This is a genomic window from Anaeromyxobacter sp. SG66 (assembly GCF_022690805.1).
Lineage (GTDB): Bacteria > Myxococcota > Myxococcia > Myxococcales > Anaeromyxobacteraceae > Anaeromyxobacter > Anaeromyxobacter soli.
In genome coordinates, this window is the sequence record NZ_JALCZC010000023.1 from 1 (window position 1) to 57,103 (window position 57,103).

The following is a 57,103-nucleotide window of genomic DNA, read 5'->3' on the forward strand; positions in this document are numbered from 1 at the left end:
GGCTCGCGCTCGCGCTCCTGCGCGGCGAGCTCGCCCTCGCCCAGGCGCGGGCGCGCCGGCGGCGGCCCGCGTGAACGGCCCCCTGCGCGACGCCGTGGTGGTGGGCGGCGGCCCCGCCGGGCTCGCCTTCGCGATCGCGGCGGCGCGGCGCGGGCTCTCGGTGACGGTGCTCGAGAAGCGCGAGGGGCCGGTGGACAAGGCGTGCGGGGAGGGGATCCTCCCCGCCGGCGTGCGGGCGCTCGCGGCGCTGGGGGTCACCGGCCGGCTCGACCCGGAGCACACCGCGGCCTTCCAGGAGATCCGCTGGATCGAGCGGCACGACGCGGCCCGGCTCAGGCTCCCGGCGCCTGGCGGGCTCGGAGTGCGCCGGACGGCCCTCTCGGCCGCGCTCTCGGCGCGGGCGCGGGAGGCGGGCGCGGAGCTCGTCCAGGCCGACGTGCACGCGCACCGGCGCGAGCGCGACCGGATCTGGGCGGTCTCCTCCGCAGGCGACGTCCCCGCCAAGGTGCTCGTCGCGGCGGACGGGCTCTCCTCCGCGGTGCGCCGCCGCGAGGGGCTCGAGCGCTCAGCCTCCGGCCCCGCCCGCTACGGCGTCCGGCGCCACTTCGCCATCCCGCCCTGGGCGGAGGCGGTGGAGGTTCACTTCGGGCCGGGCGCGGAGGCCTACGTGACGCCCGTCGGCGCCCGGCGCGTCGACGTGGCCTTCCTGTTCGAGCGGCAGGGGCCGGTCGAGTACGAGGCGCTCCTCGCGCGCTTCCCCGCCCTCGCCCACCTGCTCGAGGGCGCACCCGCGATCACCGCGCCGCGCGGCGCGGGGCCGCTCGCGCGGCGGGCGCGCGCCCGGATCGCCGACCGGCTGGTGCTGCTCGGCGACGCGGCCGGCTACCTCGACGCGGTCACGGGGGAGGGACTCTCCCTCGCGTTCGGCTGCGCGCTCGATCTCGCGGCGCTCCTGCCGGCCGCGCTCGGCGAGGGCGCGACGCGCGCGGCGCTCGCGCCGTACGAGCGCGCCTGGCGCCGCAGGTTCGCCCCTTACTGGGCGTGGACCCGGATCGTGCTCGGACTGACCCGGCACCCTGCGCTCCGGCACCGCATGCTCGCGCTCGCCGCCTCGCGTCCGGCGCCGTTCGAGCGGGCGGTCCGCCTCGCCGTGGGGTGACCTCTCCCGGCGCCTCGAGCCGTGCGCCGCGAGCGCCCGGCCGAGCGGCGGGAGCCCCGGGCGCGACGGGGGTAGGCTCCGAAAGCGTTGCCCATCTCGACGATGCGCCGCGTTCGGGGTATGTCCCCCGTCCCCGCGGGCCCCGGAGTTCCCGGCGTCCGGCGGGCCACCCGCGGCATACCATCCGCCGCAAGGAGGGCTCATCATGCGCTGCACCGTCCTCGGCGCCGGCTCCTGGGGCACCGCGCTGGCCTCGCTCCTCGCGTCCAAGGGGTACACCGTCACGGCGTGGGACAAGGACCACGCCGTCATCGACGCGATCGCCAAGACCCACCGCAACGATCGCTATCTCCCCGGCACGCCGCTGCCGCCCTCGCTCCTCACCACCCCCGACATCACCCGGGCGCTCGAGGGGGCGGAGCTGGTCGTCGTCGCCGTCCCCTCCCACGCGGTGCGCCAGGTGGCCATCGAGGCCAAGCGCCACGTGCACGCCGGCACCCCGGTCGTCTGCGTCGCGAAGGGCATCGAGCTCGACACCCTCATGACCATGAGCGAGGTGCTCGAGGACGTCCTGCCGGTGCCGCTCCACCCCTACATCGCGGTGCTCTCGGGCCCGTCGTTCGCGAAGGAGGTCGCGAAGGGGCTCCCCACGGCGGTGACCGTGGCCGCGCGCTGGGACCGGGTGGCGAAGCAGGTCCAGGACGCGTTCCACACCCGCACCTTCCGCCCGTACACCTCGAGCGACGTCGTCGGCGCGGAGATCGGCGGCTGCGTGAAGAACGTGGTCGCGATCGCCGCCGGCATCTCCGACGGCCTCGAGTTCGGCGCGAACGCGCTCGCGGCGCTCATCACGCGGGGCCTCGCCGAGATCACCCGCCTCGCGGTTCGCAAGGGCGCGAACCCCCTCACCCTGTCCGGGCTCTCCGGCCTCGGCGACCTCGTGCTCACCTGCTCGTCGGACCTCTCCCGCAACCGCACCGTGGGGCGCGGGCTCGCCGCGGGGAAGACGGCCGAGCAGATCCAGAAGGAGCTCGGCCAGGTCGCCGAGGGGATCCGCAACGCCAAGAGCGCGCGCGACCTCGCGCGCCGGCTCGGCGTCGACATGCCCATCACGGACACCGTGTACCGGGTCCTCTACGAGAACGTCCCGCCGCGCGACGCGGTCACGGCGATCATGATGCGCGAGACGAAGCCGGAGATGTGACGCGGCTTCGCGCACGATCCCGGGCCTGCGGCGGGCGTCCTCGCTCCTGCGCGGACGCGCGTGCGCTCGGCCGGAGCGTCCCCTAATCTATGCGAATGAGCCCCGACGCCTCCCGCGCGCTGTGCGGGACCCCCGACGAGTTCGAGCGCGGCTGCCGCCGCGACATGGATCGCGCCCGCGCGGAGGCCGACCGGCTGAAGGCGATGCCGGCGCCGCGCGCCGCGCCTGCGGCGCTCGCCGCCTTCGACGCCGCCTTCGGGGCGCTCTCCGACGCCGCCTCGCGCGCGAGCCTCGCCCGCAACGTCCACCCGGACCCGCGCATGCGGGACGCCGCCGAGCGCTCGGAGCAGGAGATCGACGCGCTCTCGACCGAGCTCTCGCTCGATCGCGGCCTGTACGACGCGATCGCGGCGCTCGACGTCTCCGGGGAGGACGGGGCGACCCGCTACTACCTCCAGAAGAGCCTGCGCGACTTCCGCCGCGCCGGCGTCGATCGCGACGAGGCCACCCGCACGCGCGTCCGTGCCCTCCGCGAGGAGCTCGTGCGGATCGGCCAGGAGTTCGGGCGCAACATCAAGGACGACGTGCGGCGCATCGAGCTCGCGCCGGCGGAGCTCGACGGGCTGCCCGAGGACTGGCGGCGAGCGCATCCGGCCGGCCCGGAGGGCAAGGTCGTCGTCACGACCGACAACACCGACTACGTGCCGTTCATGACGTACGCGCGGAGCGAGCGCGCCCGCGAGGCGCTCTGGCGCCTGTACCGCCTGCGGGGCCACCCGAAGAACCTCGACGTGCTCGCGCGCATGCTCTCGCGCCGCGCCGAGCTCGCGCGGCTCCTCGGCTACGAGAGCTGGGCGGCCTACGTCACCGAGGACAAGATGATCGGCAGCGACCGCGCCGCCGCCGAGTTCGTCGAGAAGATCGCCCGGGCCGCGGAGGCGCGGATGCGCCGCGACTTCGGGCAGCTCCTCGCCCGCAAGCGCGAGGACGTCCCCGGCGCCGAGCGCGTCGAGCCCTGGGACAGCGCCTACCTCCAGGAGCGCGTGAAGGCCGAGCAGTACGGGTTCGACTCGCAGTCGGTGCGCCCCTACCTCGACTACGCCCGCGTGAAGGACGGCGTCCTCGACGTCACGGGGCGGCTGTTCGGCATCGCGTACCGCCCGGTGCCCGACGCCCCGGTCTGGCACGCGGAGGTCGAGGCGTACGACGTGGTGGAGGGCGAGAAGCTCGTCGGGCGCGTCTACCTCGACATGCACCCCCGCGACGGTAAGTACAAGCACTACGCCCAGTTCACGCTCGCCTCCGGCCAGGCCGGGCGGCAGCTGCCGGAGGGCGTCCTCGTCTGCAACTTCCCGCGCCCGCAGGGCGGCGCGCCCGCGCTCATGGAGCACGGCGACGTGAAGACGTTCTTCCACGAGTTCGGCCACCTGCTCCACCACGTCCTCGGCGGGCACACGCGCTGGGCGGGGCAGTCCGGCGTGGCCACCGAGTGGGACTTCGTCGAGGCGCCCTCGCAGATGCTGGAGGAGTGGGTGTGGGATCCCGGCGTGCTCGCCGGCTTCGCGCGCCACGTGGACACCGGCGCGCCGCTCCCCGCCGACGCCGTCCGGCGCATGAAGGCCGCCGACGAGTACGGCAAGGGGCTCATGGTGCGGCAGCAGATGTTCTACGCCGCGACGAGCCTCGAGCTGCACCGGCGCGACCCCAAGAGCCTCGACACGACCGCGCTCGTGGCGGAGCTGCAGGAGCGCTACACGCCGTTCCGCCACGTGGACGGGACCTACTTCCACGAGTCCTTCGGGCACCTCGACGGCTACTCCGCCATCTACTACACGTACATGTGGTCGCTCGTGATCGCGAAGGACCTGTTCGGCCCGTTCCGCGAGAAGGGGCTCATGGATCCGGAGCCCGCCCGCCGCTACCGCCGCGCGATCCTGGAGCCCGGCGGCTCGAAGCCCGCCGCCGAGCTCGTGAAGGACTTCCTCGGGAGGCCCCACGCGTTCGACGCGTACGAGCAGTGGCTGAACGCGTAGGGGCGAGCAGCGCACGCAGAAAGACTGCAGCGCCCACGCGGCGGCGGAGGGGGGGCCGCGTGGGCGCCTTGCTGCACCTGCGACTCTCGGCCGGCGCGGGGCGCCGGGAAGTGAAAGGCCCATCGTGATTCGCGACAGGCGAGCGAAGCGAGCCCGCCGGGGCGCCGCCGCGGAAGCGGCGAAGCCGCCCGCGGCGGCGCCCCGGACCCGGCGCGCAGGGGTGGGGCCCCGACGAGCTCCGCTCGGCGGGGCGGGGGCGCAGCCCCCGTATTTCTAGAAGCGGACGCTCACCGACCCGAACAGCCCGAGGTCGTTGCGCGCCGTCTGGTCGATGGTCGCGGAGGCGAGGCCGTCGAACGCCGTCACGTAGTCACGCGCGGTGAGCCCGAGCCCAAAGGCCCCGTGCTCGACGTTCGCGCCGGCGGAGACGTAGCCCGCGAAGTCGGTCTCGGAGTCCACGTCGAGATCGCGGAAGCTGTAGGTGCGCGCGCCGGCGCCGATCCCCACGAACGGCTTCAGCGTCCAGCCCTGCGCGAGCGCCACCGGGTACTGTCCCTGGACGCCGAGGTCGTACTGGAAGAGGTCGAGGTCCTCGCCGAGCGCCTTCACCTGCGTGGGCGACCATCCGACCGCGCCGACGATCGCGACGTAGGGATGCACCTCGTAGCTGAGGGTGAGGCCGGTGAGCACGGAGTCATCGAGGAGATCGCGCTGGTCGCCGGTCCCGACGAACGCTCCGACGAACGGCGCGATGCTGAGCTTCCGTGAAGGATCTTCGGCGCGCGCGGAGGTCGACGTGAAGGCGATGACGGCGGCGGTGATGACGAGCAGCTTCTTCATCTTGTGTTCCTCGTGAAGTGAATTGAGACGACGCGCAGCCGGTGCTGCAAGGCCCGCGCCCGGCGCGGCGCTGCGCGCGCGGCGGCGAAACGCCGGGAGGATCGGCGCGGGCGGCCGGCGCGAGCGCGCGCCGCGCGTCGGGATCGACGACAGTCGCGAGCGAGCCGCCGTCGGAACTCCGCACACCGGCCGCGGTCGCGCTCACAGATCGAACGCGGCGGAGAGGCCGGCGAACGCGATGAGGCCCAGCGACGGGCTCGGCACGTCCACCGCGCTGCCGTCCGGACGCTCGTGTCGGGTGAACCGCGCCAGGGCGACCGCGACGACGGGGCCCAGCGTCGAGCGCGCGCCGAAGCGCCGGTCGAAGCCGAGCCGCAGCCGCAGGACCTCGTGGCCGTCGAACGACTCGGTCCCGCCTTCCCGCTCCACCCCGTGGCGGCGAAGGGCCACGCCGAGCGCGATCCACGGATCCCAGCGCTCGTCCGGCGCGACGTGGAGCTCCGCCTGCGCTCCCCCCGCGATGCTCCAGACCTCCGCGCCCGCCGGCGGCTCACCGCCGCGCGCGTACAGCCCTCCCGTGCCGAACACGCCGAGCGCAAACGCCGCCACCGGCCGCCAGGCCACGGCGAGCTCGAGCGCCGCGCCCGGCCCGCCGTAGTCGCCGAGCGACGGCAGCGCGTAGCCGATCTCGCCGAAGGCCTGCTCGTAGCCGGACGAGAGCCTGACCTCCAGGGCCGCATCCTGCGCGCGCCGTGGTCCGTCCTGCGCCCCGGCCCGGAGCGCGGACCCGGCGATGGCGGCCGCGACGAGCGCGCGGGTCGCGCAGGTCATCGACGGCCTGCTCGCGGTCGAGGGCGGCCGGCGCCGCGGCGCGGGGGTCGCCCGGCGCTCACTCCCCCGCGGACCGGGGCGAGCCGCTCGCGCGGGGGCTGGCGGGATGGACTCGCGCGGTGGTCGCGGTCACCGGGACCGCGGCCGGCGCGTCCTCCGCGGGCGTGCCCGCCGCGGCCGCCGCGCTCCGGTACTCGGCCCCGATGAGCGAAACCCCCAGCAGCGACGCCGCGAGCCCGAGCCTCTTCATGAACGCGCTCCCTTCCGTGGTCATCCAAGGGTGGCGCCGCGCGGGCGCGCCGCCGCAGGGAGCGTCCCTGGGCTCGGTCCGCCGGCGGCGCGGCACCCGCGCAGGCGCCACGCGAGCGTGCCTTTACATGCCTCGTGCCACGGCGCGAGTCGCAGGCCTGCACGGCTCGGCAGGCGCGGCGCGCAGGCGGGCTGCCGGGTTCGCGGACAGGTTCCGGGGCGAGATCGTCCGCGTTCCCGGCAGCGTGGCAACGGAGCCGGACCCACGGCATGATGGCGGCCCATGCTCGACCCCGCTCGCGGCTCAGGCCCGGATCTTGCGACTCCACGAGGAGTCATGCCGGAGCGATTGGACGCCGCGCGCTGGAGGCGCGTCATCGCCGCCAACGTCGAGTGCCGCTGGAAGCGCACGCGGTGGTTCCTGTTCGCCGGCTTCTACGCGGTCTGGCTGGCGTTCTGCGCCGCGCTCGCCGCGACCGGGTACCCCCCCTGGCGAGTCGCCGTGCTGGCAGGGATCCTCGGCGCGCTGCTCCTCTCGCACGTGGCGCGGGCGCTCAGCGAGCGCGTCGCGAACGCCTGCGAGGGCGACGAGCGCCAGCCGTTCGCGTTCATCGTCATCGCCATCGCGACGACGGGCGGGTTGCACAGCCCGGTCCTCATCGCCCTCATGGGCGCGGTGTCGCAGTTCACGATCCGGCGCGGGATCTGCCGGGCCACGCTCGCCGCGCTCACGGCGCTCGTGGTGCTCGTCGCCGCCATGTTCGCCGTCCCGCAGGCCTGGCTGGGCCCGGTCATCCCGGATCCGCTCTACAGCCTCTCCGCGCTCGGCTTCCTCCTCGTGTCGGTGGTGCTGCACACCGACTACATGTCGCTCCTCGCGCGCACCGTCGAGTCGACCTTCGGCCAGATCTTCCGCTCCCGCGAGGAGATCGCCGCGCAGGCGCTGGCGCGCGCCCGCGAGCTGGAGCTCCTGAGCTCGAAGCTCTCGCACGAGCTCAGGAACCCGCTCGGCGCGATCAAGGCGCTCGTCCAGCTCTCGGCCCGCGAGGCGAACGAGCCCGAGATCCGGGAGCGGCTCCAGGTGGTGGAGGGCGAGGTCGAGCGGATCCAGAAGATCCTCCAGGAGTACCTGTCCTTCTCGCGTCCGCTCGACACCCTGCGCCCCGAGCCCGTCGCGCTCGGCGCCGTCGCGGACGAGGCCCTGGCCGTGCTGGAGGCGCGCGCCGAGAGCGCCGGGGTGTCGCTCCGCCGGCAGGGCGACGCGGAGCTCGTGGCCGATCCGCGACGCCTGAAGGAGGCGCTCCTGAACCTCGTCGCGAACGCGATCGAGGCGACCCCGCGGAAGGGCCGCGTCGAGATCGAGATCGGAGAGCGAGACGGCCAGGTCCGCGTGGAGGTGAGCGACACGGGCCGGGGCATGCCGCCGGAGGTGCTCGACCGCGTCGGCACTCCGTTCTTCACCACGCGCGAGGAGGGGACGGGGCTCGGCGTGCTCCTCGCCCGCGGCGTGTTCGTGCAGCACGGCGGCGCGCTCGAGTACCGGAGCGTGCCGGGCCAGGGCACGGTCGCGAGCGCGTCCCTGCCGCGCGAACCCACGGTGAGGTGCGTCGATGCCCCGCTTGCTGCTCGTGGATGACGATCCGCCCGTCCTGTACGCGCTGAAGGAGCTGGTCCGCTCGCTCGGCCACGAGCCGGTGCTCGCCCGCTCCGGGAAGGAGGCGCTCGAGCGGCTCGAGGGCGTGGACGCTGTGGTCACCGACTACGCGATGCCCGAGATGGACGGGCTCGCGCTGGTCCACGCCATCCACGAGCAGGACGAGGCGCTCCCCGTCGTGCTCCTCACGGCCCAGGGCTCGGAGCGCGTGGCGGTGCGGGCCATGAAGGCCGGCGCCTACGAGTACGTCACGAAGCCCTACGACATCGAGGAGATGTCGCTCGTGATCGACCGCGCCCTCGAGGCGCGCGCGCTCCGCACCCAGAACCGGCGGCTCGCCGCGGAGAAGGCCATCGGGCGGAGCCTCGTCGCGGACACGCCGGCGATGCGCCGCCTGCTCGACGCGGTGAGCCGGCTCGCGCCCAAGGACATCACCGTGCTCGTCCGCGGCGAGACGGGCACCGGGAAGGAGCTCGTCGCCTCGCTGCTCCACGCCGAGAGCCGGCGCGCGGCCGGACCGCTCGTGCGCTTCAACTGCGCGGCGATCCCCGCCGAGCTCGCCGAGGCCGAGCTGTTCGGTCACGCGCGCGGCGCCTTCACCGGCGCGGCGCAGGCCCGGCGCGGCTTCTTCGCCCAGGCCGACGGCGGGACGCTCGTCCTCGACGAGGTGGGCGAGCTGCCGCTGCCGCTCCAGGCGAAGCTCCTGCGGGCGCTGCAGGAGGGCGAGATCCAGCCGGTGGGCGCCGGCCGGGTGGAGAAGGTGGACGTGCGCGTCGTCGCGTGCACGAACCGGGACCTCGAGTCCGAGGTCCGCGCCGGGCGCTTTCGCGAGGACCTCTTCTACCGGCTGGCCGTCGTCGAGCTCGTGGTGCCGCCGCTCCGCGACCACCGGGACGACATCCCGGCGCTCGCGGCCGAGTTCGCGCGCCGGTACGCGGAGCGGTTCGGCATGGAGGACGTGCGGCTCTCGCCCGCGCTCCTCGCCGCCCTGCGGAGCGCAGACTGGCCCGGCAACGTGCGGCAGCTCGAGAACGCCGTCGCACGCATGGTCGCGCTCGGCTCGAGCGGGGAGCTCGGTCCGGAGGCGTTCGGCCGACCGCCCGCGGCCGCTCCGGAGGAGCCCGGGGCGGAGTCGCCGCCGGAGGGCACCCTCTCGCTCCGGGAGCACCTCGACGCGGTCGAGCGCAGCCTCATCGTGAAGGCCCTCGCCGCGACCGGAGGAAACCAGTCCGAGGCCGCGCGGCGCCTCGGCCTGAGCCGCTCCGCGTTCATCGACCGGCTGAAGAAGTACGGCTTCGCCTGACGCGCCTCGCACCGCATCCCGCCCGGGACGGGCCCGCTCGCGAAGGGTCACTGGACGGTCCTCACTACGCTAGGATGAAGGTCGCCCGCGCTGCCGCGGCGCCCGAGTCGCTCATGCGCACCCCGCTCCTCGTCCTCTTCGCCCTCTTCGCTGCGGCGTGCGCCGCGGACCAGGAGCGCCGCGCCTCCGCGTCCGACGGTGCGGTCGTCCTGTGCGATCGCGCCGCCTGCGGGCCCGCCCTCGGCATGCCGAACTGGATCTGCGCCGACGGGAGCACGGGCGGGCCCACGGGCCGCTGCGTCGAGCACGCGGGCGGCCAGTGCGGCTGGGAGATCCACGAGTGCCCCTCGCAGGTGCGCTGCGGCCCCGAGAGCGGGCGCGCGTGCTCCGGGGAGTTCGTCTGCGTGGACCTGCCCGGCGACGGCTGCACCTTTCCGACCGACGCGGGCTGCGACGGCGTCTGCGTCGCGCCCGTCTTCTGCGGCGGGGTCGCCGGGCTTCCGTGCCCCGACGGCCGCGCCTGCGTCGACGATCCGCGCGACGACTGCGCGCCGCCGAGCGGCGCGGACTGCGGCGGGCTCTGCGCGCCGTAGCCGGCTTTCGCGAGGCCGGAAGCGGCCCACGATGGTTCCCGGGCGGTTCCTGCGCTCGCCTCCGGCCTTCCGCGCCGCCGCGGATCGGCCGATACTGGGCGTGCGGAGGCGCCGATGACGATCACGATCCGTCACCTCGAGCCCGGGGACTACGGCCCGATCATCCGGGTGCTGAACGACTGGTGGGGCGGAAGGCGCATGGCGGACATGCTCCCGCGGCTCTTCTTCGTCCACTTCCGGCCGACGAGCTTCGCGGCCGAGGCGGACGGGAAGCTCTGCGGCTTCCTGGCCGGCTTCCAGTCGCAGACCTCCCCCGAGCAGGCGTACATCCACTTCGTGGGCGTCGACCCTGTCTTCCGCGCCGCCGGCGTGGGCCGCACGCTCTACGAGCGGTTCTTCGAGACGGTCCGCGCGCTCGGGGTGACCGAGGTGCAGGGGGTCACCTCGCCCTTGAACGAAGGGTCGCTCGCGTTCCACGCCGCGATGGGGTTCGAGCTCCTCCGGGGCGACGGCGGGGTGGGGCACTCGCCCGACTACGACGGCCCGGGCGAGCCGCGCGTGCGGTTGCGCAAGAGAATCTGAGGGCCGCGCTGCGGGGGCGGGCGACGCGCGCCTCCCGCGGACCGCTCAGGGACGCACGACGCGTCCCATGAACACGAGCGCGCCGGTGGCGTGGTCGCGGATGGCGAACACGAAAGGTCGGTCGATCGCGACCGTTCGCGTGACCGGCGCGCTCGTCGGTCCGACGATGACCGCCGTCGCCGCGGCCGCCTCGGTGCCCGCCTCGTTCACCTTCACGAACGCCTGGTGGACGACGTCCGAGACGCGCAGGCCCACCTCGGTCGACATGCGCGAGAAGTCCGCCTGGTCGCCGAACGCGACGCCGAGCCCGAGCGCGGTGAGCGGCGGCTTCAGCTGCAGGGAGCTTCGCACCTCGAACCGCGGGAGCGTGAGCGCGAGGTGCTCGTCCCGGAGCGCGGCGAGGTACGCCTCGAGCCGCGCCGGCGTGAGCTGCTCCTCGAGCGCCGCGAGCCCGCCCGCGGGCGGGACGAGGAGCAGCATCGAGAGCTCGCCGCCGTCGTAGGGGAGCTCCACCACCTCCACGCCCGCCACCTGCGCGGCCCGGGTGGGCAGGTCGCCGCTCGCCATCGTGGGCACGAGGAGCCGCGAGCCGTCGAGGAGCGTGAACTCGCGGTCGCGGGTGAGGGCGGGGTCGAACTTCTTGGCCCAGGCCGCGTTGAAGTAGATCGCGTTCACCAGCACGGCCACGGTGTCTGTGTCGATCGTCCCGACCGGCAAGAGGTCGGGGATGCGGTCCTCGGTCTCCTCCGCCACCCACGCGTTGATCGCCTCGCGGGCGGGCTCCGGCGCGCTCCCGAAGTCGAGGAGTCGCACGTCCGCGCCGTACTCCCCGGCGAGCGTGTCGAGGAACGGTTGCTCGAAGGTGAAGCCCTTCCGCGCGAAGAGCTGGTTCACGAGCCGCAGCCGGAAGGGCTGACCGTCGGCGCCGGACGCGTTCTCGCCGCGAGAACGGAGCTGCCGGTCGAGGTCGTTCATCGCCCGGTGGTAGCGAGGCTCCGGGATCGAGACGTGGAGGGTCTGCTCGAACGCGGCGGCGGTCGCGCCGGAACCGCCTGGGTAGGTCATCGAGAGCGCGAAGGTGATGCTCTGCGGGGAGAAGAACAGGTTCTCCTGCGCCTCGGACGCGAGCACGCGGTACAGGTCGAGCGCGAGCGCTCCGTTGCTCCCCACCGCGGCGGCGAGATCGGCCGGTGGAGCGGAAGCGGTCACCCGCGCCTCGGTGGAGCCGATCCGGTCGCCGGGCGCCGAGGGCGCTGGCGTCGGGCTCGATCCGCCGCCGCAGGCGCTCGAGAGCGTGAGCGCGGTGACCGCCAGCAAGGCCGCGCGGGAGAGCGTCATGGAGGTACCTCCGCGCCGCAGCGTAGCAGCGCGGACGGGCGATTTCACGCCTTGTGCGCGGGGTGACCCCTCCGAACGGCGCTCACGCGGGCCGGCGAGGCCCCTCCTCGGAGCCGGGGCCGCGCCATGGGGACAGGCGCGGGAGCCAGCGCGGCACCGCGCGGGCGTAGACGGGCCACTCGGCGGGGAAGCTGCGCGCGAGGACCGGCTCCTCTCCGAGGACGACGCGCACGTGGAAGACGAGCGCCAGGACGAAGGCGTAGGCGAGGGTCGAGGGCGAGCCCCTCCACGCGGCGATCCCCGTCACCAGTGTGAGCACCGAGAGGTACATGGGGTTCCGCGCGAACCGGTACATCCCGACCACGACGAGCTTCGTCGGAGGCGACCACGGCGCGAGCGTGCCCTTGCCGATGGTGTAGAAGTCCCGCACGCACCAGAGCAGGCCGGCGAGCCCGGCGAAGGCGAGCAGGAGGCCGGCGGAGTGATCGGAGCCGCGCGCGCCGTCCCTGTGCGCGATCCAGAGCGGGATCGCGACGCCGACCACCGCCGGCATCGCCAGGAACGCGAGCACCGCGCGCGCGAACATCGTCTCTCCCCCTCTCCGACGGAAGGCCGGGAAGCCGTCCGCGCCGTCACGCGGCGACGTCCTCACCTGCGCGCGGAGCTCGCGGGGCGCGCGTCCGCTGCGAGCCGCCGCCGCAGCGCCTTCGCCTGGGCGAGCAGAGGCAGGTCGCCATCCGCGCCGTGCAGCAGCGCGAGGAGGTGATCGAGACACTCCCGCGCGCTCGTGCGCTGGCCGAGCCGGTCGAGAGCCACCGCCTCGAGGTAGAAGCTCCGCGGGTACATCCAGCTGCGCGCCGGGCCACCCGGCCGCTGTCGCAGCGCGCGCAGCTCCCCGATCGCCTCCTCGTCGTGGTGGGACTCGAGCGCGACGCTCGCCGCGATCCACGTCGCGCCGATCGCGAGGTCTCCGCCGCGACCCGGGGAGAGGAGGAGGGGGCGCAGCAGCGCCCGCGCTCGCTCCGGATCGCCGCCGCGCCAGGCCGCGGCGCCCTCGTACAGCGCGCGCGACGGTCCGGGCGGCAGCGCTCGCGCCTGCGCGCGGGCCGCCTGCAGGTCGCCGGTGAGCGCGAGGACGGAGGGGAGCCCCTCCCATCGCCACCCGGAGGCGGCGAGCCGCCGGGCCTCCTCGCGCGCAGCGTCCTGGGGCTCCTCGCCGAGGAGGTGCAGCAGCCGCAGGGTCGGCTCGCTCGGCGAGGTGGCGTGGGCCGCGAACCGGTCGATCACCTCGAACGCCTCGCGCCGCCGGCCCTGGTACGCGAGGGAGCTGGCGAGCGCGGCGGCGGCCTTGGCGCGATCCGGCGAGGCCTCCGCGCGCTCGGCGACGGGGCGCACGAGCGCCTCGGACTCGCCGTGACGCTCCGAGAGATCCAGCGCCTCGGCGAGGGTGATGCGGGAGAAGATGTTCCCGTCGAGCTCGAAGGCGCGACGGGCGTCACGTTCCCCCTCCTCGAAGCGCCCGGACGACATCTCGGCGCGCGCGAGCGCGCGATACGACGCTCCCCCCGGCGCCTTCTCGACCCAGCTGCGACTGCGGGTGAGCATCTCGTCGATGCGGCCGAGCCTGGCGAGCGCATCGGTGACGTGCATGAGCGCCGGCTCCCAGATTGGGTCGAGCTCGAGCGCGCGCTCGAACAGCGCCAGCGCCTGCGACGAGTCTCCGTCGTGGAAGTAGAGATCCCCGGCCAGGTAGAGGACCTCCTTGTCCTGCGGGTAGGCGGCGACGGCGCGCGCGTACAGGTCGTGGGCCTGCTCCTCGTCCCCGTCCACGTGCGCCTTCCAGGCCTCGATGAGCAGCCGCTCCTTCTCGGGGACGCGGCTCGCGCCCCGCACCGCGGCGTCGATGGCGGCGCGCCGCGCCGCCGCGTCGAGCCCGGTGAACTCGCCCAGGTACGCGATCCGGTAGGACGCCAGCGCGAAGTCCGGGTCGACGCCCAGGGCGGCCCGGTACTCCTGCAGCGCCTCCTGGTAACGCGTCGCGTCCTGCGCCTGCTCGCCGCGGAAGTAGTGCGCGTACGCCTCGAAGCTGCCCGTCGTCGCGGACGCCAGATCGACGCGCGAGGCGCTCACCTCCGCCGGGCTCTCCCGCAGCCGCTGGCGCGTCTCCTCGGAGAGCCGGTCGATCATCCCGGGGACGCTCGCCTTCCCCTGGCCCGTCTCCTGGAGCGTGAAGAGGTACTCGCTCGTGTGGGGGTCGAGCGCCTTCAGCTCGATGGCGTAGAGCGCGTCGAAGCGCCGGATGGAAGCGAGCACCAGCGCGCGGGCCCCCGCGCTGCGCGCCACCTCGCGGCCGAGCGCCTCGTCCACCCCGGTCACCTTCTCGCGCCCGAGCTGGCGCAGGATGTCGAGCATCCGGACTCGCGTCAGGACCGACAGCCGCCGCGATTGCTCGAGCGAGGTGATGAGCATCCCCGAGAGGCCCGCCAGCTCCGGCTCCCCGGTGAGGTTCTCGAAGTCTGCGACCGCGACGGTGACGCGCGTCGCGCCCTGCCCCGCGGCGGGAGGCGCCGTCGCTCCGGACCCCCGCAGGGCGACGACCCCTCCGCCCACCGCGAGCGCGAGGAGGGCGGCCGCCGCCGCGAGCCACCGTGCGCGGGCAGGGCGGCGACGGCGCGCGGGCGCTGGGGGCGCCCCGGGCGTCCGCTCGGGCCCGGTGCGGAGCGCGTCCAGCGCCGCCGCGACCTCCGCGCCGTCGCGGGGCCGGTCGACCGGGTCCTTCGCGAGCATCCGCGCCAGGAGGGCGCCGAGCGCGGGCGCGTCCGGGACGTGGAGGGCCGGCGCGGGCCTGGGGCTCGCGGTCGCGCTCCCTTCCGCGTCGTCGGGGAACGGGAGCGTCCCCGCAACCATCCGGTAGACGAGGACCCCGAGCGCGTACACGTCCGTCCGCTCGTCCTCGGGCGCCCCGCGCCACTGCTCCGGCGCCATGTGCCCGGGGGTGCCGCCGCTGATCCGCCGCCGCCCGAACGCGTGCGCGAGCCCGAAGTCGAGCACCTTCACGCGCCCGTCGCCGCAGACGAAGACGTTGCCGGGGGAGAGGTCCCGGTGCACGACGCCCGCTGCGTGGGCGTGCGCGAGCGCGTGCGCGACGGCGGAGCCGATCCGCAGCGCCTCGCCGGTCGCGAGGGGCTCGCCGGTGAGGCGGTCCGCGAGCGTCTCGCCGCGGAGCAGCTCGAGCACGAGGTAGGGGCCGTGCTCGCAGCGGCCGGCGTCGAAGAGGGTGACGATGTTCGGGTGCGAGAGCCGCGCCGCGGCCTCGGCCTCGCGCAGCAGCCGGTCCTCTTGCAGCGCCGCCCGGTCTCCCGCCCGGATCGCCTTGAACGCCACCGAGCGGCCGAGCTCGCGGTCGCGGGCCTCGTACACGATCCCGAAGCCCCCGCGCCCGATCTCGCGCAGGAGCTCGAAGCGGCCCACGACGGCACCCGGCCCGAGCACGTGCTCCCAGGCGGAGCCGAGCTGCACCTCCGGCGCGCGCGCCAGCTCCCCGAGCAGCGCCGACACGCCGCCTCCAGCGGCCGGCGCCACGCCGGCGGGGCCGTCACCCGCGCTCGGCTGACCTCGTTCACGCGCCACGAGAGCTCCGGACAGCAGACGTTCCTACAGTTACTCGGCGCCGCGGGCGCCGCACCGGAGTCTCTCATGGGAGGGAGCGCCCGCGCGCCCGCCCGCGCCTCGCCGTGGGCGGCGGGCCGCGGCCCCGGCGGATCCGCCTGCTCGGCTACCAGTACCGCTCCACGTGCACCTCTCCCGGCTGACGCGGCGCGTGCTCGCGGAAGCCCTCCCGCTCGAGGAGCAGCGTCATGTCGTCGATCATCGCAGGATTTCCGCACAGGAAGACGTGCGTGTCGGCCGGCGTCGGCCGCGCGCCCCAGGCTCGCGCGAGGGCGCCGTCGGTCCAGAGCGCCTGCACGTAGCCCGTCGCGCCGCCCCACGGCGCCGGCTCGGCGTCCGGGCGGCTCACCGTAGGCAGGTAGGTGAAGTTCGGGCAGAGCCTCGCCAGGGTGATGAGCTCGGCGGAGTAGCCGAGATCCCACGAGTGCCGCGCGCCGGCCAGCACGGCGAAGCGCTGCGGCCCGCCGCAGGCGAGCTCGGTGCGGAGCATGCTCATGTAAGGAGCGAGCCCCGTGCCGGTCCCGACGAGCACGACGTCGCGCTCCGGCGGCACGTCTCGGAGCGTGAACATGCCCGCGGGCTTCGGGCCGAGCCATAGCCGGTCGCCGGGCGAGAGCGCGAAGAGCCGCGGCGTGAGCTCGCCCGAGCGGACGAGCGTCACGTAGAGCTCGAGCTCGCCGCGCTCGAGCGACGACGACGCGATGGAGTAGGCCCGCCGGATCATGCGGTCCGGCTCCGACTGCTCGTCCGGCGGCTCCGGATCGGAGAGCGCGACGCGCGGGGCGCGCGCGGGGAGGCCCAGCACCGCGAACTGGCCGGGGCGGAACTCAGGGTACGTCCAGCCGTCGGGGACGACGCGCAAGATGACGAGGCCCGGAGCGACCTCGATGCGGCGGGTGAGGATGGCGTTGACCTCGAGCTTTCCCACCCGGAGACGTGTAGCCGGCCCCACGCCGCCGTGCCTCACCCCGGAAGGCCGCCCCGCGGAGCGCCCCGCGCGTGCGCCCAGACGTCCCCGGGGGGCTCGTACCGCGCGGTCGACGCGTCAGCCCCGGGGCCGCACGCCGCGGACGAGGGCGCGGGCGCAGCGCAGGGTGATGCCGCCGTCGTCGCGCGGCACCGGCTCGAACCCGCGCGCGTGCCCGGCGAGGACGCGGCGCCGGACCTCGTCCTTCGGCAGCGTGGGCGTGCCGCGGTCGAACCACTCGTCGAAGTCGAGCTCGAACGGCTCCTCGAGGAGGCGCAGCCCGCCGAGCCCGGCGCGCGCGAGCACGTCCACGAGCTCCCCCGCGGACAGGCTCCGGACGTGGGTCCGGTCCCGTGCGCGCTCGATCGCCTGGTGCCAGCGGGCGCGCTCCGGGTCGGGATCGGCCGTGTGATCGCAGGCGACCACGACGCCCCCCGGCGCGACGAGCGCAGCCTGCGCGCGCACGAACGCGAGGGGGTCCTCGACGTGGTGGATGACGAGGCGCGAGATCGCGGCGTCGAACGGGCCGGCGCGGAGGTCGAGCACCGAGCCTTCCTCGAAGCGCGCGCGCGCGCCGAACCGGTCGCAGCGGCGTCGCGCGCGCCGCACCATCTCCGGCGAGAGATCCACGCCATGCACGGAGCTCCCCGCGGCGAGGAACGCCTCCGCGACGAGCCCGGGCCCGCACCCCGCGTCGACGAGCCGTGCGCCGGGCGGGAGCGCCGCGAAGGCGACGAGCCCTTGGAGCGCCGCGGGGTCGCGCTGCGCGGGGGCAAGCTCGAACCGCTCGGCCTGGCCGTCGAAGGCGCGGGAGAGCTCGCGATCGTGATCGCTCACGGCGTGGATCCTACGCCGGCCGGCTCGCGCGCGCTCCCTCGGGCTCCGCGACGTGGCGGGCGCTCGGCCCGGTCCGGCCATCCCGGGACTGAAGCGGCGGTCCCGGCCGTGCCCGATCCGGGACGCGTGTTCGCTTCAGGTGCGGCTCCGGGAGGGCCGGCTACTCGGCGCCGACGAGGCGGCCATCTGCGGGCGGCGTGGTGGCCGGGTAGGGCCGCGCCGCTCGCCCGGGCGCAGGCGGCCGATCCGCGTTACCGTACGCCCGTGAGCCGCACCCTCCGCGCCATCCCCACGCTGCTCCGCGTCGGCTTCGCCGAGTCGGTCGCTTACCGGGCCGAGATGTTCGTGTGGCTCCTCTCCACCACGATGCCGCTCGTGATGCTCGCCCTGATGAGCGCGGTCGCGCGCGAGGCGCCGATCGGGCGCTTCGGGCAGGCGGAGTTCGGCGCCTATTACCTCGCGGCCCTCGTCGTGCGGCTCAACGCCGGGGCGTGGGTCATCTGGGAGGTGAACTTCGAGATCCGCCAGGGGACGCTGGCGTTCCGGCTGCTCCGACCCATCCATCCGCTCGTCTCCTACGCCTGCTCCAACGTCGGCGCGATGCCGATCCGCCTCGTCGCCTCGCTCCCCATCATCGCGGTCGCGCTCGCGACCCTCGGCCCCGGCCGCTTCACCCACGACCCGCTGCTCCTCGCGCTCTTCCCCGTGACCGTGATCGGCGCCTGGCTCATCACGTTCCTCGCCATGGCCGTCATCGGCGCGCTCGCCTTCGCGATCGACTCGTCCTCGTCGGTGTTCGAGCTGTGGCTCGGCCTGTACGGCGTGTTCTCCGGCTACCTCATCCCGCTCGAGCTCTTCCCCCGCTGGCTGGAGGTCACCGCGAAGCTCCTGCCGTTCCGCTTCATGCTCTCCTTCCCGGTCGAGATGGTCATCGGCATGACCCCGCGGGCGACCGCGCTCCGCGAGCTCGCGGTCCAGTGGACCTACGTGGCGGTGCTCGCGCTCGCGGCGCGGGTCACCTGGCGCGCAGGGCTCCGCCGCTTCGCGGCGTTCGGAGGGTAGGGTGCGCCGCTACCTCACGCTCCTCGCGATCCAGCTCCGCGCCTCCATCGCGGTGGCGATGCAGTACCGGGTCGACTTCCTCGTCCAGGGCGGGCTCGCGCTCTTCTGGACCTCCTGGTCGCTCGTCCCGATCCTGGTCGTCTACGGACGGCGCTCCTCGATCGCGGGCTGGTCCTTCGAGGAGGCGCTCGTCGTCATCGGCTGGTTCACGGTGATGAAGGGCGTGCTCGAGGGGGCGGTGAACCCGTCGCTCGCCTCCGTCGTCGAGCACATCCGCAAGGGAACGCTCGACTTCGTGCTGCTCAAGCCCGCCGACGCGCAGTTCCTCGTCTCCACCGGGAAGTTCGCGCCGTGGCGCGCGCTCGACGTCGTGGGCGGGCTCGCCGTCTTCGCCGTGGCGTTCCACCGGATGGGTCGCTGGCCGTCGCCCGGCGCGGTCCTCGCCTCGCTCGTCCTGCTCCTCTGCGCCACGCTCATCCTCTACGCGCTCTGGATCCTGGTCGTCTCGTCGGCGTTCTTCGTGGTGAAGGTGGACAACCTCTCGTTCCTGCTCCTCTCCATCTTCGACGCCGCCCGCTGGCCCGCGGACGTCTTCCGCGGCGCCCTGCGCGTCGTCTTCACCGTCGTCATCCCGCTCGCGCTCATGACGACGTACCCGGCGCGCGCGCTCCTCGGCACACTCGCGTTCTCCCAGGGGGTGTTCGTCCTCCTCGGTGCGCTCGCGTTCTCGGCCTTCGCGAGGCTCGTCTGGCTGCGCTCGATCGGGCACTACACGTCGGCGTCGTCGTAGGCCGGCGCCGCGCCCCGTCCGGCCCCGCCCGATCACCCGGACCGAGCCGACCTTCCCGATCCGCTCCACGATTTCCGCGCCCGGCGCCCGCGCCCGACCGCGCCCGCGCCCGACCGAGAGTTCCGCTGTTCGTCCGATCCGTCCGCGATTCGTCCGCTGGACGCGCCATGGGACCGAACGTCAGTGCGGGCTCGCGTAGCGGTCCGAGCCCGGAACGTCAGTGCGGGCTCGCGTAGCGGTCCGAGCCCGCGCCCGACCGAGAGTTCCGCTGTTCGTCCGATCCGTCCGCGATTCGTCCGCTGGACGCGCCATGGGACCGAACGTCGGAGCGAGCTCGCGTAGCGGTCCGAGAGTTCCGCGGCTCGTCCAGCGCGTCCATGATTCCGCCCCGGCGCGGCGTCCGCGTGAGCCCAGCCGAGCGAGAGGCAAACGCCCGCCCGTCGAACGCGTCTCCCCCGCCCCACGCCCCACGGAGAGCTCCGGACGTACCTCACGCCGACTTCGTGAGCCGCAGCTCGAACCCGACGCCGCTTGCGGCGATCTCGCAGCCTCCGAACCGGCTCCGGGCCGACATCTGCTCGAGATCCTCACGCGAGTAGGCGCTCTTCAGCAGCATGTGTCGGAAGGTCCAGCGCGTGACGAAGGCGTCGAGGCGCGTCAGGTTCATCGCTCGCACCTCCGCATCGATGGCGTCGAGGGGCGCATCCCTCCGCAGGTCGAAGATCGACGCCCGCCCGCCCGGCCGCAGGACGCGGTGAAGCTCGTCGAGCGCGCCGACGGGGTCCGCAAAGTTCTTGAAGGCGGCCATGCACACCGCGAAGTCGAACGACGCCTCCGGGAAGGGAAGCTCGGCCGCGTTGCCGTGGCGGAACTCGATCGAGACCCCCGCCCGCGCCGCGTTCTCACCGGCGATCCGCACGAAGGACCGGCTGATGTCGAGTCCGGTGACCGCGTAGCCGCGTTTCGCGAGCTCGATTGCGAGGTACCCGGGCCCAGGGGCGACCTCCAGCACGCGCCCACCTGGCGCCACGCGGGCAGCGACCGCATTCGCGGCGGTCACGAAGCGTCTCCTGTCACGCCCCGTGTTCCGCGTGTACCAGCTCGCGATGAGCCCCTCCATCGCAACACCCTTGTACGCCTTCGCTCGTGCCGTCATGTCGCATTCTCCCTCGGGCCAACGCCCAGCTAACAACGGTCGCTACAAGCTAACGACGTTAACGTAATGCGACCAGCGTTGTCGGATCAAGGGGGTGGCGCGTAGGATCGGCGCCAGGGAGGTGAGGGTGAGCTTCGTTCCGTACCGCGACCACAGGGGCCCTCCCCGACGCAAGCCGCTCGACCGGGCGCAGGTCGTCCGGGCGGCCCTCGACCTCCTCGACGAGGTCGGGCTGGATGAGCTCACCATGCGCCGCCTGGCCGAGAAGCTCGGCGTCAAGGCCGCCTCGCTCTACCGGCACGTTCGCGACAAGGACGAGCTGCTCGTGCTCGTCGCGGACGAGATCGCGGGGGAGATCCCGGAGATTGCCCCGACGGGCTCATGGCGCGACCAGCTCACGGAGATGGCGCGGGTCAACCGCCGGGGCCTGCTCGCTCATCGGGACGCGGCCCGGGTGCTCGCGAGCACCCCGCCGATCGGGCCGCGGCGGCTTCGCCACATCGAGGCAGTGCTGCGCGTCCTGCGGTCGTCCGGCCTGTCCGACCGGGACGCCGCGCGCGCTGCCTACCATCTCAACAACTTCGTAACCGAGTTCGCGGCGGACGAGGCGCGCTACGAGGCCGCCGCGGCGGCGATGGGCGTCACACGTCGGAAGATGCTCGGCGAGGCGCGCAAGCAGTTCAGAGCGCTGCCCCGAGAGGAGTTCCCGCTCCTCGTCGCGCTGGCGGACCACCTGGCGGAGGACGACCCCGACGGCCTCTTCCAGTTCGGGCTCGAGGTCCTCGTGCGAGGCCTGGAGCGCGTCGCCCGCGGCCGCGACTGACCGCTCGTCGGCGCCCGCGCAGCGCTCCGAGCCGCACCGCGCGCGTCGCCGAGCCGCACCGCGCGAGCCCGCACCGAGAGTTCCGCGCTCCGCACCGTGGGGCCGCCGGTCGGACGGTGTCGCTTATGAAGTTCCAATGGATTTGCGCAGAGTGGCGGGCACACTCCCTGCTCACACCCGTCGCATGACCGTTCCGCGACAAGTTCTCAGAGGGACCACCTATCTCGTAACTCGACGCTGCGCGCACCGGCAGTTCCTGCTCCGGCCCTCCAAGTGTTTGAACGGCGTGTTTCTGTTTCTCCTCGCCGTCGCTGCCCGTCGGTACGGCATCGACGTCCACGCCTTCTGCGTCATGTCGAACCACTTCCATCTCGTCGTGACGGACCCTGACGCGCGCCTTCCGGCGTTTCATCAGTTCCTGGATGCCCTGGTTGCTCGCGCCGTGAACGCCTCCCTCGGGCGCTGGGAAGCCTTCTGGGATCCCAACAGCTACAGCGCCGTGAGGCTCGTCTCGCCGACTGACGTCATCGACAAGGCCGCCTACGTCCTCGCGAACCCCGTCGCCGCGCGTCTCGTCCGCTCCGGTCGGTTGTGGCCGGGGCTGTGGTCTGCTCCCGAGTTGATCGGCGGGGACGCCATCGTGGTTCAACGACCCAAGCACTTCTTCGATCCCAAGGGCGCCTTTCCCGATACTGCCGCCTTACAGCTGACCGCGCCCCCGGGCTTTGCCTCGGCCGACGATTTCAGGCGCAAGCTCGAGTCGGCACTCGCCGAGAGGGAAGAGCAGGCCGTACGAGAGGGACAGTCTCGCGGCGGCTTCCTTGGAATCGCCCGCGTCCTGGCACAGAAGCCGACAGGGCGGCCCACGTCCGGTGAGGCGCGGCGCAATCTGCGCCCGCGCGTCGCCTCACGCGACAAGTGGAAGCGCATCGAGACGCTTGGGCGGCTCGCGGAGTTCGTGCGCTCCTACCGGTCGGCATTGGCTTCGAGACGCGCAGGGGACACCGGCATCATCTTCCCATGCGGCACGTACTTGATGCGGGTAGCTCACGGCGTGCCCTGCGTCGGCTTCACTTAGCCATATCGCGGGCGAGCGCATCGGAGCCGCCCAACACCCTCATGCGCGCGAGAGCAAGAAGATGCCGATTCCCACGAGCGCCAGCCCGGCGAGGACGAGCAGGGCCACCTGCGCTCCAGGGACACCCGGTACGAGCACCGCCTGCGACGGAGCGGCCGGGTCGAACCAGACCGTGACCTCGGCGCCTTTGGGGAACCGCTCCACCCACTCGAGCGCACGCTCCTCGTCTTCGTACGCCACGCCGGCCGAGCCGATCCAGATCTGCCTCGATCCCTGCGCGCGTCCCCGAGCCTCATACGCGTAGCGAATCACGAACCCCCACCGTCTCGAGCGCTGCTCGTCAGCCTCGTTCAGGAGCTCCACTCGCGACTCGACGACGCGTCCCAGCGTGCGCGTCCAGTGGCGCGACTCCCTCCCGCGGCTTGACTGGCGGACCGCCATGGCCAGCATGAGCGCGCCGGCGCTGCAGAGGGCGAGGGCAAACCACTTCGGCATCGGCCCATCCTTCGCCGTTCGGCTGCTCGCCGCAACGACGAAGCCAACCTTCCTCTGTCGGTCCGCGCCGCGGCCGTTGTGACCGTCAGCCGGAACTCCCGGTCGGGCACGGCACGGTCGGACCCGGCATTAAACGGCCCGTTCGGTCCGTAACCAGAGCCCGCGCCGCGGACGGGAAGGCCGCCAGGCGGAACTCTCGGTCTGGGCCAACGCCGCCGCCCTCGCCACCACCCCTTCCGGCCATCCGCCGACCGGAGCCCCTCCGCGCCCCGCCTTCCGTTACATTCCCGCCCGATGCTGCGCCTCACCTTCCTCGGCACCTCGGCCGCCCAGCCGACCATCCACCGGAACCTCACCGGCCTCGCGGTGCGGCGCGACCGGGAGCTGTTCCTCGTCGACTGCGGGGAGGGGACGCAGCGGCAGATGATCCGCTTCGGCACCGGCTTCGACGTGGACGCCATCTTCTTCACGCATTTCCACGCCGACCACTACCTCGGCGCCATCGGCTTCCTGCGCACGCTCTCGATGCAGGGCCGCACGACGCCCATGGACGTGTACGGCCCGCGGCCGGCGAAGCGGCTCCTCGACGTGATGCTCTTCACGGGGACCGAGCGGCTCGCCTTCGACGTCCGCATCCACGAGGTCGCGCCGGGCACCGAGATCCGCCGCGAGGGCTGCGTCATGCGCGCGTTCGCGACGGAGCACCGGATCCCCTCGGTCGGCTGGGCGCTCGTCGAGGACGAGCGGCCGGGGCGCTTCCACCCGGAGAAGGCGGCCGCGCTCGGCGTGCCGATGGGCCCGCTCTACGGCGCGCTCCAGCGCGGCGAGGCAGTGACGCTCGCCGACGGCCGGGTCGTCCGGCCGGAGGAGGTGGTCGAGCCGCGTCGCCGGGGCCGGGCGGTGGCGGTGACCGGCGACACCCGCCCGTGCGCGGGCACCATCGCGGCGGCGCGCGGCGCGGATCTGCTCGTGCACGACTGTACCTTCGGCGCTCCGGAGCAGGCGCGCGCCGAGGAGACGATGCACTCGACCGCGCGCGAGGCGGCGCGCGTCGCGCGCGAGGCCGGCGTGCGCGAGCTCGTGCTCACGCACCTCTCCACCCGCTACGATCGCGAGTGGCAGCCGCTCGTCGACGAGGCGCGCGCGGAGTGGCAGGGGCCGCTCTCGGTCGCGAGCGACGGGATGACGATCGAGGTGCCGCTCCCGGACGATCTGGCCCGCGCGCCCGCTCCGGGTTAGAACCGCGGGCCCGTGCCGCGCACGCCCGCCGAAGATCTCGCCCGCTGGGTCCCGCACCTCGTCCGCGTGTGGCGCGAGGGCCGCGACGCGCCCTCCCGGTCCGGCGGCCCGCACGGCCAGCGCGGCCGCCACGGCGGTCACCCGCCCCGCGGCGGCCCTCCCCGTGGCGTTCGCGGCGGCTCCCCCGAGCTGCTCGCGCCGGACGAGCTGCGCGAGGTGGGCGCCGCGGTCGCCCGGCTGTCGAGGGGGCTGACCCGCGAGCGCGAGCTCGCGGGCGCGCGCTACATGGACGAGGGGCGGCTCCTCGGCGCGTACCTGCTCTTCTACTGGCCAATCTCCTACCTCCAGGCGCGCGGCATCCTCTCCGAGCTGCCGCGCCGCCCCCACACGGCGCTCGATCTCGGCAGCGGCCCCGCGCCCGTCGCCTTCGCGGCGCTCGACGCCGGCGCCGCCGAGGTGGTCGCCGCGGATCGCTCCGCGCGCGCGCTCGGCGCGGCCCGCGCGCTCGCCGCCGCGGCGGGCGAGCCGATCGCCACGCGGGAGTGGAACCCCACCCGCAACCGGCCGCTCGCGGAGCTCGCCGGCGGCCGCAGGTTCGACCTCGTCACGATGGGTCACGTCGTGAACGAGCTCTTCCCCGGGCCGGAGGCCGACGCGCGGCGGGCGGACCTCCTCGAGGAGGCGCTCGCGCTCGTCGCGGCGGGCGGCTCGCTCGTGGTCTTCGAGCCCGCGCTCCGCGACACCTCGCGCGCGCTCCTCCGCGTCCGCGACCTGCTCGTCGCGCGCGGCTACACCGTCCGCGCCCCCTGCCTCTTCCGCGGCGCGTGCCCCGCGCTGGTGCGCGAGACCGACTGGTGTCACGCCGAGCGGCCCATCGAGCCGCCGCCCATCGTCGCGCAGCTCGGCAAGGCCGCCGGCCTCCGCAAGGAGGCGGTGAAGATGAGCTACCTCGTCCTCGCGCCGAAGGGCGAGGCCTGGGCCGAGCCGCCCCCCGGGCGCGTTTTCCGCATCGTCTCCGAGCCGCTCGCCTCCAAGGGCCGCCTCCGCTACATGGGGTGCGGGCCGGAGGGGCGGGTGGGGCTCTCGCTCCAGGAGAAGCACGTCACCGACGCGAACCGCCGCTTCGGGGAGCTCCTCCGCGGCGACGTTGTCGAGATCTCCGGGGCCGAGCCGCGGGGGGACGGGCTCGCGCTCGGGGAGGCGTCGTCGGTGAAGGTCATCGCGCCGGCGGGCCGGCCCGTCCCGCCGGGCGAGCGGCCGGCGGGGGGATGATCTTGCGCCCGTCCGCGGTTCCATGCTGAGGATCCCTCAGGATCGAGGACTTCCCGCGTGTTCAAGCTGTTCAGGTCGAGCCCCCCGCCCGAGACGTCTTCCGCGGCCTGTGACGCTGGTTGCGGCGACGCCGCCTCGGCGACCTCCGACGCCGACGCTCCCTTCACCGGCTGCCTCGTCTGCGGCGAGGACCTCGTCTACCTGCCGGCGTCGGCCGAGCTCGTCTGCGTGCTGTGCGGCGCCGCCAAGGTCTCCTCGGCGCGCTGCAAGGCGGGCCACTTCGCCTGCGACGCCTGCCACTCCGCCCCGGCGATGGACGTGATCGAGAAGGTCTGCGCGTCCTCCGACGAGCGCGATCCGATGGCGCTCGCGCTCCGGATGCTCCGTCACCCCGCCGTGAAGCTGCACGGCCCGGAGCACCACTTCCTCGTGCCCGCCGTGCTCGTCGCCGCCTACTCGAACGTGAAGGGCGAGAAGCAGAAGCGCGCCGAGCGCGTCGCGGAGGCGCGCCGGCGGGTGGCGCCCGTCCTCGGCGGCTCCTGCGGCATGCTCGGCACCTGCGGCGCGGCCGTCGGGACGGGCGCGTTCGTGTCGATCGTCACCGAGGCGACGCCGCTCAAGGGCAAGGAGCGCGGGCTCGCGAACCGCATGACCGCCCGCGCGCTCACCGTCGTCGGGGCGACCGACGCGGCCCGCTGCTGCAAGCGTGACTCGATGCTGTCGATCCTCGCTGCCGTCAAGTTCGCGCGCGAGCACCTGCGCGTGGACCTCTCCGCGCGCGGGCCCGAGTGCGAGTGGCGCTCGGTGAACAAGCAGTGCGGCGGATCGGCCTGTCCTTTTCATCGTTGAGATGGGGGAACCTCGTCGGCCGCGGTCGCTGACGCGCCCGGCCTCCTCGGCTCCCCCATGCCCCCTGCTCGCTCCGGGGCAGGCTCCGCCGCCTGGGTTTTCGTGATGGGGGAACCTCGTCGGCCGGGGTCGCTGACGCGCCCGGCCTCCTCGGCTCCCCCATACCCCCTGCTCGCTCCGGGGCAGGCTCCGCCGCCTGCCCCTGCGCTCGCGACGCAACGCCCGCTTGCGACCCCCGCTTGCGACCCCCGCACACTCGCGGTCCGCGCGCCCTCGCGACCCGCCGCCGTTACGGCGGGGGCAACCTCACCTCACCCCCCCGCGGCTCGCTCGCGCGAGGTGCGGAAGAGCTCGGACATCACCTCCTCGAGCGGCGGATCCTCCACGGTGAGGTCGGCGACCGCCAGCGCGCCGAGCATCCGCGCCACCGCGCCGGAGACCTCCTCCGCCGCGACCTGGATCGTCGCCTGGCTGGGCTCGCTCGACACGACCTTGCCGAACCGGCCGAGGTCTCTCGGCGCGCCGCCGTTCGGGTCCCGGAAGCGCACCACGATGCGCTTGTCGGGGCGGACCTTGAGCGCGAGCGCGCGCAGGTCCCCGTCGTAGATGAGCCGGCCGCGGTCGATGACGATGACCCGCGGGCAGAGCTGCACGACGTCCTCCATGTAGTGGCTCGTGAGGAGCACGCTCGCGCCGAACCGCTCGTTGTAGGCGCGGACGAAGCTCCGCACGGTGGCCTGCATCGAGACGTCGAGGCCGATGGTGGGCTCGTCGAGGAAGAGCACGCGCGGCCGGTGGAGGAGCGCCGCGGCGAGCTCGCACTTCATGCGCTCGCCGAGCGAGAGCTGGCGGGTCGGCTTCTGGACGAGCTCGCCGAGCTCGAGGAGCCGCACGAGCTCCTCGAGCGTCTCGTCGAACTGCGCCCGCGGGATGTCGTAGATCGCGCGGTTCATCGCGAACGTCTCGGCCGGCGGCAGGTCCCAGAGGAGCTGCTGCTTCTGGCCCATGACGAGCGTGATCTGCTTCAGGAACGCGGGCTCGCGGCGGCGCGGCACGTGCCCCGCCACGGTCACCTCCCCCTCGGTCGGGTGGAGGAGGCCCGAGAGCATCTTGAGGGTCGTCGTCTTCCCCGCGCCGTTCGGGCCGAGGAACCCGACGCGCTCCCCTTCACCGACCGAGAAGTCGATGCCGTCCACCGCGCGCACCGTCTCGTAGCGGCGGCGGAAGACCGAGCGCAGCGCGGCGCCGAGGCCGGGCGGGCGGCGGTGGACCTGGTAGTGCTTGCGGAGGCCGCGGACGTCGATCACCCGGGGGATCTAGCGGCAGCGCCCTCGACGGGGCAAGCCCCTCGTCGCGAGCCCGCCGTTACAATGGGTTCATGGCTCAGAAGAAGCGGCCGGTGACGAAGAGCGGGCGGCCGCGCGCCCGCAAGGGGGTGAAGCTCACGCCGACCGAGCTCGCCCCGCCCCAGCTCGCCCTCGCCGAGCGTCCCCCGGAGCTCGAGGAGCTCGCCGGGGAGATCGAGCGGGACGGCGGCGCGGTGCTCGCCGCCTACCGCGAGCCGCTCGGCGGCCACGCCCTGCTGTTCGCCGCGCTGCCGGTGGACAAGGTGGAGCGCACGCCGTTCCAGCGCGACGTCTCCGACGCGCACGTGCGCAAGCTCACCGTCGCGATGGACAAGACCCGCCGCTACCTCGACCCCATCATCGTGGTGCGCGAGAAGGACGCCTGGCTCACGCCGAACGGCGGCCACCGGCTCACGGCGCTCAAGGAGCTCGGCGCGCGGAGCGTCCTCGCGCTCGTCGTGCCGGAGAAGCAGGTCGCCTACCAGATCCTCGCGCTCAACATCGAGAAGGCCCACAACCTGCGCGAGAAGGCGCTCGAGGTCGTGCGCATGTACCGCGACCTCGCGGCGTCCGTCGATCCGTCGGAGAGCGAGATGGCGCTCGAGTTCGAGGAGGCCGGCCTCGTCACGCTCGGCTTCGCCTACGAGGAGCGCCCGCGCCTCTCGGGCAGCGCCTACGCGACCATCCTCAAGAAGGTGGACGCCTTCGTGGACGAGAAGCTCTCGAAGGCCGTCCCCGAGCGCGAGCGGCGCGCGCGGGCGGTGCTGGAGCTCGACGACGCCGTCGCCGAGGCGGTGGCGCGCCTGAAGGAGCGCGGCTTCGACTCGCCCTACCTCAAGGCGTTCGTCGTGGCGCGCGTGAACCCGCTGCGGTTCATGAAGGGCGGCGCGCCGCCGTTCGACGAGCTCTTCGCGCAGATGACGAAGCGCGCCCGCGGCATGGATCCGGGCAAGGTGCGCGGGGAGGACGTGGCGCGCTCGGGCGGCGCGGCCGCGGAGGCCGAGTGACCGGTCAGCGGCGCGGGGCCCTCGCCTCGCTCCGCGCGAGGACGAGCCGCTTCTCGAGCTCGCCGCCGATCGTCGCGAGCGCCGCCTCGTCCACGTGCAGCTCCGCGTAGGGGAAGAGGTCGCGCTCCTCCCAGCGCACGTGCCGCTCGAGCAGGTCCGCGAAGGCCGAGAGCTCGGCGCGCTGCTCGCCCGGGCGGGCCCCCCGGGCCGCGTCGAGCAGCCGCTGCAGCTCGGCGTGCTCGCCGCGCAGCCGGCGCAGGTCGCCCTCGGTGAGGTGCTGGCCGATGAGCTCCTCCTCGGCGCGGCAGTGGGGCCTGAGGATCTGCTCCTCGAAGCGGCGGGCCAGGGCGACGAGGCCCGGCAGATCCTTCGGCGCGCCGGCAGACTCGGCGTGGCCGGCGAGCCCCTGCTTCAGCTGGAAGGAGATCAGGAGCGCCTGGTGGTGCTCGCTCGAGAGTGGCTTCAGGGCGCGCGACCGCTTCATGTGGGGATGGTGTCGGAGAAGCCAGGGACGCGCAAGAGAACCCTCCTCCCGCGGGCGGGCGGGCGAGCCCTGCCGGGGGGAGGCCCTCGGCGTCGTTGACGCTCCGCGCCAAGGTCCTTAAAAATCGCCGAGCAGCCGGCCGATTCCCCAGTCAACCGGAGAGATCCATGGGCATGAACGGTTCCGTTCCCCCGGGCCGCCGAGCGGCGGTCGTCGCGGGCCTCCGCACGCCGTTCGTCAAGGCGGGCACCGACTTCAAGGACCTCTCCGCCGTGGACCTCGGCGCGCTGGTCGTGAACGAGCTCGTCGCCCGCAGCGGGATCCCGCCGAAGGAGTTCGACTCGGTGGTGTTCGGCCAGGTGATCCCGTCTCCCACGGTGACGCTCATCGGCCGCGAGATGGTCCTGCGCACCCAGCTGCCGCGGAGCGTGGAGGCGCACACCGTCGCCCGCGCGTGCGCCACCTCGATCCAGACCACCACCGACGCGGCCGACCAGATCCAGCTCGGCCACTCCGACTGCGCCATCTCGGGCGGCGCGGAGTCCCTCTCGGACGCGCCGATCTTCGCGACTCGCGCGCTCGCCCAGGGGCTCGTGGAGCTCTCGCGCGCGAAGACCCTCGCCGATCGCCTCCGGATCCTCTCGACCCTGCGCCCGAAGGACTTCGCCCCGCAGCCGCCCGCGCTGAAGGAGCCCACCACGGGGCTCACCATGGGGGAGAGCGCCGAGCTCATGGCGCAGAAGAACGGGATCTCGCGCGAGGCGCAGGACCGCGTCGCGTTCGAGAGCCACCGCCGGGCCGCCGCCGCCTGGGAGAGCGGCAAGTTCGACGGCGAGGTCATGCACGTGCCGGTGCCGCCGCGCTTCGAGCGGGTCTCGGCGAAGGACAACGTGGTCCGCAAGGAGACCACGCTCGAGGCGCTCGCGGCGCTCCGCCCGGTGTTCGACCGCAGGTACGGCACCATCACCGCCGGCAACGCCTCGCCGCTCACCGACGGCGCCGCCGCCCTCGTGCTCATGAGCGAGGAGAAGGCCCGCGCGCTCGGCATGAGGCCCCTCGGCTTCGTCCGCTCCTACGCCTACGCGGCCCTCGACCCGCGTGACCAGCTCCTGCAGGGGCCGGCCTACGCCGCGCCGGTCGCGCTCGACCGCGCCGGGCTGCGGCTCGCCGACATGGACCTCGTGGACATGCACGAGGCGTTCGCGGTGCAGGTGCTCTCGAACCTGCAGGCCTTCGCCTCGAAGGACTTCGCCGAGAAGGCGCTCGGGCGCCCCGAGCCGCTCGGCGAGATCGACCCCGCGAAGCTCAACGTGAACGGCGGCTCGATCGCGCTCGGCCACCCGTTCGCCGCCACGGGCGCGCGGATGATCCTGCAGACGCTGCGGGAGCTGGAGCGCCGCAAGGGCCAGCACGCGCTGATCACGGTGTGCGCGGCGGGCGCCCTCGGGGCGGCGCTCGTCCTCGAGCGCGAGTGACCACCGGCCCGGACGTCGCGGAGGGACGCACATGATGACGGCACAGGCGGCAGAGCGGCAGGGCCGGAGCTTCCGGGTGGACCTCGCGGACGGGGTCGCGACCCTGCTCCTCGACGAGCCGGGCGAGAGCGTGAACGTCCTCGAGCCGGGGGCGATGGAGGAGTTCTTCCGCCTGCTCGACGGCTTCGCGGTGGACGACACGGTGAAGGCGATCGTGCTCGCGAGCGGCAAGAAGGACGGCTTCGTCGCCGGCGCCAAGATCGACCTCATCCAGGCGATCACCGAGGCGGGCGAGGCGGAGAAGCTCGCGCGCGACATGCAGGCCGGCTTCGACCGGCTCGAGCGCTACCGCAAGCCGGTGGTGGCGGCGATCCACGGCGCGGCGCTCGGCGGCGGCCTCGAGTGGGCGCTCGCCTGCCACTACCGGATCGCCACGAGCGACCCGAAGACGCAGCTCGGCCTCCCGGAGGTCCAGCTCGGCCTCATCCCCGGCGGCGGGGGCACGCAGCGGCTCCCGCGGCTCGTGGGCATCCAGACCGCGCTCGACCTCATCCTCGCCGGCAAGACGGTGAAGCCGCGGAAGGCCCTGAACATCGGGCTCGTGGACGAGGTGGTCCCTCCCGAGCTGCTCCTCGCGGTCGCCCGGCAGCGCGCCCTCGCGCTCGCGACGGGCAAGCTCCGCCGCGAGCCGCGGCGGAAGGCGAGCCCGGTCGCGCGGGCGACGCGCGTCGCCCTGGAGGAGAACTTCGTCGGGCGCGAGCTGCTCTTCCGCCAGGCCCGCAAGGCGGTGCTCGCGAAGACGAAGGGCATGTACCCCGCGCCGGTCCGCGCGCTCGAGGCCGTCGAGTACGGCTACCAGAAGGGCTTCGCGCGCGGGCTCGAGAAGGAGGCGCAGCTCTTCGGCCAGCTCGCCGTCTCCGAGGTGGCGCGACGGCTCATGGAGATCTTCTTCGCCACCACCGCGCTCAAGAAGGACACGGGCGTCGACGATCCGTCGGTGAAGGCGCGGGCGGTGCGGAGGGTGGGCGTGCTCGGCGGCGGGCTCATGGGCAGCGGCATCACCTTCGTGACCGCGAACGCCGGGATCCCGGTGCGCGTCCGGGAGCGCGACGACGGCGCCGCGGCGAAGGCGCTCGCGAGCGTGAAGGGGCTCCTCGACGAGCGCGTGAAGCGCCGCTCCATCGACCGGCTCGAGCGCGACGAGAAGCTGCGCCTCGTCACCGCCACCACCGACTGGTCGGGCTTCGGCTCGGTGGACGTGCTCGTCGAGGCCGTCTTCGAGGACCTCGCCTTGAAGCAGGACATGCTCCGCGCGTTCGAGGCGGTGAACCCCACCGGCATCTTCGCCTCGAACACCTCGTCCATCCCGATCACCCGGATCGCCGAGGCCTCGGCGCACCCCCAGACCGTGCTCGGCATGCACTACTTCTCGCCGGTGCAGAAGATGCCGCTCCTCGAGATCATCGTGACCGAGAAGACCTCGCCCGAGGCCACGGCGACCGCGGTGGCGCTCGGCAAGCGGCAGGGCAAGACGGTCATCGTGGTCGGCGACGGACCGGGGTTCTACACGAGCCGCATCCTCGCCCCGTACATGAACGAGGCGGCGGAGCTCCTCGTGGAGGGCGCGGCGATCGAGGACCTCGACCGGGCGCTCGTGCAGTTCGGCTTCCCGGTGGGTCCCATCACGCTCCTCGACGAGGTCGGCATCGACGTGGGCGAGAAGGTCGGCAAGATCCTGCACGGCGCGTTCGGCGCGCGCATGGCCCCGCCGGCCGCGCTGCACGACGTGGTCGCCGCGGGGCGGCTCGGCCGGAAGAACAGGAAGGGCTTCTACACGTACGGCGACAAGAAGGAGAAGCGCGTCGACGTCACCGTCTACGACCTCCTCCCCGGCGGGCGCCGGCGCAAGATCTTCCCGCAGGACGAGATCCGCGAGCGCGTCGTCCTGCAGATGGTGAACGAGGCCATCCGCTGCCTGGGCGAGGGCATCCTCCGCAGCGCCCGCGACGGCGACGTCGGCGCGGTGTTCGGGCTCGGCTTCCCGCCGTTCCGCGGCGGTCCCTTCCGCTACGCCGACAAGCTCGGCGCGAAGGAGCTGCTCGGGCGGCTGGAGGCGCTGCGCGGGCGGCACGGCGAGCGGTTCGAGCCGGCGCCGCTCCTCGTGGAGCACGCCGCCTCCGGCAAGCCCTTCCACTAGGAGCGGGCCCGATGGCGCACCGGGCCACCCGGCACGCCCGCCGCGCATCCTCCAAAATGAGTGAGGCGAGCACCTTCGTGCTCGCCTCACCCGTCTTCAACGCTGCTGCGTGATCAGGGAGCGAGGTGGGGCGGACCCCACCTCGCCGGTTCGACTAGAGGCCGTCCGCCCAGCGGTCGAACGCCGCCTGGTGGTCCGTACCCGCGTTCGGGTGGCACACCACGCAGCTCTCGACCTGCGCGCCAGCGACCGCCGTACCGGTGAACGCCGGGCCGACGCCGATCTGGGACATGATGTCCTGGGTGACCGCGTCGAGGTTGGCGGACGTACCGGCCACGAGCGTGCCGAACATGGCCGTGTGCTGGTTGAACGCGGCGAGCGTGCCCGCGTCGTCCTCGTTGATGAGCTTCGCGCGGTGGCAGGAGCCGCAGGCGCGCGACGCCGGACCCACGACGTAGCTCGGGACGTTCTGGATGTTGCGGTTCGCGACGGGGTCGGAGCCCGAGAGGAGGCTCGGCAGCGACCGCGTCTGGTCAGGCACCTCGTACGTCCCGCTGCTGTGGCACGAGTTGCAGTTCAGGGTCCCGGCGAAGTTCGGGTAGTTACCCTCGACGTGCAGCTCGTGGCGGAGCACCGCGATCGGATCGGCGTAGTTGATGTCGCCCGGATCGAACGCCTGCATCGAGTGGATCGCGTGGATGTAGGAGTCGATCGACCGCGACTGCATCTCGAGGTGCGACCCGCCGCTCTGGACGGTGTGGCAGGTGCGGCAGGCGACGACGCCCGCGCTCCCGTAGTTCGGGCCGTGGAACGTCGTGCCGAGCGCGTCGTGGCAGGCGTTGCACTTCGCCGGGTCGACGATGTTCTTGCCGTACGCGCTCGCGTCCGCGACGAGCGTCGTGCTGCCGACGAGGTCGAGCGTGGCGGTCTTGCCGGTGACGGCGATCGCCGGGTTCGTGGCGCTGACGAGGGCCGTCTGGTCACGACCGACCGACGGGAGGAACGCGATCTCGACGCGCTGGACCTGCTTGTCCGCGCCGATCTTGGCGGCCCACAGCGAGAGGTCCGCGACCGCCGTCCACGAGGTGGTGCCGGCGGTCGGAGCGTCCGGGCTGAGCGTCAGGCGCGCGCTGTTCGAGGACAGCGTCGGGTTCGCGCGCTGCATCGCGCCGTAGGTGTACTCGAGGTTGGTCGTGCCGTCCGCCTGCGTGCTGTGGCCGCTGACGACGAAGTCCTTCGTGCCGTAGCCGTAGAGGCTGACCACGAGCGTCGGCTTCACCAGCGCGTTCGCCGCGAGACCGGTCATCTTGATGTCGACCGTGAGCTTGTACGTCGCGGGATCGTACGAGGCCGCGTCGATCGTCGTCTTGACCGCATCGGCGAACCGCGCGCCGCTGTCGTCGTAGATCGCCGCGGTGCGGCCGCTGTGGATCTGCTTGAACGTCCGGGCGCCGCCGGCCTTGTGGCACGTGAGGCAGTCCGTGGTGGCCAGGTTCATGCTGCCGTGGATGGCCGCCGGCATGATGCCCGGGTTCGTCGTCGTCCCGTCGCCGAGGAGGGCGGGCGCGCGCTTCGAGTCGGTGCCGCCCTTGCCGTTCACGGGGTGGCAGCTCTTGCAGGTGGAGATCTTGAAGTTGGCGTCGGCGAGGATGACGTCGAGCTTGCCGTCGTGGCAGGTGACGCAGTTCGCCATCGACTGCGGGAAGTTGAACTCCATCGCGTGCGACATGTGCGTGTCGTTCATGACGTTCGCCGTGTAGGCGTACGTGGTCTTCATCGCGTCCGTGAGGATCGGCGCGCCCTTGGCGTCCTTCGGGAGGGCGGCGTACGCGGCGGGATCGTCGACGATGACCTGCCAGTTCATGTCCGACCCCACGCGCTGGCCGGTGTGGCAGGCCTTGCAGGAGGCGAAGACCGGCAGGCCGACGACGGTCGCCTGGCGGTAGCCGTGCTTCGAGTACGGCTTGCCATGGCACTTCTCGCAGCCGGTGACGTTGGCCGAGGACTCGTAGTCGATCGTGCCGTAGACCTTGCCCGCGCTCGCCACGTTGTCCGGGAAGGCGTAGTGGCCCGTCGCCGGCGCCGCGAGGACGTTCGCGTCCGCGATGTACCCGTAGATCATCGCGCTCTGCGAGGTCTCCGGGACGAAGTTCGGGTTCACGCCCGCCTTCGTGACGGCCGTGAACTGAGCTCCCTTGCCGCCGTCCACGATGGCCTTGAACTTGAATCCGCCGTTGAACTGGAAGGTGTGCGCGGTGGTGAAGGTCTTCGTCGCCGCGTCGTACTCCGAGGCGTAGAAGACCTTCTGCGTCATCATGCCGAGCGCGTCGTCACAGGTCCCGCCCGGGCAGGCCGCGGCCGCCGGGTAGATCGTGAAGGTGAGCGTCGACGCGGTCGCGGTGGTCTGGACGCCGTCGATCACGAGCTTGAGCTTGCCCGTGACCGCGCTCATGCCGTCCTGGCCGTTCGTGCCGTCGGTGCCGTCGGTGCCGTTGACACCGTTCGCGCCCTTCTCGCCCTGGCAGCCCGTCACCGCGAGAACGCCGGCGAAGAGCAGCGCGCCATACTTGTTCATCCATCTCTGCATGTGGTGAAACCCTCCAAGTGGCTCGCGCGAGCGCGCAGCCTTTCCAGCGGCGCCACCGACCTCGGAGCGCCGCACGTCCCCAGCGGACGGTTGATCTCGAGCAATTGGTGGTTCAAGCAATTGCTAACTGCCTGACATCGCGAATGAACGACGAGCATCCCCCTGCGTCAACATTCCGACCCCCGAATGCGTGCCGCGAGCCAAAATGAGCGGATTGGTTTCGGCGCAAATTATTCGAAGCGCAATGCCCGTCGCACGGAGCCGGGATCTCGCGGATAAGGCTCCGGCGAGACGGGAGGTTTGCGCGCGGACGCGCGAAGCAGGACCTCCCGTGTGACGCTCGGGAAACGTGAAGCGCGCAAATTGCGCGCCGCGCGTTCGGATCGGTGCGGTGGCGACGTTCACCGGCAGAAGCGTAGTGACTGCGCTCCGTTGAGCTTCACCCTTGCTAATCGTTAACGCGGCCGGGTGAGGCGACACCCCGGGTCGAGAGCGTGCCCCTGCGACAGCGAGTCCTCGCCACGTAGCGCGCACGAAACGTGAAGGCTGGCTCGCCGCGTTCCAGGGTCGAGGACGATCCTGGCGTCTTCACGACACGGCGTCCCGTCGTCGTGAGGCGCTCGATGAGCCCCGCCGGCACGCCGTCGGCTGCGCGAGCACGCCGGCGCGCGTCCGCCGTTCCCGCTCGGGAGGGCGCGAGCGCTCCCGAGGCCCCGCAGGCCCGCGCACGCGGGCCGCGGCCGTACCCGGAAGCACCCGCGGCGCGCCGGGCGCGCCTGGGCTATAGATGAGATCCGACCCCCCGCGAGGCGCCCCGTGAAGCTCCGCCGCGTCCTGCCGCTCGTCATCGGCTTCGTCTTCGTCCCCGCGGCGCTGATGCTGACGGTGGGCATCCTCATCCTGGTCTACGGCACCCTGCCGCGGGACTACGTCTTCGGCTGGCTCATCGTCGCGCTCGTGGCGACCACCATCTTCGGGTCGGCCGCCACGCTCGCGGTGATCTTCCGCGAGGCCCGGCTCGCGAAGCTCCAGACGGACTTCGTGAACAAGGTCTCCCACGATCTCCGGACGCCGCTCACCTCCATCCGGATGTTCGTCGAGACGCTCCAGCTCGGCCGCATCCCCGACGAGGCGCGCCAGCGCGAGGCGCTCGAGATCATCTCCGACGAGACCGCCCGCCTGTCCGGGCTCATCAACCGGCTCCTCGACTGGGCGCGCATGGAGTCCGGCCGCCGCACCTACCAGCTCTCCCGCGAGCCGGTGGGGCCCATCGTGGACTCGGCGCTCCAGGCGTTCGAGGCCATGCTCCTGCAGCACCCCGCCGAGGTGGAGCGCGACGTCGCGCCGAACCTGCCGCCGGTCATGGCCGACCGGAAGGCGCTCTCGGAGGCGATCCTCGACCTCTTGCAGAACGCCCACAAGTACACCGGCCCCGAGAAGCGCATCACGGTGCGCGCCGTGGCGAGCGGCCCGACCGTGCAGATCAGCGTCACCGACAACGGCCCCGGCATCCCCGAGCGCGAGCACAAGCGCATCTTCAAGAAGTTCTACCGGGCGCGCGATCCGCTCTCGCGCACGATCGAGGGGACCGGGCTCGGGCTCGCGATGGTGAAGCACATCGCGGTGGGCCACGGCGGGAAGGTGTCGGTGTCGAGCCAGGTGGGCCACGGGGCGACGTTCACGATCTCGCTGCCCGCCCTCGGCGCGGTCGCCGAGGCGCCGCAAGGCGCGCGCGCGGCGCGGCCGGCGTAGGGAGGGAAGACGTGGGCGAGAAGATCGTGGTCATCGAGGACGATCCCTCCATCCTCCGCGGGCTCCAGCTGAACCTCGGGATGGAGGGCTACACCGTGCGCTCGGCGAGCGACGGCGAGACGGGGCTCCGGCTCGCCAAGACCGAGAAGCCCGACCTCGTCCTCGTCGACGTGATGCTGCCGCGGCTCGGCGGGCTCGAGGTGGTGCGCGAGATCCGCAAGGACGACCCCGAGCTGCCCGTCCTCATCCTCTCCGCGAAGGGGCAGGAGGGCGACAAGGTCGCCGGCCTCCAGCTCGGCGCGGACGACTACCTGGTGAAGCCGTTCGGGCTGAAGGAGCTGCTCGCGCGGATCGACGCGCTCCTGCGCCGGCGGCGCGCGCGCGGCGAGACCGGCCCGAACCGCGCCGTGCGGAAGGTGGGCCAGATCGAGCTCGACCTCGACGCGCGCCGCGCGACGGTGGCCGGGAACGCGCTCGAGCTCACGAGCCGCGAGTACGACCTCCTCGCCTTCTTCGTCCTGCACCCCGACCGCGTGTTCAGCCGTGAGCAGCTCATGGAGGCGGTGTGGGGCTCGCGCTACTTCGGCACGGCACGGACGGTGGACAACTTCATCGCCCGGCTGCGCGCCCACATCGGCGACGACGCCGAGCACCCCCGGCATCTCGAGACGGTGCGCGGGGTCGGTTACAGATTCAATCCGTAGAGACGGGGGCTGCGCCCCCGCCCCGTCGACGGCTGACCGCCGTCGCCGGGGCCCCACCCCTGCTCGGCGGGGCCCGTGAACCTGCGCGCCCGCGTTCGCGGGTGCGCGCAGGTTCCCCGCCGGAGGGGCTTCGCCCCTCCCGCGCTTCGCCGCCCTCAGTCGGTCCCGCCTGCGAGCGCCTCCTTCACGCAGCGCACGAGCGGCTCGTCCTCGCCGGGCAGGACCGTGCGCGGATCGAGCACCACCCGATCCTCCTCGATCCGTGCGACGACGGGGGGATCCCGGCGGCGGAGCCGCGCGAGCAGCGCATGGGGATCGCCGGCGGGGAGGGCGAGCACGAAGGTCGGCAGGGTGACCTCGGGCAGGGAGCCGCCGCCCACCGCCGAGCGGCTGGGCACCACCGAGGCCCCCCCGCCCGCCGCGCCGAGCGCCGCGCGCCACCGCTCCGCACGCTCCCGGAGCGCCTCGGGCGCCGCCGCGATTGCGCGCCAGACGGGGACCTTCTCGCGCGCCTCGCCGCGCTCGTAGTGGGCGAGCGTCGCGCCGAGGCCTGCCAGGGTGACCTTGTCGACGCGCAGCGCGCGCATGAGCGGGTGGCGCTTCACGCGCCGGATCGCCTCCCGGCGGCCCACGAGGACGCCCGCCTGCGGGCCGCCGAGCAGCTTGTCGCCGGAGAAGCAGACGAGGTCGGCGCCGGCGCGCACGCGCTCCTGCACCGTCGGCTCGAGCCCGAGGCCGTGCGGCGCGGTCTCGAGGAGGGTGCCCGAGCCGAGATCGTCCACCACCCACAGGTCGCGCTCGCGCCCGAGCGAGACGAGCTCCTCGAGCGACGCGTCGTGCACGAACCCCTGCACGCGGAAGTTGGAGCGGTGCACCGACATGAGGATGCGCGTGCGCGGCCCGATCGCGTCCTCGTAGTCGCGCCGGTAGGTACGGTTCGTCGTGCCCACCTCGGCGAGCGTCGCGCCCGAGCGGCGCAGCACGTCGGGGATGCGGAACCCGCCGCCGATCTCCACGAGCTGGCCGCGCGAGACCACCACCTCGGGCGCCCCGTCCAATGGCGCGTCGCCCGACGGCCGGGCCGGCATGAGCGCGGCGAGCGCGAGCATCACCGCCGACGCGTTGTTGTTCACCACCACCGCCGCCTCGGCGCCGGTGAGCCGGCAGAGCGGCGCCTCGGCGTGCCCGTAGCGATCGCCGCGCTCGCCCGCCTCGAGGTCGTACTCGAGGTTCGTGTAGCCTGCGGCGGCACGACGCATCGCGTCGATGGTGTCCTCGGACAGCGGCGCGCGGCCGAGGTTCGTGTGGATCACCACGCCGGTGGCGTTGATCACCGGCCGCAGGGAACCCTTCGACGCCGCCTCGAGCCGATCGAGGAGGTCGCGCTCGATCGCCGCGGGCGGGGGGCAGGGGGCGCCGCCCAGGATCTCGCGCCGGATCCGCTCCAGCTCCGCCCGCACCGCCTCCATCACCACCCCGTGCCCGAGCCGCCGCACCAGCCCCGCCTTCTCGGCCGCTTCGAGCAGCCGGTCGGCACGCGGCAAGTTTCGAGCCTCGGAAGGGGGGGCCGTGGGCGAATTTGGAGCTTTCATGTCCGCATGCTAGCGGAGGTTTTCCGCTGACAAGAGCCTTGTCTAACCACGCGTGAGCGGGTAATCCTTCGCGCACTCCTATGCCCCCTATCGTAGCGTCTCCCACGGCGGCAGAGTCCTATCTCTGGGCGATCATCCTGTTTCCGCTCGCGGGCGCGATCGTGAACGGGCTCATCGGGCGGCGGATCGGGAAGGGGAACGTCACCCTCATCGCCCTCGGCGCGATGGTGGGTGCGCTCGTCGTCTCGACGATCGCCTTCACCTGGGCGCTGCAGGGCACCGTCCTGCACTTCCGCGGCGATCCGTGGATCCGCGTGGCCGGCCCGGACGGGCGGGCGCTCATCTCGATCGGGTGGGGCCTGCTCGTCGATCGCCTGTCCGGGACGATGATCATGGTCGTCACGGGCGTCGGGACGCTCATCCACATCTACTCCGCGTCGTACATGTCCCATGAGGACGACACGGGGTACGCCCGGTTCTTCACGTACCTGAACCTCTTCGTCGCGGCGATGCTCACGCTCGTCCTCGGCGACACGCTCGTGCTGACGTTCGTGGGCTGGGAGGGCGTCGGCCTCTGCAGCTACCTCCTCATCGGGTTCTGGTACACGGACCCGGCGAAGGCGTTCGCCGGCCGCAAGGCGTTCGTCACGAACCGCATCGGCGACTTCGGCTTCCTCGTCGGCCTGTTCGCGCTCATCTCGATCTTCGGGACGGCGAGCTACGGCGACCTGCAGGCCATCGCGCGCTCGCTCGACCCGGCGGCGGCGATCCAGGTCGGCACCTTCGCCGGCCGCACCTACCAGTGGGCCATCACCTTCGCGCTGCTCGGCCTTTTCGTGGGCGCGTGCGGCAAGAGCGCCCAGCTCCCGCTCTACGTCTGGCTGCCGGACGCGATGGCCGGCCCGACGCCGGTCTCGGCCCTCATCCACGCCGCGACGATGGTCACCGCCGGCGTGTACCTCGTCGCGCGCAACGCCTTCCTGTTCTCGCTCGCGCCGGCCGCGATGGCGACCGTCACGATCGTCGGCGCGCTCACCGCGCTGTTCGCGGCGCTCATCGCCTTCGTCCAGACCGACATCAAGAAGGTCCTCGCCTACTCGACCGTGAGCCAGCTCGGCTTCATGTTCATCGGCGTGGGCGTCGGCGCCTGGTGGGCGGGCGTGCTGCACCTCGTCACGCACGCGTTCTTCAAGGCCTGCCTGTTCCTCGGCGCCGGCTCGGTGATGCACGGCATGGGCGACGAGACCGACATCCGCAAGATGGGCGGGCTCCTCAAGAAGATGCCGCACACGGCCGCGACCTTCGGGATCGCGACGCTCGCCATCACCGGCTTCGTGCCGCTCTCGGGCTTCTGGTCGAAGGACGCCATCCTCGGCAACGCGCTCTTCAGCCACAACCCGGCGTGGCACCAGGTCGGCGAGATAGCCTACGTGCTCGGCACGCTCGCGGCGCTCGGCACCGCCTTCTACATGTCGCGCGTGTTCTTCCTCACCTTCGTGGGCAAGCCGCGCACGCACGCCGCCGAGCACGCGCACGAGTCCTCGCCGGTGATGACGCTCCCGCTCTGGATCCTCGCGATCCTGTCGATCGTCGCCACCGTGCTGGCCCTGCCGGTGCACGGTCAGCTCGGGCACCTGTTCGAGCGGTTCGTGGAGCCGGTGTTCGCGGCGGGGACCGCGCGGCTCCTCGCGGTCGAGCACCTGCACGCCGGCGAGCACCCCGCGTGGCCGTACTTCGCGGCCTGGGGCGTCGCCGCGCTCGGCACCCTCGTCGCCTGGACGATGTACGCCGGCCCGGCGCTCGAGGCGCCCCGCAAGCTCGCCCTCGCGTTCCCGCGCCTGTACCGCTTCGCGTACGACAAGTTCCGCGTCGACGAGCTGTACGAGTTCCTCGTCATCGAGCCGCTGCGCTACCTCGCGTACATCCTGTGGCGCATCGTGGACGTCTTCGCGATCGACGGCCTCTTCGTGAACGGCGTCGCGCGCGCGGTCGGGGCCGCCGGCTCGATGTTCCGGGTCGCGCAGAACGGCGACCTGCAGCGATACGCGGCGGTGATGGCAGTCGCCGCGGCGGTGATCCTCTGGACCGTGCTCGGCGCGGGAGGGCGCTAGACCGTGAACCTCCTCACCCTCGTCACCTTCCTCCCGCTCGCCGGCGCGCTCGCGCTCGTGCTCGTCCCGCGCGACGAGCCCGGGCAGCACCGCGCGCTCACGCTCGGCTTCTCGCTCCTCACCTTCGTGCTGTCGCTCGGGCTCTGGTTCGGCTTCGACGCCTCCGCGAGCGCGCCCGAGTTCCAGTTCGAGCAGCGCCTGCCGTGGATCCAGTCGCTCGGCATCGGCTACCACGTCGGCCTCGACGGCGTCGCGCTCCTGCTCGTGATGCTCACGACGGCGCTCACGCCCATCGTGATCCTGTCCGCGTGGCGGGCGGTCGAGGAGCGCGTGAAGGAGTTCATGATCGCGCTGCTCGTGCTCGAGACGGCGATGATCGGGACCTTCGCCGCGCTCGACCTCGTGCTCTTCTACGTGTTCTGGGAGCTCATCCTCGTGCCGATGTACCTGCTCATCGGCATCTGGGGCTCGCAGAACCGCCTGTACGCGACGGTGAAGTTCTTCATCTACACGTTCACGGCGAGCGTCCTCATGCTGCTCGCCATCATCTACATCTACTTCCACGACGGCGGGACCTTCGACTACGTCCAGGCGCGGCAGGCGCTGCAGGTGACGCCCGACCACGCCCGCTGGCTCTTCCTCGCGTTCGCCGTCGCGTTCGCGGTGAAGGTGCCGATGTTCCCGCTCCACACCTGGCTGCCCGACGCGCACACCGAGGCCCCGACCGCCGGCTCAGTCATCCTCGCCGGCGTGCTCCTCAAGATGGGCACCTTCGGCTTCTTCCGGTACGCGCTGCCGCTCTTCCCGGAGGCGGCGCTGCAGTACCGGAACGTCATCGCCGTGCTCGCGGTGATCGGCATCCTCTACGGCGCGCTCATGTCGCTCGTGCAGACCGACATGAAGCGGCTCGTCGCCTACTCCTCGGTCTCGCACCTCGGCTTCGTGATGCTCGGCCTCGTGGCGCTCTCGGCCGAGGGGCTCACCGGCTCCGTCTACCAGATGCTGAACCACGGCGTGTCGACGGGCGCGCTGTTCCTCCTCGTCGGCATGCTCTACGAGCGGCGCCACACGCGGCTCATCGCGGAGTACGGCGGGATCGCGAAGCAGGTCCCCTGGATCGCGACGGCGTTCGTCATCGTGATGCTGTCGTCGGTCGGGCTGCCGGGCACGAACGGCTTCGTCGGCGAGTTCCTCATCCTCTCCGGCACCTGGCTCTCGCGGCTCGGCTCGGCGCCGGTGTTCGCGACCCTCGGCGCGCTCGGCGTCATCCTCGGCGCGGTCTACATGCTCATCCTGGTCGAGCGGGTGTTCTTCGGGGCCATGCGGAACCCGGCGAACCGCGCCCTCCCCGATCTCAGCGTCCGCGAGGGCTTCGTCCTCGTCCCGATGCTCGTGCTCATCGTGGTGATGGGGATCCTCCCCGGCCCGTTCCTCGCGCCGGCGAAGCCGGCCGTCGACCGGCTCATCGGGCGGTTCCAGCAGGCGGAGGCGCGGCTCGGCATCGGCCCGCAGGTCGGCACGGTCACGCCGTCCGTGGCGGTCCGCGCGGGCGCCCAGCTTCCCGCCCCGACGCTCCCCATCGTCCTCCCCACCGGCGGGGCTCACTGACATGAACGGCTTCCCGACGAACGACTTCGTGGCGCTCCTCCCGATCGCGATCCTCACGGTCGGGGCGCTCGCGGTGCTCCTCAGCGAGGTGTTCCTCGTCTCGGGGCGGCGCGGGTACCAGGCCGCCATCACGGTCGTGTTCGCCGTCGCCGCGGGGGCCGCGGCGATCGCCCGGCCCTACTCCGGCTACGTGTTCAACCGCCAGGCGGTGGTCGACGACTTCTCGGCCTTCGTGACGGTGGTCGTGTGCGCCGGGCTCGCGCTCTCCGCGCTCGTCGGCGCGGGCTGGCTGCGCGCCCGGAACGCGGAGCGCGGGGAGTTCTACGGGCTCGCGCTGTTCGGCACGGCCGGCATGGCCCTGCTCGGCATGGCGACCGACCTCCTCGTCGCGTTCATCGCCATCGAGGTGATGAGCCTCGCGACGTACTCGCTCGCCGCCTACCTCCGCCGCGGCAAGCGCCCCTCCGAGGCGGCGTTCAAGTACCTCGTGCTCGGGGCCATCTCCTCGGCGCTCTTCCTCTACGGCTCGGCGCTGCTCTACGGCGCGTCCGGCTCCACCCTGTTCGGCGAGCTCGCGAAGGGCCGCGGCTCGCCGCTCTCCCTCGCCGGGCTGAGCCTCGTCGCGGCCGGCATCGCCTTCAAGATCGCGGCGGTGCCGTTCCACGCCTGGACGCCCGACGTCTACGAGGGCGCCCCCACGCCGGTGACCGCGTTCATGGCGGCCGGGGTGAAGGCCGCCGCGTTCGCGCTCCTCGCCCGCATCTTCCTCTCCGCGGAGGCGGGGACCGCCGCGCAGGCGACGGCGTTCTCGGGCGTCATCAGCGGCCTCGCCGTGCTGACGATGATCTTCGGGAACCTGCTCGCGGTGCCCCAGCGCTCCGTGAAGCGGATGCTCGCGTACTCCTCCGTGGCGCACGCCGGGTACCTCCTCGTCGGCGTGCTGTCCGCCTCGGTCGCGGGCGTGCGCGAGAAGGCGCTCGCGGGGCTGCTCTTCTACCTCGCCGTGTACGCGGCGACGGCGATCGGCGCCTTCACCGTGGTGGGCGCGCTCGAGCGGCGCTCCCGCCTCGACGACGAGCCCGCCGACGCGTGGGACCTCGAGCGCTTCGCGGGGCTGGCGCGGCGCCGCCCGGGGCTCGCGTTCGCGATGGCCGTGTTCCTGCTGTCGCTCGCGGGGATCCCGCCCACCGCGGGCTTCATCGGGAAGCTCTACATCTTCCAGGCGGCCATCGGCGCGCAGCTCTACGGCCTCGCCATCCTCGGCGTGCTGACGAGCGCGATGGGCATCTACTACTACCTCCGCGTCGTGGTCTACATGTACATGCGGCCCGCGGCCGGCGAGGCGGAGCCGCTCTCGTCCGCCGCGACCTCGGTCGCCCTGGCCGCGGCGGTCGCGGTGGTGGTGGTGCTCGGGCTCGTCGCCGACCCGGTGATCCGCCTCGCCCAGGCCGCCGGCGCGATCCTGCTCTAGGCTCTCCGGCCGTTCCTCACGCGCCCGCCGCGCCGCGATCAACGCGGTGCCGGCGGGCGCGCAGCCTCGTCAGAACCTTCAGGCGGGCCGCGCGAGCGCGTCGGCGGCGAACGGCTTCGGGAGCGGCTGCGCGCGCGGGTGACGGCGCACGACGTGGGCGAGGAGATCCTCGTGGGGGCCCGTCACGACCGTGCGCACGCCGGCCGCGGCCGCGGCCTCGAGCACGGTGTCCGAGCCGACGAGGTGCGCGTCCACCACGCAGCAGTCGGGTCGCCGCGTCGCGATTCGCGCCAGGGCGTCGTCCGCGGTGTCCGCGGCGACGGCCGCGTGGCCGTCCAACCTGAGCGCGATCGCGAGTGCCTCGCGGAAGTTTCGGTCACCGTCGACGATGAGGAACGAGGCCATGCGGGCGGCGATCCGCGGAGAAAAAAGAAAAGAAGTGCAAAGCGCAGCTGAAGTGGCGGGGGGGGACCTCCTTCAACAGGCTGCTTTGCACTTCTCTTGGTTCGCTAAGAGCAACATCGGTGCCATCCGGGGCCTTGCGCGTCCTTCTTGCCGGACAACCGAGGAAATCCAGGAGGATGGCGGTCGAACGTTCCACCGGCGAGGGGACCCCCGCAGTGACCCAGCGGGCCTCCGCGTTGCACACGTGAAAGGCGGCCGTTTCAGAGCTGAAAAACGCGTGTCCCGCACTCGCTCGGCGGCGCCTGGCCGCGCGTCGACGGCTCGCCGTCGCCGCGGGCTAGGCCGGGGGAACGGCGCCGCGGGCATCGATGGCGAGCCGCTTCATCCTCCGCCACAGCGTCGTCGGCGAGACCCCGAGCTCGCGCGCCACGCGGCCGAGATCGCCCTCGCAGCGCGCGAGCGCCGCCTCGATGGTGCGCCGCTCCGCGTCCTCCACCGCCTCGGCGAGCGTGCGGCGGTCCTCGTCGCGCCCCGGACCGACGTCGCGCACGGCCTCGATGTGTACGTCGCCCGCGCGGATCTCCCGGCTGGGAGAGAGCGCCGCGGCCTGCTCGATCGCGTTCTCGAGCTCTCGCACGTTGCCGGGCCACTCGTGCTCGACGAGCCGGGCGAGCGCTTCGGGGGTGAGGATCTTCCCCTCGGCGGTGCGGCGGTTGTAGCGCTGCACGAAGTGGGCGGCGAGGAGGGGGATGTCCTCGCGCCGCTCCCGCAGCGGGGGGATCCGGACCGGCACCACCGCCAGCCGGTAGTAGAGGTCCTCGCGGAACCGGCGCTCGGAGATGGCGCGGCGCAGATCCTGGTTCGTCGCCGCGATGATGCGCACGTCGACCTGGACCGGCGCGGACTCGCCCACCCGGCGGATCTCGCCCTCCTGCAGGGCGCGCAGGAGCTTCGCCTGGAAGCCCGGCGCGGTCTCGCCGACCTCGTCGATGAAGAGCGTCCCGCCGTTCGCCTCCTCGAACAGGCCGCGCCGGGCGCGGATCGCCCCGGTGAAGGCGCCCTTCGCATGGCCGAAGAGCTCCGACTCGAGGAGCGTCTCGGTGATGGCGGCGCAGTTCACCGGCACGAACGGCTTGTCGCCGCGGCGGCTCGCGACATGGATCGCGCGGGCGACGAGCTCCTTGCCGGTGCCCGACTCGCCGGTGACGAGGACCGTGGCGTCGGTGGGCGCCACGCGCACCACGCGGTCGAGCACCTCGCGCATGGCGGCGGAGCGGCCGATGACGTGCTCGAGGCCGTAGCGCTTGCGGAACTCCCCCGCGAAGAGGCTCACCTCGCCGAGCAGGCGGCGCTTCTCGAGCGCCTTCGAGACGCGCAGGAGGAGCTCGTCCTCCTTGAACGGCTTCGCGAGGAAGTCGTAGGCGCCCTCCCGGATCGCGTCGACCGCCGACTCGATCGTGCCGTAGGCGGTCATCACGATGACCTGGGTCTCGGGCGCGAGCCGCTGCGCCGCGCGCAGGACCTCCATCCCGTCGACGCTCGGCATCCGCAGGTCGGTGAGGACGACGTCGAAGGTCTCCTGCTGGAGGCGCTGCACCGCCGCCGCGCCGTCCTCCGCCTCCTCCACCACGTGTCCGGCCTGGCGCAGCACGATGGCGGTCGTGGCGCGCATGTTCTTCTGGTCGTCGACGACGAGGACCTTGCCCCGGGGGGGAACGCTCGCGGCCGCGCGGCGCGCGAGGTCCCCGCCGTCCTCGGAGCCGGCGACGCCGGGGGGGAGCTCAACCATGGGCGGCTTCCTTCTCGGTGGGGGACGGGCGCAAGGGCAGCCGGAGGCGGAACGCCGTGCCGGTGCCGCCCGGGCGGCTCTGCACGGTGAGCTCGCCGCCGTGGCCGTCGACGATCCGCTTCACCACCGCGAGCCCGAGCCCGGTCCCGCTCGCCTTGGTCGTGAAGAAGGGCTCGAAGATCCGGTGCCGGACCTCCTCGGGGATGCCGGGGCCGGTGTCCTCGAGGTCGAGGGCGGCGGCGCCGTCCTCGCGCCGCAGCCGGACGGTGAGCCGGCCGCCGCGGGGCATCGCCTGGAGCGCGTTCACGGCGATGTTGATGACCGCCTGGCGCACGAGGCGCGCGTCCATCGGGACGGCCGGCAGGTCGGGGTCCACCTCCCGGTGGACCTCCACGCCCTGCGGGTTCTGGGCGAGCGCGGTCTGGATCGCCTCGTCGACGACGCGCTCGAGCCGCTCGGGGCGGAGCTGCGGCTCGGAGGGGCGCGCGAAGTCGAGCAGGTCGCCGACGATCCGGTTCAGGCGGTCCGCCTCCTCGCCCACGATGTCGAGGAGCAGCTTCGCGTCGCCGGCGGGGCGGATGAGCCGGCGCAGCGAGCCGAGCGAGTTGAAGATCACGCCGAGGGGGTTGCGCACCTCGTGGGCGACGACCGCGGAGAGCTCGCCGAGCGCGGCGAGCCGCTCCTGCTGGATGAGCTGCCGCTGCGCCCGGGCGAGCTCCGCGTAGCTCTTGCGGAGGTCCTCGTAGAGGCGGGCGTTCTCCGCGGCGACGGCGAGCTGGTTCGAGATGGCGGCGGCGCGCTGGATCTCCGCGGACGTGAAGCGGCGCGGCGCGCGGGTCTCGATGATGACGGCCGCGCCGATGGTGCGCTCGCGGACGAGGAGCGGGAGCACGAGCAGGGCGCGGGCCCCGGTCAGCGCCCGGGCCTCGGGGGAGACGCGAGGATCCTGCTCCACGTCCTCGATCGCGACGGCCTCGCCCCGCTCGAGGACGGGGCTCTCGATGGGCGTCGAGCCCGGCGGGAGCCGGCGCCCGAGCAGGCCCCGCAGCGGCCCCGCCACGGCCCGGATCTCGGGGCTGCCCCCGTCGCCGGGCCCGAGCGCGAGGAACGCGGCGGTGCAGTCGACGATGCGCGCGAGGTTCTTCACGCCCTCGCCGAGCACCTGCTCGATGTCGAGGGTGGCGAGGGAGCGGCCGACGTCGTGGAGCAGCGCGAGCTCCTCGGCGCGGCGGCGGGTCTCGGAGTAGAGCCGCGCGTTGTCCACGGCGACGGCGAGCTGGCTCGCGATGGCCATGGCGCGGGAGAGCTCGCCGGGGGTGAAGGTGCGCTCCGCGTCCGCGCCCTCGACGAGCGCGACGCCGACCGGCTGGTCGCGGACGTGCAGCGGGACGGCGAGCACCGCCGCGCCCGTGTCGGCGCGCCCGGCGAGCGGCGCGTGCGCCTCGAGGGCGGCCCGCGCCATGGAGGGCTCCTCGAGCGAGAGGCGGTCCGCGCCGACCGGCGCGCCCCGGAACGCCGCGCGTCGCAGCGCCTGCCCGCGCACGTCGCCGAGGAGGATCGTGCACGCCGGGACCTCGAGGGTGCGCATGAGCTGCTCCGCGCCGGCGCCGAGCACCTCCTCGAGCTCGAGCGAGGACGAGACCACCCGGGCGACGTCGATGACCGCGGAGAGCTCGGCGAGGCGGTCGCGCGCGGCCTGGTACAGGCGGGCGTTCTCGATCGCCACCGCGAGCTGGTTCGCCACCGCGGTGACCCGCTGGACGTCCGCCTCCGTGAAGCGCCGGGGGCGGCGGGACTCCTCGATGACGAGCACGCCGAGCGGCTCGCCGCGCAGGAGCAGCGGCGCGAAGAGCATGGCGCGCGGCGAGAGCCGGTCCCGGAGCTCGGCGTTCACCTCGAGGTGGTTTCGGGCGTCGTCCACCACGATGGCCCGCCGCTCGCGGATCACGCGGAAGGAGACGCCCCCGTCGCGCAGCGCCTGGGGCAAGAGGGCGGGATCCTCCTCCTCGAGCCCCGTCCCCGCCGCGAGGTGCAGCTCGCTCGCGACCGGATCGTAGAGCACCACCGCACCGCGGCTCGCGTCGAGCAGGCGGCGGCCCGCCTCCACGCCGTCCCGCAGCACCTGGTCGAGATCGAGCGAGGCCGCCACGGTCCTGCCCATCTCGTTGAGGAGCGAGAGCTCCTCGACGCGCGCGCGCGCCTCGGCGTAGAGCTCGGCGTTCTCGAGCCCGACGGCGAGCTCGCCGGCGAGCGCGTTCGCGAGCGCGAGCTCCGGATCGCCGAAGCTGCGGCCGGCGTCGTCGGCGATGAAGAGCACCCCGCGGGTCGCTTCACGGGAGGTCAGCGGGACGGCGAGCATCGCGAGGGACGGCATGCCGGGCGCGGCGTGGATGCTCGTGCGCGGATCGCCCTTCACGTCGGCGCTCCACGCCGGCGCGCGGCGCCGGAACGCCTCCGCGGCGATCCCGTCCTCCTCGAGCGAGATCCGCATCTTCGCCGGATCCAGCGGCGCCCCGAACGCGGCCACGCCCCGCAGGGCGCGCCCTCCGTCGTCCACGAGCAGCACCGCCGCGCCGCGGGCGGAGAGGGCGCGGGCGACCTCGCGGCAGCCGTCCTCGAGCAGCGCCCGCACGTCCCCCGGCGCGTTCCCGAAGATCCGCAGCGCGAGCGCGTGGACGGCCTCGAGGTCGGAGAGGCGGCGCCGCACGTCCGCGAAGAGGCGCGCGTTCTCGACGGCGACGCCCAGCTGCACGCCGATGGCGGAGAGGAGGCCGACGTCGCCCGGCTCGAGCTCGCGCCCGTTGACGGGTCGGGTCACGAGGAGCGCCCCGAGCGCGTGGGCCTTCGCGAGCAGCGGCACGGCCACGAGCGGCCCGTCGCCGCGCGCGGCGCGGAACGCCTCCCAGGCGTCGCCGCCGCTGGCCGGGTCGCGCCCGTCCACGGGGCCGAGGCGCGCCACCGCGAGGCCGGGGGCGCCCTCGCCGACCTGGAGCTGGGCGACCGCGCGCGCCGCCTCGGGCGCGAGGCCCACGCCGGAGACGAGCAGGAGCCGGTCGCCGTCGCGCAGGAACGCGGCCCCGCCCGCGTCGAGCGTGCCGCACACGCGGCGGAGCGCGGCGTCGAGCAGCAGCACCGGGTCGAGCTGCGCCGAGGCGAGCGCGAGGTCGTTGAGGAGGGTGAGCTCGCCGACGCGCCGGCGCAGGTCACCGAGCAGGCCGTGGGACTCGATCGCGCCGGCGAAGTGGGCGGCCGCCGCGGCGAGCACGTCGAGCCGCGAGTGCGCCCGCTCCGGGCCGGAGCGGTACCCGGCGGTCATGACGCCGACCACGCGCGAGCGCGCCACGAGCGGAACCCAGGCGCTGGCCGCGAAGCCGAGGCGCGCCACCAGCGCGCCGCCCGGATCGTCGGCGCGGGCCTCCACCACCCGCGCGGTGCGGTCGCGCACGACGTCCCCGAGCGGCGAGGTGAGCGGGAGGCGGGCGGTGTCCGCCGGCGCGTTCTCGACCCCGTCGTGGAAGCGGCAGGCGAGCTCGCCCTCGCGGTCCTCGAGCACGTAGACGCCGAGCGCGTCGCAGCCCGTGGCGGCCCGCACCAGCTCGGCGGAGCGCGCGAAGAAGCTCGGCAGATCCGCCGCGTCGCCGGCGATGGCGCCCAGCCGGTTCAGCGCCGCGAGCTCGGCGTTGCGGCGCGAGAGGTCGGCGATGATGCGCGCCGCGTCGAGCGCGGCGGCCACCTGCGCCCCGAAGAGCCGCACCGCCGCGACGTCGCCGCGGTCGAGCCAGTCGCCGACGATGACGAGGTAGTTCCGGATGGCGGTCCGCTCGTCGAGGCGGACCGCGATGGCGCGGGTGAGGCGGAGCGCGACCGCGCTCGCGTGGGCGACCTCGGCCCGCGGGTCACCCACGAACGCCGCGACCTCCGACCCCCAGTCGTCGGAGAACGCCACCCCGTCCGCCCACACGGCGCGGGAGAACGATCCCCACGCGCCAACGCGGCCGACGAGGGGCCCCGCCTTCTCCACGAACTCGGCCTCGATCGCGGGCGCCGGCGCGGCCCACTCCAGGCGGACGCCGTCCGACTCGGGGCGCATGAGGAGCGAGGTGAGCCCGATGGCGCGCAGCCCGTCGCGGACGCGCTCGAACACCCCCGCCTCGTTCCGCTCGCGCTGGATGGCCGCGCCGAGCGCCGCGAGCGCCTCGAGGCGGGGGCGGCGGTCGGCGCGCGCGGAGACGTCCCGGACGCGCACCAGCACGTCCCGGCCGTCGACGTCCATCCTGAGCTCCACCGCCCGGCGCCCGCCGCCGGGCAGCGCGAGGGCGACCTCGTACTCGGCCGGCGTCGGCTCGCCGCGGAGCAGCCGCGCGTACCGGTCCGCCGTGCGCGACCGGTCCTCCGGGGCGAGGAGCTCGAACGCCTTCGCGCCGACGAGCGCGGCGCTCGTGCTCTCCACGAGCGCCGCCACGAGCGGGCTCGCGTACAGGATCCGTCCCCCGCGGATGACGACCGTGCCGACGGCCTCGAGCGGCGCCTCGCTCATGCGCGCCCCTCCCCGCGCAGCACGCGCTTCTCGCCGACGCGCAGGGTGACCTTCTCGCGATCGAAGTACTCGGCGAGCGGGATGACGTGCTTGCGGGTGGCGCCGACGAGGTCCTTGAACTCCTGGGTCGAGATCTCGCGCCGCTCGCGCAGGAAGGCGACGAGCCGCTCCCGGAGCGCCCCGACCGCGCCCGCGTCGAACCAGAGCTCCGCGCTCGCGCGGACGACGCGCCCCTCGGCGAGGAGGAGCTTCAGCACCGCCTGCACGTCGGCCGGCGCGCCTCCCACGAGCAGCGGCAGCTCCGCGAGCCAGGCCGGCGTGAGCCCACCCTGGGCGAGCGCCTGCGCGACCTTCTCCTTCAGCGCCCCCGCGTCGGCGCCGGAGGCGGCGGCGTGGCCCTTCCGGCGCACCTGGTCGCCCTGGACGACGAGCTCGCCCCTCTCCGCGAGCTGGGCGAGGAGCCGCTGGAACAGGCGGGGATCGGTGATGGGGGGCAGGCTCCCCCGCAGCTCCTCGCGGCCGATGCCCGCCGCGAGCGGGTGCGCGGCGTGGAACGCGTCGACCGCGGCGAGGAGGCGCCGCGCGAGCTCCTGGGCGACCGGGCCCCCCACGTAGGCGCGGCGCTCGCGATCGAACAGCACGGCGCCGCCCTTCGCGCCGAGGCGGTCGAGCGCGCCCTGCGCCGCCCTGGGCGCGAGCGCGGTCCGCCCCACGAGGCCGGGCAGGTCGAGCCCCGCCGGCCCGGCCAGCTCGAGCACGGCCGCGACGCGCGCGTCGGGGTCGCCGCGGGCGAGCACCTCGAGCTGCCGCGTCGCCTCGGGACGCCCGCGGCGGCGCCGCGGGGCGGCCACGGCGAGGACGCGCCCGCCGCCGACGGTCTTGCCGCGCCCCTCGAGCACCGCGAAGCCGCGCAGGATGAAGCGCTGGCCCGGGAGCGCCGCGACCGGCGCCCCGAGGCGGAGCTGCGCGAAGGCGGTCTCGCCGGGGCGGAGCTCGGCGCGATCGAGGAGCGCGACGGCGGCCGGCACCTGCGCGGTGCCCACGTGGAGGAGGAGCTTCGCGCGGTGCTTGAGCGGGCGCGGCGCGGCGGCGAGGAGCGTCACCTCGGCGTCGAGGATCGAGGACGGCGGCACGACGCCGGCGTGCACGAGCGCCTGGCCCCGCGCGACCGCGGTGGGCTCGATGCCGGGGAGGTTCACCGCCGTGCGCTGGCCGGCGAGCGCGCGCGGGGCGGCCTTGCCGTGCACCTGCACGCTCCGGACGCGGAGGGGCGGCGCCCCCGGCGGCGACGGCAGGAGCGCCGCCTCGTCACCCTCGGCGATCTGCCCCGAGAGCAGCGTCCCGGTGACCACCGTCCCGAACCCCTTCATGGAGAAGGCGCGGTCGATGGGCAGGAACACCGGCCCGTCCGCCGGCCGCTCCGTCACCTCGCCCGCGAGCCGGGCGATCTCGGCGCGGAGCTCGTCCAGCCCCTCGCCCGTGGCGGAGGACACCGGCAGCACCGCGGCGCCCTCCAGGAACGTCCCCTTCGTCGCCTCGCGGATGTCCTGCTCGAGGAGCGGCAACCAGTCGGCGCCCAGCCCGGGCAGGAGATCCGACTTCGTCACCGCCACGAGCCCGCGCGGCACGCCCAGGAGGCGGCAGATGTCGAGGTGCTCGCGGGTCTGGGGCATGACGCCCTCGTCCGCGGCGACGACCAGCACGACGAGGTCGATCCCGCCCGCGCCGGCCGCCATCGCCCGGACGAACCGCTCGTGGCCGGGGACGTCGACGACGCCGGCCACGGTGCCGTCGGGCAGCGCGAGGTGCGCGAACCCGAGCTCGATGGTGATGCCGCGCCGCTTCTCCTCGCGCAGCCGGTCCGGATCGATCCCGGTGAGTGCGCGCACGAGCGAGCTCTTGCCGTGATCGATGTGTCCGGCGGTGCCGACGACGACGCGCTTCATGTGCTCCCCCGGGACGGCCCGCAGGCCCCCCCGAACCTCCGCCTCATGGCGCCCGGCGCAGGCAGGCAGCGTGCGTCGCGGCAGGCTCCGTGCGCGCGGGGGGCGCCGTCAAACCCCGACCTCGCCCGGATCGACGCCGCCCGCCTCGCCGCCGTCGAGCTGGTAGTCCCAGCCGAACAGGACGAGCTCGTCCGTCTCGAGGAAGGAGAAGTCGGGCCGCGCCCCGTCGGGCCGGACGACGAGCACGGCGGTGCGCACCTCGCGCGCGCCCGCCTTGCGGGTCACCGCGCGCGCCTTCGCGAGCGTGGCGCCGCTCGCCGCGACGTCGTCCACGACGAGGACCTTCTTGCGCGAGAGATCGGGCAGCTCGACCACGGGCTCCGGCAGCGGCGCGGCGTCGCGCCGGCGCTTCTCGATGCGCACCGGGTAGAAGTCCACGCCCAGCGCGGCGGCGAGCGCTCCGCCCACGAACACGCCGCCCTTGGCGACGCCGACGACCACGTCCGGCTCGTACCGCGCGGCGATCCGCTGCGCGAGGCTCCGCGCGACCTCGCCGAAGGCGGCCCAGCCGATCTCGCGCACCGCCTTCTTGGGCGCGCGCTTCATGCGCGCCGGCGCGGCGAGGCGGTCCATGGCGAAGCCGTCGGCGACCCCCATGCCGAGCGGGTGGTCGACGATCGGGGCGCTGCGCTTCGCCTTGCGCGCCACCGCGCCGCGGCGGGGCTTTCCGGCGGCGCGGGCGGGCTTCGCGGAGCGGCGCTTCGCGGGGGCGGCGGTCTTCCTCTTCTTCGAGGTCGGGATGGCGGTCCTCCGGGAGAGGGGGCCGTTCGTCCGGCCCGGCAGGGGAGCAGAATCTACCACAGCCGTGCTCACCCGCTCGCCTCGCGCTCCCCCAGCCGGCGCGCGATGTCACGGAGCGCCGCCTCGTCCACGACGTACCGCGAGCGGCAGAACTCGCAGGTGATCACGGCCTGCTTCTCGGTGGCGAGCACCTCGAGGACGCCCTCGCGACCGAGCGCGGAGACCGCCGAGCGCGCCCGGGCGTCGCTGCAGCCGCACCGGTACGCCACCTCGCCGTCGGCGAGCAGCTCGAAACCCTGGCCGCCCACCTCCCTGAGGATGTCCTGGGCTGGGGCGCCGCGGGAGAGGGCCGCCGGGAGCGCGCCTCCGAGGAGTCGGGCGCGCGCCGCCTCGATCGCCGCGTCGTCGCCGTCCGGCAGGCGCTGCAGGAGCACCCCGGCGACCTCGCCGAGCGGCTCGCCCTCGCGCGGTACGACGGCGACGTCGAGGGCGGTCTCAACCTGCTCGCTCGCCGCGAACCAGCGGCGCAGGTCCTCCGGCAGGTCGAAGGTGACCAGCTCGACGGCGCTGCGGTAGTGCTGGCCGTCGCCGAGCTGCCGCAGGACCGAGAGGAAGCCCGAGCCCCCGAGCGCCGCGCGCGCGCCGCGCGCCGGATCGCCCGGGAAGTTCACGGCGGGTCGCCGGACGTAGCCGCGCACGTTCCCGTCGTGATCGGCGTCCACGAACAGGCCCGAGAGCGGACCGTCGCACTCGAGCTGCAGGTTCACGCGCCCCTTCTCCTTCTGCAGCGCGCCGAGCAGGGCCCCGCCGGTGAGCGCCTGCGCGAACAGGTGGGCGCTCGTCGGGTAGAGGCCGTGGAGCATGCGGGCCATCCGGGCGGTGTCGCCCACGCGGACGAACACCGCGCGTAGGCCGTGCTCGGGGAAGAGGCCGCGGCAGAGACGATCGGACATCCGGGTCATTCTGTCCGGATGCGTGGCGCGGCGCCACCCGCGCGCACCGCGAGGAAGCCCGCCGGCGCGCGCCCGTCGCGGCCCGTCAGCGCGGCAGGGTCGCGACGAGCGCGAGGCCGAGCTGGACGGCAGGCGGCTTCTCGCCCGCCGCCTCGCCGATGAGCTCGACGCCCGCCTTTCCGGCGGAGGGCAGCCGCTGGCCCTCGTGCAGGCAGCCCACGTCGCCGCGGTAGACCGGCGGTCCGCGCCCGCGCGAGAGATCGAACGAGCAGCTCCCGTACCGTCCCTTGAGCTTCTTCGGGTCGATGGAGATCCGCACGCGCTGCCCGTAGAACAGCCCCTCGACGTCCGTCTTGCCGCTCTTCTGCTTGAAGGTGAGGTTCACCTGGGGACCGGAGAGCCGCGACTCGCCGCCCACGAGGTTCACGTCCTGTCCGGCGATGTCGCCCGCCCAGCTGCCGTCCTCCCGGCGCGTCAGGTTCACGTCCGGTCCGACGATGCGGGTGTCGTCGAACGAGGCCCCGCTGCCCATGCCGCCGGTCGAGTAGAAGCGGACCTCGCCCTGGGGCTGGAAGGCGGGCTCCTGCGCGAGGGCACGCGACGCGAAGAGCGCGCCGGCGAGCAGCAGGGTCGACGAGAGGGTGCGCATGCCGTGACCCATAGCAGAGCGCGATCCGCCTACGCCACGACGCTGCGGATGGTATCCCTGAGGGACGCCGAGGGGCTCCAGCCGGCCTCCCGCACGAAGCGGGAGCCGTCCACGACGCAGAGGTACTGGATGTGATCCACCTCCTCCGGCGGGAAGCTCGTGAGCCGCGCCTCGAACGCGCGCCGGAGCAGCGACCGGACCACGAGGTGCGGCACCGGGATGGGGTGACGGCCGAGCTGGTGCAGGATCGCGGAGAGCGGGAGCTGTCCGGGCCCGGTCACGTTGAAGACGCCGCGCAGGCCGGGCCGGAGCGCGAGCGCGAGCGCGCGGCACACGTCCTGCTCGTGGATGATCTGCACCATCGGATCGAAGCCGAGGACCGTGACGGGCCGCGCGAGGCGGAGGTAGTTCGACGGCGCGTTGCGCACCGTCGGCCCGACGATGTTCACCGGGCGCAGGAGGACGGTCTCGAGCTCGGGGTGCTTCCACATGAACGACTGCGCGTACATGTCGAGCTCGACGAGATCGCGCATCTCGCTGAAGCGCTCCCCCGCCATGAGCGGCGTCTCCTCGGGGAGGAAGTTCGAGTTGTCGGGGCGCGGCCCGTAGACGTTCGCCGAGGAGAGCACCACGGCCTTCTTCACGCCGTGGCGGGCGCAAAGATCCAGGATCTTGTGCGTGCCGAGGACGTTGAACGAGTGGGTCTCGCTCCGCAGCTCGCGGGGGTCGTGCATGATCCCGAGGTGGATGAGCGCCTCGGGCCGGTGGCGCCGGAACACCTCCTCGACCCGCGCCTTGCGGATGTCGAGCTGGTGGTGGGCGAGGTCCTTGGGCTTCCCCGCGAACGGGCGCCGGTCGAGGCCCACGACGCGCGTCTCGGTGTGCAGGAGCTTCGCCAGCGCGCGGCCGAGGTTTCCGGAGATCCCGGTCACGAGGACCGTGCGCGGCATGCCGGGGAAGGTGATGGGCTCGGTGCGGGGCGCCACGGGGGCTCCTACCAGAACACGTGCTTGCGCTCGGCGAGGCCGCGCTCGAGCAGCGCGGCCACCGCCGCCTGCACCTCCGCCACCTTGCGCTCGAGCTCGGCGTCGTCCTCGTCCGGCGAGCCCGTGAAGCGGAGCGGCTCGCCGAAGTGGAGGTGGTAGCGCGCGGGGAGGGGGAAGGGGAGGAGGGTGGGGGTGATGGGAAAGGCGGGGAAGGAGAGGAGGCGCGCGAGCGGCTTCAGGTCGAGCAGCGCCGGCGCCTGCTCCTCCGCGCCGACCACGCCGACCGGCACGATGGGGGCGCCCGACTCGAGCGCGAGCCGCATGAACCCCGGGCCGAAGCGGCGGAGCTGGTAGCGCTCCCTGAACGGCTTGTTGAGGCCGCGCACCCCCTCGGGGAAGACGAGGATCGCCTCGTCCGCGGCGAGGAGCCTCCGGCAGTTCTCGGGCGTGCCGACGATCTGCCCGCAGCGCGCCATGAAGGTCGAGACGAACGGGAGGGTCGGCACCCACCGCTCGACGAGCGCGCGCACGACGCGCGGCGGGTCCTTCTCGACGAGGAGCGCGACCTCGATCATCGCCGCGTCGAACGGGAGCTGGCCCGAGTGGTTCGACACGAGGAGGACGCGCCCCTCCGCCGGGACGTTGTCGACGCCGTGGAGCTCCACCCGGAAGTACTTGCG

Annotated in this window: 45 protein-coding genes (1 of these 45 cut by a window edge); 22 read left to right on the plus strand and 23 right to left on the minus strand. The window is 73.6% G+C overall.

From position 1 onward, the window contains the following. Positions 1-70 precede the first annotated feature (70 nt). From MNZ39_RS09110 to MNZ39_RS09120, 3 genes are all read left to right on the plus strand, one after another. Positions 71-1,159, plus strand: coding sequence for an NAD(P)/FAD-dependent oxidoreductase (locus tag MNZ39_RS09110; RefSeq protein ID WP_242337589.1), 1,089 nt, complete (start codon positions 71-73; stop codon positions 1,157-1,159). Positions 1,160-1,364: 205 nt separating this feature from the next. After that, on the plus strand, positions 1,365-2,363 hold the full coding sequence (locus tag MNZ39_RS09115) for an NAD(P)H-dependent glycerol-3-phosphate dehydrogenase (RefSeq protein ID WP_242337591.1): 999 nt from the start codon (positions 1,365-1,367) through the stop codon (positions 2,361-2,363). Positions 2,364-2,458: 95 nt separating this feature from the next. Further along, the gene (locus tag MNZ39_RS09120; RefSeq protein WP_242337593.1) at positions 2,459-4,396 is read left to right on the plus strand and encodes a M3 family metallopeptidase; all 1,938 of its coding nucleotides are present in this window, start codon (positions 2,459-2,461) and stop codon (positions 4,394-4,396) included. Between the two features lie 273 nt (positions 4,397-4,669). Here the strand turns inward: MNZ39_RS09120 and MNZ39_RS09125 are convergent, their stop codons facing one another. The 3 genes from MNZ39_RS09125 to MNZ39_RS09135 all read right to left on the minus strand — a co-directional run bounded on the left by MNZ39_RS09125 (position 4,670) and on the right by MNZ39_RS09135 (position 6,317). After that, the gene (locus MNZ39_RS09125) at positions 4,670-5,236 is read right to left on the minus strand and encodes an outer membrane beta-barrel protein (protein WP_242337595.1); all 567 of its coding nucleotides are present in this window, start codon (positions 5,234-5,236) and stop codon (positions 4,670-4,672) included. 201 nt (positions 5,237-5,437) lie between these two features. Next, the gene (locus MNZ39_RS09130; RefSeq protein ID WP_242337596.1) at positions 5,438-6,067 is read right to left on the minus strand and encodes a hypothetical protein; all 630 of its coding nucleotides are present in this window, start codon (positions 6,065-6,067) and stop codon (positions 5,438-5,440) included. Positions 6,068-6,125: 58 nt separating this feature from the next. Further along, on the minus strand, positions 6,126-6,317 hold the full coding sequence (locus tag MNZ39_RS09135) for a hypothetical protein (RefSeq protein ID WP_242337598.1): 192 nt from the start codon (positions 6,315-6,317) through the stop codon (positions 6,126-6,128). A gap of 336 nt (positions 6,318-6,653) precedes the next feature. Here MNZ39_RS09135 and MNZ39_RS09140 point away from each other — a divergent pair, with 336 nt between their 5' ends. The 4 genes from MNZ39_RS09140 (at position 6,654) to MNZ39_RS09155 (ending at position 10,448) form a co-directional block, all read left to right on the plus strand. Beyond that, positions 6,654-7,952, plus strand: coding sequence for a nitrogen regulation protein NR(II) (locus tag MNZ39_RS09140; RefSeq protein WP_242337600.1), 1,299 nt, complete (start codon positions 6,654-6,656; stop codon positions 7,950-7,952). After that, positions 7,927-9,273, plus strand: coding sequence for a sigma-54 dependent transcriptional regulator (locus MNZ39_RS09145; protein ID WP_242337602.1), 1,347 nt, complete (start codon positions 7,927-7,929; stop codon positions 9,271-9,273). The genes MNZ39_RS09140 and MNZ39_RS09145 overlap by 26 nt, the downstream gene beginning before the upstream one ends. Positions 9,274-9,347: 74 nt before the next feature. Then, complete coding sequence (locus tag MNZ39_RS09150; protein ID WP_242337604.1) at positions 9,348-9,866, plus strand: hypothetical protein; 519 nt, start codon at positions 9,348-9,350, stop codon at positions 9,864-9,866. Between the two features lie 114 nt (positions 9,867-9,980). Next, positions 9,981-10,448, plus strand: a complete 468-nt coding sequence (locus MNZ39_RS09155; protein WP_242337606.1) for a GNAT family N-acetyltransferase — start codon at positions 9,981-9,983, stop codon at positions 10,446-10,448. A gap of 45 nt (positions 10,449-10,493) precedes the next feature. Here MNZ39_RS09155 and MNZ39_RS09160 read toward each other — a convergent pair whose 3' ends face one another. The 5 genes from MNZ39_RS09160 to MNZ39_RS09180 form a co-directional block, all read right to left on the minus strand. Continuing rightward, a complete protein-coding gene (locus MNZ39_RS09160; RefSeq protein WP_242337607.1) occupies positions 10,494-11,786 on the minus strand; it encodes a serpin family protein in 1,293 nt (430 codons plus the stop codon). Between the two features lie 82 nt (positions 11,787-11,868). After that, complete coding sequence (locus MNZ39_RS09165; protein ID WP_242337609.1) at positions 11,869-12,372, minus strand: isoprenylcysteine carboxylmethyltransferase family protein; 504 nt, start codon at positions 12,370-12,372, stop codon at positions 11,869-11,871. Between the two features lie 62 nt (positions 12,373-12,434). Further along, positions 12,435-15,344 carry a tetratricopeptide repeat-containing serine/threonine-protein kinase gene (locus tag MNZ39_RS09170; protein ID WP_242337611.1) on the minus strand — a complete coding sequence of 970 codons (2,910 nt, stop codon included), beginning with the start codon at positions 15,342-15,344 and terminating at the stop codon, positions 12,435-12,437. A 217-nt stretch (positions 15,345-15,561) separates the two neighbouring features. Beyond that, positions 15,562-16,383, minus strand: coding sequence for a ferredoxin--NADP reductase (locus MNZ39_RS09175; protein WP_242337613.1), 822 nt, complete (start codon positions 16,381-16,383; stop codon positions 15,562-15,564). A gap of 117 nt (positions 16,384-16,500) precedes the next feature. Continuing rightward, positions 16,501-17,259, minus strand: coding sequence for a class I SAM-dependent methyltransferase (locus tag MNZ39_RS09180; protein ID WP_242337615.1), 759 nt, complete (start codon positions 17,257-17,259; stop codon positions 16,501-16,503). Positions 17,260-17,523: 264 nt separating this feature from the next. On the opposite strand from MNZ39_RS09180, the gene MNZ39_RS09185 reads away from it, so the two are divergent. Both MNZ39_RS09185 and MNZ39_RS09190 read left to right on the plus strand, forming a co-directional pair. Next, complete coding sequence (locus tag MNZ39_RS09185) at positions 17,524-18,321, plus strand: ABC-2 family transporter protein (RefSeq protein WP_242337617.1); 798 nt, start codon at positions 17,524-17,526, stop codon at positions 18,319-18,321. Between the two features lies 1 nt (position 18,322). Beyond that, a complete protein-coding gene (locus MNZ39_RS09190) occupies positions 18,323-19,111 on the plus strand; it encodes an ABC transporter permease (RefSeq protein WP_242337619.1) in 789 nt (262 codons plus the stop codon). A 490-nt stretch (positions 19,112-19,601) separates the two neighbouring features. Here MNZ39_RS09190 and MNZ39_RS09195 read toward each other — a convergent pair whose 3' ends face one another. Next, positions 19,602-20,267, minus strand: a complete 666-nt coding sequence (locus tag MNZ39_RS09195) for a class I SAM-dependent methyltransferase (RefSeq protein WP_242337621.1) — start codon at positions 20,265-20,267, stop codon at positions 19,602-19,604. A gap of 127 nt (positions 20,268-20,394) precedes the next feature. Between MNZ39_RS09195 and MNZ39_RS09200 the strand changes: the two genes are divergently transcribed. Both MNZ39_RS09200 and MNZ39_RS09205 read left to right on the plus strand, forming a co-directional pair. Next, the gene (locus MNZ39_RS09200) at positions 20,395-21,090 is read left to right on the plus strand and encodes a TetR/AcrR family transcriptional regulator C-terminal domain-containing protein (RefSeq protein ID WP_242337623.1); all 696 of its coding nucleotides are present in this window, start codon (positions 20,395-20,397) and stop codon (positions 21,088-21,090) included. A 184-nt stretch (positions 21,091-21,274) separates the two neighbouring features. Beyond that, positions 21,275-22,168 carry a hypothetical protein gene (locus MNZ39_RS09205; RefSeq protein ID WP_242337625.1) on the plus strand — a complete coding sequence of 298 codons (894 nt, stop codon included), beginning with the start codon at positions 21,275-21,277 and terminating at the stop codon, positions 22,166-22,168. A 39-nt stretch (positions 22,169-22,207) separates the two neighbouring features. Here MNZ39_RS09205 and MNZ39_RS09210 read toward each other — a convergent pair whose 3' ends face one another. Beyond that, positions 22,208-22,663: a DUF3592 domain-containing protein gene (locus tag MNZ39_RS09210; protein ID WP_242337627.1), complete on the minus strand. Its 456-nt coding sequence runs from the start codon at positions 22,661-22,663 to the stop codon at positions 22,208-22,210. A gap of 294 nt (positions 22,664-22,957) precedes the next feature. Between MNZ39_RS09210 and rnz the strand changes: the two genes are divergently transcribed. Genes rnz through MNZ39_RS09225 form a run of 3 tightly spaced genes read left to right on the plus strand, consistent with a single transcriptional unit; the run spans position 22,958 to position 26,023 of the window. Further along, positions 22,958-23,902: a ribonuclease Z gene (gene rnz / locus MNZ39_RS09215; RefSeq protein ID WP_242337629.1), complete on the plus strand. Its 945-nt coding sequence runs from the start codon at positions 22,958-22,960 to the stop codon at positions 23,900-23,902. A gap of 12 nt (positions 23,903-23,914) precedes the next feature. Continuing rightward, on the plus strand, positions 23,915-25,174 hold the full coding sequence (locus MNZ39_RS09220) for a small ribosomal subunit Rsm22 family protein (RefSeq protein ID WP_242337631.1): 1,260 nt from the start codon (positions 23,915-23,917) through the stop codon (positions 25,172-25,174). 57 nt (positions 25,175-25,231) lie between these two features. Further along, positions 25,232-26,023, plus strand: coding sequence for a DUF5714 domain-containing protein (locus MNZ39_RS09225; protein ID WP_242337633.1), 792 nt, complete (start codon positions 25,232-25,234; stop codon positions 26,021-26,023). Positions 26,024-26,334: 311 nt separating this feature from the next. Here MNZ39_RS09225 and MNZ39_RS09230 read toward each other — a convergent pair whose 3' ends face one another. After that, positions 26,335-27,330 (minus strand): ATP-binding cassette domain-containing protein, encoded by a 996-nt coding sequence (locus MNZ39_RS09230; RefSeq protein ID WP_242337635.1) that lies wholly within the window; start codon positions 27,328-27,330, stop codon positions 26,335-26,337. A gap of 71 nt (positions 27,331-27,401) precedes the next feature. On the opposite strand from MNZ39_RS09230, the gene MNZ39_RS09235 reads away from it, so the two are divergent. Continuing rightward, complete coding sequence (locus MNZ39_RS09235) at positions 27,402-28,376, plus strand: ParB N-terminal domain-containing protein (RefSeq protein WP_242337637.1); 975 nt, start codon at positions 27,402-27,404, stop codon at positions 28,374-28,376. 4 nt (positions 28,377-28,380) lie between these two features. On the opposite strand, the gene MNZ39_RS09240 is transcribed toward MNZ39_RS09235, so the two are convergent. Next, positions 28,381-28,860 (minus strand): hemerythrin domain-containing protein, encoded by a 480-nt coding sequence (locus tag MNZ39_RS09240; RefSeq protein ID WP_242337639.1) that lies wholly within the window; start codon positions 28,858-28,860, stop codon positions 28,381-28,383. 167 nt (positions 28,861-29,027) lie between these two features. On the opposite strand from MNZ39_RS09240, the gene fadI reads away from it, so the two are divergent. Then, complete coding sequence (fadI, locus tag MNZ39_RS09245) at positions 29,028-30,335, plus strand: acetyl-CoA C-acyltransferase FadI (RefSeq protein WP_242337642.1); 1,308 nt, start codon at positions 29,028-29,030, stop codon at positions 30,333-30,335. A gap of 31 nt (positions 30,336-30,366) precedes the next feature. After that, on the plus strand, positions 30,367-32,532 hold the full coding sequence (fadJ, locus tag MNZ39_RS09250; RefSeq protein ID WP_242337644.1) for a fatty acid oxidation complex subunit alpha FadJ: 2,166 nt from the start codon (positions 30,367-30,369) through the stop codon (positions 32,530-32,532). 154 nt (positions 32,533-32,686) lie between these two features. On the opposite strand, the gene MNZ39_RS09255 is transcribed toward fadJ, so the two are convergent. Beyond that, positions 32,687-35,119 carry a hypothetical protein gene (locus MNZ39_RS09255; protein WP_242337646.1) on the minus strand — a complete coding sequence of 811 codons (2,433 nt, stop codon included), beginning with the start codon at positions 35,117-35,119 and terminating at the stop codon, positions 32,687-32,689. Positions 35,120-35,935: 816 nt separating this feature from the next. Here MNZ39_RS09255 and MNZ39_RS09260 point away from each other — a divergent pair. After that, a complete protein-coding gene (locus tag MNZ39_RS09260; RefSeq protein ID WP_242337648.1) occupies positions 35,936-36,871 on the plus strand; it encodes a cell wall metabolism sensor histidine kinase WalK in 936 nt (311 codons plus the stop codon). Between the two features lie 11 nt (positions 36,872-36,882). After that, positions 36,883-37,575 (plus strand): response regulator transcription factor, encoded by a 693-nt coding sequence (locus tag MNZ39_RS09265; RefSeq protein ID WP_242337650.1) that lies wholly within the window; start codon positions 36,883-36,885, stop codon positions 37,573-37,575. 155 nt (positions 37,576-37,730) lie between these two features. Here MNZ39_RS09265 and selA read toward each other — a convergent pair whose 3' ends face one another. Further along, the gene (gene selA / locus MNZ39_RS09270) at positions 37,731-39,119 is read right to left on the minus strand and encodes an L-seryl-tRNA(Sec) selenium transferase (protein ID WP_242337652.1); all 1,389 of its coding nucleotides are present in this window, start codon (positions 39,117-39,119) and stop codon (positions 37,731-37,733) included. A 128-nt stretch (positions 39,120-39,247) separates the two neighbouring features. On the opposite strand from selA, the gene nuoL reads away from it, so the two are divergent. The 3 genes from nuoL to MNZ39_RS09285 are packed head-to-tail and all read left to right on the plus strand — an operon-like array spanning position 39,248 to position 44,357. After that, entirely contained in the window at positions 39,248-41,278 is a 2,031-nt protein-coding gene (gene nuoL / locus MNZ39_RS09275; RefSeq protein ID WP_242337654.1) for an NADH-quinone oxidoreductase subunit L, read from the plus strand. Positions 41,279-41,281: 3 nt separating this feature from the next. Further along, a complete protein-coding gene (locus tag MNZ39_RS09280) occupies positions 41,282-42,886 on the plus strand; it encodes a NuoM family protein (protein ID WP_242337656.1) in 1,605 nt (534 codons plus the stop codon). A 1-nt stretch (position 42,887) separates the two neighbouring features. Beyond that, positions 42,888-44,357 (plus strand): NADH-quinone oxidoreductase subunit N, encoded by a 1,470-nt coding sequence (locus MNZ39_RS09285; protein WP_242337658.1) that lies wholly within the window; start codon positions 42,888-42,890, stop codon positions 44,355-44,357. Positions 44,358-44,435: 78 nt separating this feature from the next. Here MNZ39_RS09285 and MNZ39_RS09290 read toward each other — a convergent pair whose 3' ends face one another. The 9 genes from MNZ39_RS09290 to MNZ39_RS09330 form a co-directional block, all read right to left on the minus strand. Then, a complete protein-coding gene (locus tag MNZ39_RS09290) occupies positions 44,436-44,762 on the minus strand; it encodes a hypothetical protein (protein WP_242337660.1) in 327 nt (108 codons plus the stop codon). Between the two features lie 337 nt (positions 44,763-45,099). Next, a complete protein-coding gene (locus MNZ39_RS09295; protein WP_242337662.1) occupies positions 45,100-46,551 on the minus strand; it encodes a sigma-54 dependent transcriptional regulator in 1,452 nt (483 codons plus the stop codon). After that, the gene (locus tag MNZ39_RS09300; protein WP_242337664.1) at positions 46,544-51,088 is read right to left on the minus strand and encodes a GAF domain-containing protein; all 4,545 of its coding nucleotides are present in this window, start codon (positions 51,086-51,088) and stop codon (positions 46,544-46,546) included. Before MNZ39_RS09300 ends, MNZ39_RS09295 begins: the two co-directional genes overlap by 8 nt. Beyond that, complete coding sequence (gene selB, locus MNZ39_RS09305; protein ID WP_242337666.1) at positions 51,085-53,034, minus strand: selenocysteine-specific translation elongation factor; 1,950 nt, start codon at positions 53,032-53,034, stop codon at positions 51,085-51,087. The genes MNZ39_RS09300 and selB overlap by 4 nt, the downstream gene beginning before the upstream one ends. 108 nt (positions 53,035-53,142) lie before the next feature. Continuing rightward, entirely contained in the window at positions 53,143-53,907 is a 765-nt protein-coding gene (locus MNZ39_RS09310; protein WP_242337668.1) for a phosphoribosyltransferase, read from the minus strand. Next, positions 53,904-54,788 (minus strand): Hsp33 family molecular chaperone HslO, encoded by an 885-nt coding sequence (locus MNZ39_RS09315; RefSeq protein ID WP_242337670.1) that lies wholly within the window; start codon positions 54,786-54,788, stop codon positions 53,904-53,906. Before MNZ39_RS09315 ends, MNZ39_RS09310 begins: the two co-directional genes overlap by 4 nt. 85 nt (positions 54,789-54,873) lie before the next feature. Then, complete coding sequence (locus tag MNZ39_RS09320) at positions 54,874-55,437, minus strand: hypothetical protein (RefSeq protein WP_242337672.1); 564 nt, start codon at positions 55,435-55,437, stop codon at positions 54,874-54,876. A gap of 29 nt (positions 55,438-55,466) precedes the next feature. After that, entirely contained in the window at positions 55,467-56,387 is a 921-nt protein-coding gene (locus MNZ39_RS09325) for an SDR family oxidoreductase (RefSeq protein ID WP_242337677.1), read from the minus strand. Positions 56,388-56,431: 44 nt separating this feature from the next. Next, positions 56,432-57,103: the 3' portion of a lysophospholipid acyltransferase family protein gene (locus tag MNZ39_RS09330; RefSeq protein WP_242337673.1), read on the minus strand. Its footprint extends 183 nt past the window's final position; the window shows 672 of its 855 coding nt (coding positions 184-855); its start codon lies off the right edge, out of view; it ends in the stop codon at positions 56,432-56,434.

Excerpts from the sequence above, each read along its gene's own strand:
- selB (WP_242337666.1), bottom strand. The coding sequence starts at position 53,034 with ATGAAGCGCGTCGTCGTCGGCACCGCCGGACACATCGATCACGGCAAG.
- MNZ39_RS09325 (WP_242337677.1), bottom strand. The coding sequence starts at position 56,387 with ATGCCGCGCACGGTCCTCGTGACCGGGATCTCCGGAAACCTCGGCCGC.
- MNZ39_RS09125 (WP_242337595.1), bottom strand. The coding sequence starts at position 5,236 with ATGAAGAAGCTGCTCGTCATCACCGCCGCCGTCATCGCCTTCACGTCG.
- nuoL (WP_242337654.1), top strand. The coding sequence starts at position 39,248 with ATGCCCCCTATCGTAGCGTCTCCCACGGCGGCAGAGTCCTATCTCTGG.
- MNZ39_RS09290 (WP_242337660.1), bottom strand. The coding sequence starts at position 44,762 with ATGGCCTCGTTCCTCATCGTCGACGGTGACCGAAACTTCCGCGAGGCA.
- MNZ39_RS09115 (WP_242337591.1), top strand. The coding sequence starts at position 1,365 with ATGCGCTGCACCGTCCTCGGCGCCGGCTCCTGGGGCACCGCGCTGGCC.
- MNZ39_RS09285 (WP_242337658.1), top strand. The coding sequence starts at position 42,888 with ATGAACGGCTTCCCGACGAACGACTTCGTGGCGCTCCTCCCGATCGCG.
- MNZ39_RS09165 (WP_242337609.1), bottom strand. The coding sequence starts at position 12,372 with ATGTTCGCGCGCGCGGTGCTCGCGTTCCTGGCGATGCCGGCGGTGGTC.
- MNZ39_RS09320 (WP_242337672.1), bottom strand. The coding sequence starts at position 55,437 with ATGCGCACCCTCTCGTCGACCCTGCTGCTCGCCGGCGCGCTCTTCGCG.
- MNZ39_RS09315 (WP_242337670.1), bottom strand. The coding sequence starts at position 54,788 with ATGTCCGATCGTCTCTGCCGCGGCCTCTTCCCCGAGCACGGCCTACGC.
- MNZ39_RS09210 (WP_242337627.1), bottom strand. The coding sequence starts at position 22,663 with ATGCCGAAGTGGTTTGCCCTCGCCCTCTGCAGCGCCGGCGCGCTCATG.
- MNZ39_RS09295 (WP_242337662.1), bottom strand. The coding sequence starts at position 46,551 with ATGGTTGAGCTCCCCCCCGGCGTCGCCGGCTCCGAGGACGGCGGGGAC.
- MNZ39_RS09235 (WP_242337637.1), top strand. The coding sequence starts at position 27,402 with ATGGCTCAGAAGAAGCGGCCGGTGACGAAGAGCGGGCGGCCGCGCGCC.
- MNZ39_RS09195 (WP_242337621.1), bottom strand. The coding sequence starts at position 20,267 with ATGACGGCACGAGCGAAGGCGTACAAGGGTGTTGCGATGGAGGGGCTC.
- fadJ (WP_242337644.1), top strand. The coding sequence starts at position 30,367 with ATGATGACGGCACAGGCGGCAGAGCGGCAGGGCCGGAGCTTCCGGGTG.
- MNZ39_RS09160 (WP_242337607.1), bottom strand. The coding sequence starts at position 11,786 with ATGACGCTCTCCCGCGCGGCCTTGCTGGCGGTCACCGCGCTCACGCTC.
- MNZ39_RS09155 (WP_242337606.1), top strand. The coding sequence starts at position 9,981 with ATGACGATCACGATCCGTCACCTCGAGCCCGGGGACTACGGCCCGATC.
- MNZ39_RS09120 (WP_242337593.1), top strand. The coding sequence starts at position 2,459 with ATGAGCCCCGACGCCTCCCGCGCGCTGTGCGGGACCCCCGACGAGTTC.
- MNZ39_RS09255 (WP_242337646.1), bottom strand. The coding sequence starts at position 35,119 with ATGCAGAGATGGATGAACAAGTATGGCGCGCTGCTCTTCGCCGGCGTT.
- rnz (WP_242337629.1), top strand. The coding sequence starts at position 22,958 with ATGCTGCGCCTCACCTTCCTCGGCACCTCGGCCGCCCAGCCGACCATC.
- fadI (WP_242337642.1), top strand. The coding sequence starts at position 29,028 with ATGGGCATGAACGGTTCCGTTCCCCCGGGCCGCCGAGCGGCGGTCGTC.
- MNZ39_RS09150 (WP_242337604.1), top strand. The coding sequence starts at position 9,348 with ATGAAGGTCGCCCGCGCTGCCGCGGCGCCCGAGTCGCTCATGCGCACC.
- MNZ39_RS09205 (WP_242337625.1), top strand. The coding sequence starts at position 21,275 with ATGACCGTTCCGCGACAAGTTCTCAGAGGGACCACCTATCTCGTAACT.
- MNZ39_RS09130 (WP_242337596.1), bottom strand. The coding sequence starts at position 6,067 with ATGACCTGCGCGACCCGCGCGCTCGTCGCGGCCGCCATCGCCGGGTCC.
- MNZ39_RS09135 (WP_242337598.1), bottom strand. The coding sequence starts at position 6,317 with ATGAAGAGGCTCGGGCTCGCGGCGTCGCTGCTGGGGGTTTCGCTCATC.
- MNZ39_RS09300 (WP_242337664.1), bottom strand. The coding sequence starts at position 51,088 with ATGAGCGAGGCGCCGCTCGAGGCCGTCGGCACGGTCGTCATCCGCGGG.
- MNZ39_RS09240 (WP_242337639.1), bottom strand. The coding sequence starts at position 28,860 with ATGAAGCGGTCGCGCGCCCTGAAGCCACTCTCGAGCGAGCACCACCAG.
- MNZ39_RS09140 (WP_242337600.1), top strand. The coding sequence starts at position 6,654 with ATGCCGGAGCGATTGGACGCCGCGCGCTGGAGGCGCGTCATCGCCGCC.
- MNZ39_RS09145 (WP_242337602.1), top strand. The coding sequence starts at position 7,927 with ATGCCCCGCTTGCTGCTCGTGGATGACGATCCGCCCGTCCTGTACGCG.